At 41.6% G+C, this 57,671-nt stretch carries 49 protein-coding genes and 1 riboswitch (1 of these 50 only partly in view); of the genes, 11 read left to right on the top strand and 38 right to left on the bottom strand.

Translation table 11 applies throughout. The features are described 5' to 3' along the window. Positions 1-64: 64 nt before the first annotated feature. From FZC78_RS15865 to FZC78_RS15825, 9 genes are all read right to left on the bottom strand, one after another. Positions 65-874, bottom strand: coding sequence for an aminoglycoside adenylyltransferase domain-containing protein (locus tag FZC78_RS15865; RefSeq protein WP_252183643.1), 810 nt, complete (start codon positions 872-874; stop codon positions 65-67). Positions 875-1,107: 233 nt separating this feature from the next. Then, entirely contained in the window at positions 1,108-3,126 is a 2,019-nt protein-coding gene (locus tag FZC78_RS15860) for an ABC transporter ATP-binding protein (RefSeq protein ID WP_148941036.1), read from the bottom strand. Then, the gene (locus FZC78_RS15855) at positions 3,123-4,880 is read right to left on the bottom strand and encodes an ABC transporter ATP-binding protein (protein WP_148941034.1); all 1,758 of its coding nucleotides are present in this window, start codon (positions 4,878-4,880) and stop codon (positions 3,123-3,125) included. Before FZC78_RS15855 ends, FZC78_RS15860 begins: the two co-directional genes overlap by 4 nt. A 626-nt stretch (positions 4,881-5,506) precedes the next feature. Then, positions 5,507-5,821: a YbjQ family protein gene (locus FZC78_RS15850; RefSeq protein ID WP_148941032.1), complete on the bottom strand. Its 315-nt coding sequence runs from the start codon at positions 5,819-5,821 to the stop codon at positions 5,507-5,509. A gap of 12 nt (positions 5,822-5,833) precedes the next feature. After that, the gene (locus FZC78_RS15845) at positions 5,834-6,031 is read right to left on the bottom strand and encodes a sigmaY antisigma factor component (RefSeq protein WP_148941031.1); all 198 of its coding nucleotides are present in this window, start codon (positions 6,029-6,031) and stop codon (positions 5,834-5,836) included. Next, entirely contained in the window at positions 6,028-6,360 is a 333-nt protein-coding gene (locus FZC78_RS15840) for a YxlC family protein (protein ID WP_148941029.1), read from the bottom strand. Before FZC78_RS15840 ends, FZC78_RS15845 begins: the two co-directional genes overlap by 4 nt. Further along, a complete protein-coding gene (gene sigY / locus FZC78_RS15835) occupies positions 6,329-6,877 on the bottom strand; it encodes an RNA polymerase sigma factor SigY (protein WP_148941027.1) in 549 nt (182 codons plus the stop codon). Before sigY ends, FZC78_RS15840 begins: the two co-directional genes overlap by 32 nt. 1,342 nt (positions 6,878-8,219) lie before the next feature. Then, positions 8,220-9,488 carry an MFS transporter gene (locus FZC78_RS15830; RefSeq protein WP_148941025.1) on the bottom strand — a complete coding sequence of 423 codons (1,269 nt, stop codon included), beginning with the start codon at positions 9,486-9,488 and terminating at the stop codon, positions 8,220-8,222. A gap of 318 nt (positions 9,489-9,806) precedes the next feature. Beyond that, positions 9,807-10,139 (bottom strand): hypothetical protein, encoded by a 333-nt coding sequence (locus FZC78_RS15825; RefSeq protein ID WP_148941023.1) that lies wholly within the window; start codon positions 10,137-10,139, stop codon positions 9,807-9,809. Between the two features lie 818 nt (positions 10,140-10,957). Between FZC78_RS15825 and FZC78_RS15820 the strand changes: the two genes are divergently transcribed. After that, entirely contained in the window at positions 10,958-11,467 is a 510-nt protein-coding gene (locus FZC78_RS15820; RefSeq protein WP_148941021.1) for a universal stress protein, read from the top strand. A gap of 138 nt (positions 11,468-11,605) precedes the next feature. Here the strand turns inward: FZC78_RS15820 and FZC78_RS15815 are convergent, their stop codons facing one another. Next, positions 11,606-12,073 carry a helix-turn-helix transcriptional regulator gene (locus FZC78_RS15815; protein WP_148941114.1) on the bottom strand — a complete coding sequence of 156 codons (468 nt, stop codon included), beginning with the start codon at positions 12,071-12,073 and terminating at the stop codon, positions 11,606-11,608. 375 nt (positions 12,074-12,448) lie between these two features. Here FZC78_RS15815 and FZC78_RS15810 point away from each other — a divergent pair, with 375 nt between their 5' ends. After that, a complete protein-coding gene (locus FZC78_RS15810) occupies positions 12,449-13,561 on the top strand; it encodes a histidine kinase N-terminal domain-containing protein (RefSeq protein WP_148941019.1) in 1,113 nt (370 codons plus the stop codon). A 49-nt stretch (positions 13,562-13,610) separates the two neighbouring features. On the opposite strand, the gene FZC78_RS15805 is transcribed toward FZC78_RS15810, so the two are convergent. Next, the gene (locus FZC78_RS15805; protein WP_148941017.1) at positions 13,611-14,036 is read right to left on the bottom strand and encodes a GNAT family N-acetyltransferase; all 426 of its coding nucleotides are present in this window, start codon (positions 14,034-14,036) and stop codon (positions 13,611-13,613) included. Then, the gene (locus tag FZC78_RS15800; protein WP_148941015.1) at positions 13,993-14,283 is read right to left on the bottom strand and encodes a hypothetical protein; all 291 of its coding nucleotides are present in this window, start codon (positions 14,281-14,283) and stop codon (positions 13,993-13,995) included. The genes FZC78_RS15805 and FZC78_RS15800 overlap by 44 nt, the downstream gene beginning before the upstream one ends. 367 nt (positions 14,284-14,650) lie before the next feature. Between FZC78_RS15800 and FZC78_RS15795 the strand changes: the two genes are divergently transcribed. Continuing rightward, complete coding sequence (locus FZC78_RS15795; RefSeq protein WP_148941014.1) at positions 14,651-15,031, top strand: hypothetical protein; 381 nt, start codon at positions 14,651-14,653, stop codon at positions 15,029-15,031. A gap of 154 nt (positions 15,032-15,185) precedes the next feature. On the opposite strand, the gene splB is transcribed toward FZC78_RS15795, so the two are convergent. The 7 genes from splB to FZC78_RS15760 all read right to left on the bottom strand — a co-directional run bounded on the left by splB (position 15,186) and on the right by FZC78_RS15760 (position 20,215). Beyond that, positions 15,186-16,214 (bottom strand): spore photoproduct lyase, encoded by a 1,029-nt coding sequence (gene splB / locus FZC78_RS15790; protein WP_148941012.1) that lies wholly within the window; start codon positions 16,212-16,214, stop codon positions 15,186-15,188. 11 nt (positions 16,215-16,225) lie between these two features. Continuing rightward, positions 16,226-16,471, bottom strand: coding sequence for a transcriptional regulator SplA domain-containing protein (locus tag FZC78_RS15785; RefSeq protein ID WP_148941011.1), 246 nt, complete (start codon positions 16,469-16,471; stop codon positions 16,226-16,228). Between the two features lie 153 nt (positions 16,472-16,624). Beyond that, positions 16,625-17,413, bottom strand: a complete 789-nt coding sequence (locus FZC78_RS15780; protein WP_148941009.1) for a TatD family hydrolase — start codon at positions 17,411-17,413, stop codon at positions 16,625-16,627. Beyond that, positions 17,406-18,143 (bottom strand): ABC transporter ATP-binding protein, encoded by a 738-nt coding sequence (locus FZC78_RS15775; protein ID WP_187444960.1) that lies wholly within the window; start codon positions 18,141-18,143, stop codon positions 17,406-17,408. Before FZC78_RS15775 ends, FZC78_RS15780 begins: the two co-directional genes overlap by 8 nt. Next, the gene (locus FZC78_RS15770; protein ID WP_148941005.1) at positions 18,121-18,909 is read right to left on the bottom strand and encodes an ABC transporter permease; all 789 of its coding nucleotides are present in this window, start codon (positions 18,907-18,909) and stop codon (positions 18,121-18,123) included. The genes FZC78_RS15775 and FZC78_RS15770 overlap by 23 nt, the downstream gene beginning before the upstream one ends. Then, a complete protein-coding gene (locus FZC78_RS15765) occupies positions 18,906-19,196 on the bottom strand; it encodes a thiamine-binding protein (protein WP_148941003.1) in 291 nt (96 codons plus the stop codon). The genes FZC78_RS15770 and FZC78_RS15765 overlap by 4 nt, the downstream gene beginning before the upstream one ends. Positions 19,197-19,210: 14 nt before the next feature. After that, complete coding sequence (locus FZC78_RS15760) at positions 19,211-20,215, bottom strand: ABC transporter substrate-binding protein (protein ID WP_148941001.1); 1,005 nt, start codon at positions 20,213-20,215, stop codon at positions 19,211-19,213. Between the two features lie 130 nt (positions 20,216-20,345). Further along, a riboswitch (TPP riboswitch) is annotated at positions 20,346-20,456 on the bottom strand. A 164-nt stretch (positions 20,457-20,620) separates the two neighbouring features. Between FZC78_RS15760 and FZC78_RS15755 the strand changes: the two genes are divergently transcribed. Next, the gene (locus tag FZC78_RS15755; RefSeq protein ID WP_148940999.1) at positions 20,621-21,523 is read left to right on the top strand and encodes an aldo/keto reductase; all 903 of its coding nucleotides are present in this window, start codon (positions 20,621-20,623) and stop codon (positions 21,521-21,523) included. Positions 21,524-21,569: 46 nt separating this feature from the next. Here FZC78_RS15755 and FZC78_RS24875 read toward each other — a convergent pair whose 3' ends face one another. From FZC78_RS24875 to FZC78_RS15730, 5 genes are all read right to left on the bottom strand, one after another. Beyond that, on the bottom strand, positions 21,570-21,770 hold the full coding sequence (locus tag FZC78_RS24875; protein WP_148940997.1) for a Fur-regulated basic protein FbpA: 201 nt from the start codon (positions 21,768-21,770) through the stop codon (positions 21,570-21,572). Between the two features lie 62 nt (positions 21,771-21,832). Further along, positions 21,833-23,086, bottom strand: coding sequence for an ATP-binding protein (locus FZC78_RS15745; RefSeq protein ID WP_148940995.1), 1,254 nt, complete (start codon positions 23,084-23,086; stop codon positions 21,833-21,835). 150 nt (positions 23,087-23,236) lie between these two features. After that, complete coding sequence (locus FZC78_RS15740) at positions 23,237-24,436, bottom strand: hypothetical protein (RefSeq protein WP_148940994.1); 1,200 nt, start codon at positions 24,434-24,436, stop codon at positions 23,237-23,239. 126 nt (positions 24,437-24,562) lie between these two features. Beyond that, positions 24,563-25,765 (bottom strand): HD-GYP domain-containing protein, encoded by a 1,203-nt coding sequence (locus tag FZC78_RS15735; protein ID WP_148940992.1) that lies wholly within the window; start codon positions 25,763-25,765, stop codon positions 24,563-24,565. Between the two features lie 844 nt (positions 25,766-26,609). After that, positions 26,610-26,945 (bottom strand): hypothetical protein, encoded by a 336-nt coding sequence (locus FZC78_RS15730; RefSeq protein ID WP_148940990.1) that lies wholly within the window; start codon positions 26,943-26,945, stop codon positions 26,610-26,612. 166 nt (positions 26,946-27,111) lie between these two features. On the opposite strand from FZC78_RS15730, the gene FZC78_RS15725 reads away from it, so the two are divergent. Next, positions 27,112-28,467, top strand: a complete 1,356-nt coding sequence (locus FZC78_RS15725; RefSeq protein ID WP_148940989.1) for a TrkH family potassium uptake protein — start codon at positions 27,112-27,114, stop codon at positions 28,465-28,467. A gap of 753 nt (positions 28,468-29,220) precedes the next feature. Further along, on the top strand, positions 29,221-30,135 hold the full coding sequence (locus tag FZC78_RS15720; RefSeq protein WP_148940987.1) for a GNAT family N-acetyltransferase: 915 nt from the start codon (positions 29,221-29,223) through the stop codon (positions 30,133-30,135). Between the two features lie 1,292 nt (positions 30,136-31,427). Here FZC78_RS15720 and FZC78_RS15715 read toward each other — a convergent pair. The 6 genes from FZC78_RS15715 to FZC78_RS15690 all read right to left on the bottom strand — a co-directional run bounded on the left by FZC78_RS15715 (position 31,428) and on the right by FZC78_RS15690 (position 39,121). Further along, the gene (locus FZC78_RS15715) at positions 31,428-33,566 is read right to left on the bottom strand and encodes a heavy metal translocating P-type ATPase (protein WP_187444959.1); all 2,139 of its coding nucleotides are present in this window, start codon (positions 33,564-33,566) and stop codon (positions 31,428-31,430) included. Then, the gene (locus tag FZC78_RS15710; protein ID WP_148940985.1) at positions 33,559-33,927 is read right to left on the bottom strand and encodes an ArsR/SmtB family transcription factor; all 369 of its coding nucleotides are present in this window, start codon (positions 33,925-33,927) and stop codon (positions 33,559-33,561) included. Before FZC78_RS15710 ends, FZC78_RS15715 begins: the two co-directional genes overlap by 8 nt. A gap of 327 nt (positions 33,928-34,254) precedes the next feature. Next, complete coding sequence (locus FZC78_RS15705) at positions 34,255-35,673, bottom strand: SpoVR family protein (RefSeq protein ID WP_148940983.1); 1,419 nt, start codon at positions 35,671-35,673, stop codon at positions 34,255-34,257. A gap of 219 nt (positions 35,674-35,892) precedes the next feature. Then, the gene (locus FZC78_RS15700; RefSeq protein WP_148940981.1) at positions 35,893-36,936 is read right to left on the bottom strand and encodes a hypothetical protein; all 1,044 of its coding nucleotides are present in this window, start codon (positions 36,934-36,936) and stop codon (positions 35,893-35,895) included. Between the two features lie 124 nt (positions 36,937-37,060). Beyond that, a complete protein-coding gene (locus FZC78_RS15695) occupies positions 37,061-38,266 on the bottom strand; it encodes an MFS transporter (RefSeq protein WP_148940979.1) in 1,206 nt (401 codons plus the stop codon). A gap of 543 nt (positions 38,267-38,809) precedes the next feature. Continuing rightward, complete coding sequence (locus FZC78_RS15690; protein ID WP_148940977.1) at positions 38,810-39,121, bottom strand: DUF3889 domain-containing protein; 312 nt, start codon at positions 39,119-39,121, stop codon at positions 38,810-38,812. A gap of 166 nt (positions 39,122-39,287) precedes the next feature. On the opposite strand from FZC78_RS15690, the gene FZC78_RS15685 reads away from it, so the two are divergent. Further along, positions 39,288-39,542 (top strand): YhdB family protein, encoded by a 255-nt coding sequence (locus FZC78_RS15685; protein WP_148940975.1) that lies wholly within the window; start codon positions 39,288-39,290, stop codon positions 39,540-39,542. A 537-nt stretch (positions 39,543-40,079) separates the two neighbouring features. On the opposite strand, the gene FZC78_RS15680 is transcribed toward FZC78_RS15685, so the two are convergent. The 7 genes from FZC78_RS15680 to FZC78_RS15650 all read right to left on the bottom strand — a co-directional run bounded on the left by FZC78_RS15680 (position 40,080) and on the right by FZC78_RS15650 (position 53,360). Then, positions 40,080-44,423 (bottom strand): S8 family peptidase, encoded by a 4,344-nt coding sequence (locus FZC78_RS15680; RefSeq protein WP_148940974.1) that lies wholly within the window; start codon positions 44,421-44,423, stop codon positions 40,080-40,082. 836 nt (positions 44,424-45,259) lie between these two features. After that, the gene (locus FZC78_RS15675; RefSeq protein ID WP_148940972.1) at positions 45,260-45,901 is read right to left on the bottom strand and encodes a response regulator; all 642 of its coding nucleotides are present in this window, start codon (positions 45,899-45,901) and stop codon (positions 45,260-45,262) included. 12 nt (positions 45,902-45,913) lie between these two features. After that, complete coding sequence (locus FZC78_RS15670) at positions 45,914-47,029, bottom strand: GAF domain-containing sensor histidine kinase (RefSeq protein WP_252183642.1); 1,116 nt, start codon at positions 47,027-47,029, stop codon at positions 45,914-45,916. Between the two features lie 365 nt (positions 47,030-47,394). Beyond that, positions 47,395-48,114, bottom strand: a complete 720-nt coding sequence (locus FZC78_RS15665) for an SDR family oxidoreductase (RefSeq protein ID WP_148940970.1) — start codon at positions 48,112-48,114, stop codon at positions 47,395-47,397. A 152-nt stretch (positions 48,115-48,266) separates the two neighbouring features. After that, a complete protein-coding gene (locus FZC78_RS15660; RefSeq protein WP_148940968.1) occupies positions 48,267-50,012 on the bottom strand; it encodes a phospho-sugar mutase in 1,746 nt (581 codons plus the stop codon). 1,192 nt (positions 50,013-51,204) lie between these two features. Then, on the bottom strand, positions 51,205-52,746 hold the full coding sequence (locus tag FZC78_RS15655) for a bifunctional GNAT family N-acetyltransferase/carbon-nitrogen hydrolase family protein (protein WP_148940966.1): 1,542 nt from the start codon (positions 52,744-52,746) through the stop codon (positions 51,205-51,207). A 62-nt stretch (positions 52,747-52,808) separates the two neighbouring features. Then, the gene (locus FZC78_RS15650; RefSeq protein ID WP_148940964.1) at positions 52,809-53,360 is read right to left on the bottom strand and encodes a hypothetical protein; all 552 of its coding nucleotides are present in this window, start codon (positions 53,358-53,360) and stop codon (positions 52,809-52,811) included. Between the two features lie 178 nt (positions 53,361-53,538). Here FZC78_RS15650 and FZC78_RS15645 point away from each other — a divergent pair, with 178 nt between their 5' ends. The 3 genes from FZC78_RS15645 to FZC78_RS15635 all read left to right on the top strand — a co-directional run bounded on the left by FZC78_RS15645 (position 53,539) and on the right by FZC78_RS15635 (position 55,929). Further along, positions 53,539-53,967: a disulfide oxidoreductase gene (locus tag FZC78_RS15645; RefSeq protein WP_148940962.1), complete on the top strand. Its 429-nt coding sequence runs from the start codon at positions 53,539-53,541 to the stop codon at positions 53,965-53,967. Next, a complete protein-coding gene (locus FZC78_RS15640; protein WP_148940961.1) occupies positions 53,964-54,431 on the top strand; it encodes a thioredoxin family protein in 468 nt (155 codons plus the stop codon). The genes FZC78_RS15645 and FZC78_RS15640 overlap by 4 nt, the downstream gene beginning before the upstream one ends. Before the next feature lie 583 nt (positions 54,432-55,014). Beyond that, positions 55,015-55,929, top strand: coding sequence for a nuclease-related domain-containing protein (locus FZC78_RS15635; RefSeq protein WP_148940959.1), 915 nt, complete (start codon positions 55,015-55,017; stop codon positions 55,927-55,929). Between the two features lie 1,077 nt (positions 55,930-57,006). On the opposite strand, the gene FZC78_RS15630 is transcribed toward FZC78_RS15635, so the two are convergent. Then, entirely contained in the window at positions 57,007-57,402 is a 396-nt protein-coding gene (locus FZC78_RS15630) for a DUF5365 family protein (RefSeq protein WP_148940958.1), read from the bottom strand. Between the two features lie 174 nt (positions 57,403-57,576). On the opposite strand from FZC78_RS15630, the gene FZC78_RS15625 reads away from it, so the two are divergent. Beyond that, on the top strand, positions 57,577-57,671 hold the 5' portion of the coding sequence (locus tag FZC78_RS15625; RefSeq protein ID WP_148940957.1) for an RluA family pseudouridine synthase. Its footprint extends 817 nt past the window's final position; 95 of the gene's 912 nt are visible here — the first part of the coding sequence; it begins with the start codon at positions 57,577-57,579; the stop codon falls past the right edge of the window.

Below are 57,671 nucleotides of genomic sequence, written 5' to 3'. Positions count from 1 at the left end.
CCCTTCACACGCTTGAAGAGGGAGTGTTCTCGTCTTTTTTAGATAAATGCCGGGACCGCTATTTTCAGGAGTTCTCCCGGTGGTTCAGTAAAGATTTTACCTTATTCGAGATAAAACTCTTCAATAAGGAAAGTTCCTGCTTTTCAAAGGTATGGGCAGATTTATCCCCTCCATAACATTCCGCTGCTTTTTTAACTGTGAAAGCAAACTGTGCAGGAAGAGACGATGTTCCCCAAGAACCTGCTTCATATTTGGAGGAGATGACTCCTTCTTTCAGGTACCAATAAACCCTTATTATATTCAGAATACAGTATATCGGGTTTTCTTGAATGTTTTCCAAACAATCTTCAAAATCGCCCATAATGGATGACAGATAATCAGCAGATGGTACTAAGGGGAAAACCTCTTTAACAGGTTTGCCGCACAAACAAATCCCTCTATTATTAAGGATAGTGATGTGCGCTGCCAAATCCTCATCCCTGTTTACCTCCTCATTTAAAAATTGAGATGAGCCCTGAGCCAAATCTTTTTCATACCGCCTTCTCCAGAACTCACTATAATGAAAATCAAATGGACAAGGGTGCTGCCAATCTTTCAATTGTACTTCGTTCACAAAACTGATCTCTATAGGAAATGGAGAAGCAGAATAATGTAAAAACAACTCTGCTAACTTCCTTTTGGTTTCAACAGGCAGGGGTAATTTCGTTACAACTAAAATATCCACATCACTGCTGTTTGGATTAAAACCTCCCATTGATAAGGAACCATGGAGGTAGATACCTGTTAAATTAGTTCCTATTATTTTTGAGATCTTATTTTGTATTATCGATACAAATTCTTTTGTTTCGTGTGAACTCGTTTTCAGTGTATACACTATCTGAACTCCTCCTAATAAATTTTTAATACTATCAATTCTGTTCAGAAAAAACTAGATCTCATACTTATATTGAAGTCAACTTATCCAGCATCATTATATTGAAAATGATTCTTAACAGCAGCATTCAAAAATCATTCAAAGAAAAGAGCATGTCATAATGACACACTCTTTCTGTGGTTTCATACTCTCATACATCCTGCCTGTACTTGAACTGCTTACCAGTTTAATTTCTAACCAGCGTGCCCCATCTGCTTTCCTTGCTGCAGTTCATACATTTGATAGTAGCGCCCTTTCAGCTCCATCAATTCATCATGCGAGCCTTTTTCGGCGATGGTTCCTTTATCCAATACAATGATTTGATCTGCATTCTTGATTGTTGACAGACGGTGGGCAATGATGAAAGTGGTACGGCCTTCTTTCAACACCTCCATCGCCTCCTGAATCACTGCTTCGGTTTCAGTATCGATGCTGGACGTCGCTTCATCGAGAATCAGAATGGCCGGATCGAATGCCAATGCCCTTGCAAAAGAAATCAATTGCCTCTGTCCCGAAGAAAGCGTGCTGCCTTTTTCTATGACAGGTTCGTCATAACCGTTTTCCAGGTTATGAAAAACTTTGCCGGCACCAACAGCATTTAACGCCTCCTCAACCTTTTCCCTCGAAATCCAGGGATCATCCAGGCTTACATTTGAAGCGATAGTACCAGTGAACAGATAAGGATCTTGAAGTACGATTCCCATGTGTTCACGAATGGTTTGATAAGGAATCTCCTTGATATTTTTCCCATCTATCAAAATCTCACCTTTATCACAATCATAGAAGCGGAAGAGCAGATTCATGATGGAACTTTTCCCGGAGCCTGTATGGCCGACGAGTGCCACAGTCTCCCCCTGTTTAGCTCCAAAAGAGATATCTTTCAACACGTATTCATTCTCTTTATAGCCGAAGTAAACACTATGAAAAAGGACATTTCCTGTATATCGCTGAATTCTCTCGTCCTCCACAGAAGTGCCCTCTTCATCCAGCAGTTCGAAGACCCTCTCCCCGGCGACTAGTGCCTGCTCAAGGTTGGCAAGCTGGTTCACAATCCCTGTGATCGGCTGAAAAAGCCTGTTGATATAATCCACAAAGGCGTAAAGCACTCCCAGTGATACAACCGAAGAGGCACCAATGGCACTTCCGCCGAAATACCAAATGAATGCTACAAATGTAATATTCCTCAGTACCCCCACCAGGTTGTGTGATGTCATGGAATTGAGGCTGAGCATTTTATTTTGGTACTCATAGTGCGTTTCATTCAACTCTTCGAATTCAGCCTGTGATTTTTTTTCACGGCTGAACGCCTGAATGATGTTCATCCCCTGTATGGACTCATTGATCATTGCGTTGATGTCACTGACTTTCGACCGTATGACATGGTTGTAATGGGACGCATATTTTCTGTAGAGAATCGTCCACACCGCTATGATTGGCAGAAGCACCAGGCACAGAGCTGCAAGCTTTACATCCAGGATGAACAAAGCGATGTAAATACCGGTAATATAAATGGCACTCGTAAAGAAGGTGGACAATACAGTGACATACAGCTCCCTGATCGCCTCTGTATCATTGGTGATCCGCGCCACCACTTTTCCAGCGGGTAAATTATCAAAATAACGGATCGGCAGCTTTTGGATCTGGCCAAAAACATCTGACCTCATTTTCTGGATGACCCGGTTAGCGGCTTTTTTTAAATAAAACCCCTGCCCATATTGAAAAAACGAAGCCGCGACGAGAAGGCCGAAATAGAGGGCCAGCAATGTTATGATCCTCGGTATTTCCGGGTTATAAAACTGTATTAATTGAGCAGTCGATATTTTTTCAGCATCATAGGAGGATGAGGATTCTCCCCTGGTGATAACCAGTTTGCCATCCTCGAATTTTCGCTCTCCCTCTTTCGTCACAGGCTCGTCAACGAAATAGAAATCTCTGCCCGCGGAAAGAACCCTGACCTCCGTTCCTTTCACCTCATCTTCAGAGAAATATTTTTCCCGTTTATACCAGCTGCCCTGGTAGTTCACCGCATCTTTGCCTTCTCCCGACTGGTACCAGGTTGTTTCAATCCCCAGTATATGCTCATCTATAAGCTTCTTTGCGATGAAAGGTCCAGCCAGGTCGGCAGCCACTGATACCGTAAGCATCAGCAGAGCAGCCAGAATTGTTTTTTTATAAATTAATGCATATTGTAATAAACGTTTACCTACACTCATATTTTTACCTCCTGGGACGAGGACTCTTCAACTTGCTGGCGGTCATATTGCTCTTTATACCAGCCATGGTTACGCAGCAATATTTCATGGGTGCCTTCTTCTGTTACGACACCATTATCGAGGACAACAATCCAGTCCGCATGTTCTACAGCAGAAAGTCTGTGAGTCGTGATGATCGTGGTTTTCCCGTTTCTCTCTTTCCGGATGTTCTCAATGATTTTCGCCTCTGTTTTGGCATCTACTGCCGACAGCGAATCATCGAGAATAAGAATCTCCGGGTTTTTAATGAGAGCACGAGCGATTGAAATGCGCTGCTTCTGGCCGCCAGACAATGCAACCCCTTTTTCCCCTACGAGAGTGGCAAGCCGGTCAGGAAGCATTTCAAGATCTTTTTGGAAGTCAGCAAGTTCAATCGCTTTTTCCAATTGAGCCTCAGACGCATCTGGATGGCCAAAGAGAATGTTTTCTTTTACGGTTCTCGAAAATAAAACGTGATCTTGCGGTACATAACCAATCCAATCTCTAACACTTTGCAGGTCCTGCTCTTCTATTGGGATATCGTTAATGGCAAGTCTTCCATCTCCATGAGGATACTCCCTAAGAAGCTGCTTAATGACGGTTGTTTTTCCACTTCCGGTTTTGCCTACGATCCCGAGTGTCTGACCTTTTTGAAGCTTTAAGTTAATTCCTCTCAAGTTATTTACTTTTGATGAAGGATACTGGAAATCCACTTCTTCAAAACTGATGGTTTCAGGGGCCCCCGCAAATTTGGGATGAGCAGGATTTTTTACATCTTCCTCATAATTTAAGGTTTCCTGGACGCGGTCCAGCGAGGCGTTCCCCCTTTGCATAACATTGATCAGCTCCCCAACGGCAAACATGGGCCAAATCAACATTCCCAGATATACATTAAATGAGACCAGCTCACCCAGTGTGATGGTCTGATGAAACACCAGGTAGGCTCCATACCCCAATCCGATCAAATAGCTTAGGCCCACCAGGACCTTGATAGTCGGTTCAAACAGTGAATCAATTTTCGCCACTTCGATATTTTTGTTGTAAACATCCTCAGTCATTTCAGCGAACTTTCCTTCATCCGCCCTTTCCTGGACATATGCCCTGATTACCCGGACTCCGGCAACTGATTCGAGCACTTTATCATTCAAATCCCCGAACGCATCCTGTGCTTCTGTAAACCGCTTGTGAATCCTCGCCCCATATACTTTCATGAGCCATGCCATGAACGGCAGCGGCAAGACAGCAGCCAGCGTCAGCTTCCAGCTTACAAAAAAAGCCATTGTAAAAAGGATGGTCAGCATGAATACACTTGAATCAATCAACGTCAGGATTCCAAAACCTGCTGTAATCGAAACTGCCTTCAGGTCATTCGTCGCTCTTGCCATTAAATCTCCCGTACGGTTCTTTTCAAAGAATGCCGGTGTCATTTTCAGCAAATGCCCCATGAACTTCGAGCGAAGTTTTCTTTCGACAAGAAATGCCCCTCCGAACAATTGATACATCCATATATAGGTGAGTCCGTATGAGACGACCAGAATAACCGCCATCCAAATAAGATAACGGCTCAGATTATCCATTGTCATCTTGCCGATATGGATGTCATCTATCGCCATGCCTACAAGTTTGGGAGGCAGCACATCCAGGATCCCCACAAAAGTCAACAAGCCGATTGCGACAGTATACCGTTTCCAATTCTCTTTAAAAAACCAGCTTAATTTTCCTAAAATACTGAACATCAGTGATCAGTCCTCCTTTTCCTTCACTTCACTATCCGCCTTCTGTCTCCACTATCGGCATCATCATTTCAATTCTCACTTTCAACATTTGTTCATTCCTCCTTGATTTTTTTATATGTGAACAGGAATTCCTGTTTACATCGAGTTAAATGGATTTTCTTTTTACGCTTAAACAGTAATGGATTTCCGTTCCAGTGGTTACGGACCCTCGGGCGCTGAAGCTGGATGTGGATGTCATTGTTAAACTATTCCCAAGGGTGGAATTCACTTCCTGCACAACAAAAAAAGACATACCGCGCCAGGCAGTATGTCTTTGGACATAAGAAGGCACCGATTACAGACGTAACCAGTGCCCTGTTTCATATAAGGTTAAAATGAAAAAGGGTTATAAAAAGGCTGGATGAGTCTCCAGACAGGTTACGTGGATATTTTGGTTTAATTGGACTGTAGTACAATTCAATATAATCATCATCACGTTACCCTCCTTTTTCAATAATTTACTAATACTTGATAACATTACCACTCTTAACTGACAGTGTCAATTTTATTTTCGGATTATTCATGTTATTCCTTCACTTTTCTTCAGGTGCGGGCACAGTACAAATCTTATGCAGGAAATTCCTTTGCTATGCCACTACAACGGCTGTTCCATAGGCAATAATTTCAGACGCATTCTGCATGACAGCTGAAGTTTCGAAACGAACTGTTACAATCGCATTGGCTCCTTTTTGTTCAGCTTCTTTGACCATCCGATCAATCGCCTGCTGTCTTGCCTGTTCCATCAATTCACTATATTCACTGATTTCTCCGCCTACAATGGTCTTTAAGCCAGCGATAATATCCTTTCCAATATGCTTCGCCTGGACTGTACTTCCTCTTACAAATCCCTTCAGCTCTACGATTTCCTTTCCTGGTACCGTTTCAGTTGTCACAACGATCATTTTAACTCCTCCTCAATCTTTCTTTTCACTGAAAATTTTTCGTGCAAAGATAAAATAAAACAACAAGGGAAGTGGACACTGTATCAACGCCCATAATCCCCAAAACCAATACTTATGACCTCTTTTCCTGGCGTCTGTAAACAAGAACAGACTTTGCAGCAGGAGAAGCGGTGCGACAATCAGAAGTGTCAGAACCTCTTCTTGTGTCATATTCTCTTCACCTGCTTATAGTAAGCTGCCCCACCGTATCCTGCTGCCGCAAGGATAGTGATACCCTGAATCACAGCGAAGAGGAGCAGGCTTTCATATAGTACAAATAGAATTACACTTATTATCAAGACAGCCAGCACAAGGAAAATAATTAATTCTTTTCGATACTTCCGCTTCAGGGCTTCCTGCTGGCTTAGGGTAAACTGCTCGAACCACTGCCCGGAAGGCGTATGATCTTCTATGTCTCTATCTATTTCTTGAAAGCTTTCTTCAAAAAGGCCATGCAGGTCTTCCCAGTCATTTTGCTGCTCCTGTTTTTCTTGTTTCATCCACTCGCAACTCCTTTCGCAAGGTCTTTATTCCATGATGGATCCGGGATTTCACCGTTCCTTCAGGCAGTTTGACCATTTCTGAGATCTCTTCATAGGAAAATCCATAGTAATGCTTCAGCACAATCGGCAGCCTGACATCTTCTGAAAGCTTTGATAAAGCTTCCATTAAATCAGTCCATTCTTCATTCCTTGATTGAATCTCCCATTTCATCTTCCGCAGATTGATTTCTTCCTGCTGCCAATCTCTTTCTTTTTTCCGCTTTCGCTGTAAATCGATGAACCGGTTTGTGGCAATCGTCATCAGCCAGGAGGATAATTTAGCTTTCCCGTTATAAAGATGAATCTTTTCCACACATTTAGCCATGGTATCCTGAGCAAGCTCTTCAGCAAGGTCGCGATTCATCGTTACCTTTACGAGATATTTTACAAGGAAAGGATAATTGTCTTTGAAAAGAACAGCAAAGGCTTTGTGATCTCCTTTTTTTGCTTTTTTAATCAACTCTTTCTCTTCCATCCTTAAAATTCCTCACTTTTTGTTCAGCTTTAGGCTGATTCATCTATAAGACGGATAACTTTGGATTTCGTTCATTTTTTTGTGGATTTTTTAAGCGTGGTGGTTTATCGAATATTGATGGGATGCTCTCTTTTTTTTCAGGTAGTTTTCGCAAAGAATGCGGCTTTGTAAAAGGAAAGGATTTCCACCCACCGGTACAAGGAGAAAGGTAAGCTAGTAATCAAACTCTTAAAAAAGAGCCTTAATTCTCTCCTCAGAAACACCTGACTCCCGTTTTTCTCTCCAACTAAGAGAATCGGATGATGAAGTGTTTCATAATCCCCGGCTCTTCTATTCACTTCCTATTTTACCGTGACTGGCTGGAAAGTATGTTACTATAGCACCAAAAAAATCGTTGCTGCGATGAGCCGTTTCGTACATAATCCCAATTCAGGATTCAACTCTATACCAAAGTTATTTATATACGGCAGCACAAAAGGACTCCTCTTAGAGCAGGTCACTGAAAAAAGTCCACCCAAGACTTTTACTTGCAGAATCGGGTCTTTTCCGCTTCAGATGTATGAAAACAGTGTTGGTTTGCGTTCAAGATGCCCACTCCACTTGGGTGTAGGCCTGATGAAATGGGCTTTATTTTAAAAGCGGCCTGTCATTTCCTTAATTGGGTACCCGGCGGTAAAAATAAGGGAACTTTTTTCCCTTATTTGCAAATTAAAGCTCAGTTTGGGGAGAATAGAGGAACTTTTTTCCTTTATATGATAAAAAGGCACATTTTTCTAGTGTATTAAGTTAAATAAGGGGAATTTATTCCCCTATTTTAGCTCTTTTTAGTGTTTTGTAGTAAATAAGGGAACTTTTTTCCTCTATTTATTTTCTAAAATACTGAACGACATGGATAAGTGCTATAGGTCACTGGATTGAACCAGCGTCTTTCCTTCGACTAGATGAAAAAAGACCCTTTCAGCCCCGGCTGGCAAATGTTCCAAAAGTCATCAAAACATTCTAAAGCTGATGTAGTAAAGAAAGCAGCATATACATTGCTTCCAAAGAAAAAAGTCAACTTTTCTTTCTATTTAAGGAAGGAAAGTTGACTTTATCTTTGGTTTGGTCTTAACAAGTAGATTATAAAAGGCTATTTCGCATATTTTGTTACTCGGATATCCCCGGTTACTAAAAGTTTATCTCATATCGAGAGTTTTTGGCGTTACTAATTTTCACCTCTCTTAATATGGTTGTCTTTTCGGAATTAGTATCAAATAGCAACAGAGTTTACGAAAAGAGCCTTATAAAATTCGTTAGATTTTCAATGCACTTTCTTAGAGCAGTCCTTTTTCACATGATTGTATTAGGAAACAACTGCAGGCTGAACGTCATCAGCCTCCTTCATGAACTTAGGCAGGATAATCGTATAGAATACACCCACCAGCATGAGGGATCCACCGACTATCCAATACAGCATCTCGATGCTTAGGATGGCCGGAAAACTGACAGCGATGAAGCCCAGTGTTATGGATTGTGAAAGCATCATAATCGGACTGATCCACCCTTGTACACGGCCCATCATCTTTGGCTCAATGATGCTCGGCATCCAGCCGCCTATCGCTATGTTCACCAGAGGAAGACCCAGTGCTGCAAGAAAGATGACAGCCAAGAAGACCCATGTTGACGTTGCAAAAGAGGACAGAATGATAAAGCTGCCCGATATCGTCAAGCCCGCAACGATCAACTGATGAAACTTGAATTTTTGAGTCAGCACGGATGCAATCACACTGCCGATGAGGACTCCTGCCCCGAAGGCTGCTCCAAGCAGAATCGAATATTCCTCGTACGTTTCCGGCGCCAATTTGTATTTTAATATGAAGATCGGCATGACGGAGAACCCGCCATTGACTACACCGAAAACAAAAAAACCGCCGATAAGACTCATTAAAAGCTTGTGATTAAAGATATACAGCATGCCCAGCTTGAAGTCCCTCATGATAAAAGAAAAGCTGAGGTCCTTCAATTTATGATGGCCATTAGGCAGCCTTGCTTCAACAGGGACCTGGCATTTTTTAATTAATATGGCGCTGATGATAAAACTAAGAGCATCCACCACGACGGCACCGTAAATTCCTGCCAGCCAGTATATCAGGATGGCAATTCCATTTCCAAGAAGCATGAAAAGACTCATGACCATTTGATTGAGTCCCGCTGCTGTCGAGTAATCATCCTTAGATAAGACGCCCTGCAAAATTCCCTGTTCAGCAGGAAAGAAAAACTTCTGAACGGCGCTTCTCAAAAACAGGATAAAGAATATAAAAGGCATCCATCCGATCAAAATCGCTCCCAATAATACAACCGACAAGACGGCACTGATCGTATCACAGTAGTACGCAATCTTCTTCCTGTCCATCCTGTCAGCCAGAACTCCGACCAGGAAAAATACTGCAAGTGTCGGTACCGAATACATCATTTCTGTAAGAGATGCATAGACAGGTTGTTCCGAAAACCGGTCCAGAAGGTAAAACATAAAAGCCGTGAGTCCAATCACGCTTCCCATATGCGAAGTGAAATTGGCGAAAAATAATTTGGTGAATGTTGGATTTTGAAATATTTCTTTGAACTTTTTCATTTCTTGATTTCTCCCATCCAATGATTTGACTTACCTTAATTGTAAGAAAATGGCGGGATTTTGTTCAGAGCCTTGTGATGGTTTCTTTCTCCGTCTCGAGGCTGAAAGGCTTTAGGCCAAAAAACCTGCGGCCCCATCGAGTCCATCCTCCATTCTTCCGCCCTGCACATTAGTAAGACTCCCTTCCGGCAAGCCGCATGCTGCTAAAAAATCTCAGCCAGGATCTCCTCTGTCCTTCGACTTTGGACTGAAACCGGAATGACTGCAAGCTTAATTGTAAGATGGGATATCAGTTGTTTTTCCAACCCTGCCCGATCCTCAAGAAGCTGCACCACTCCCTCCAATCCTTCCGGCAATGAATGGACTTTCCCATATTCCTGCTTGGTATAACTGCTGTAAAGATGCTTGAACCATTCCGGTGACCTTTTCATTTTCACATTTTCTAACACTTCTTGTACCGAAAGAGGATCTAGATATATTAATATCGAGAATGACCTCCTCAACCTCACTTATGAACTTTTTGATGCTATGACAAGGTTCGTTGTATTTTGCCATCAGCATGGTTAGAGGATTCTGCATGAAGCAGCAATCCGCCGCGATTATAAAGTCTTCTGCCTTAACTTTTTCAACAAATGTACTCCATCTATTCAAGATTAATTCCTTATAGAGCTCCGGCGGCAATTCGTTCACATCATATTTACTAAGCTCAGCTGTACATTCACTTGTAAGTTCACCCGCCTGCGATAATTAATAATACGGAATCAGCACACCTGCATGAGTTCCAGCATACTGTTGAAAAGTTTGCTTCTCCTTCAATTCAGGAAATTTAATTGATACCTGCAGCTGATCAGCAGAAACAAAAGCAGTTGCTTCATAATCAGCCGGATGATCTAGGTTACCCTCTAAATATACCCTCGTTCAATTTCTTTGTTCCTCAAGCTTCTTTCCTATGTATCCGCAAGCGGTTGTCTTTCCCGATTCGGGAATTCCCTCTACCAAAATCAGTTTCATAGTCTTTCCCCCTTACACCATTCACTTTATTCTTCCATGAATTGTCTTTTTCCTTTTTTACGATAATTTAACGCATTAAAGGGCAATCAGCCTGTCCCTTTTAATGCGGTGAAGTATGGAAGGAAGCTTAATTTACAGGGATTTACAATGTTTAAGGAGAATCTGGGAGGGGTACTACCTAATTAAGTGCAGAATACAAAACAAGATATCAACTAATTAATTTATTAGACGAGGTGAGTTTTTCATGATCCGTACAATTCTAATGATCATCGGAGCTATTGTAGTAATCGGTGCGATTCTTGCATTAATTTAATTTTTTTCTGAAGGAATGATGGAGCAGCTATGAATGTAGTAAACCATCATTCCTTTTTGGATTCCTTCAATGGAATAAGGGCTTCATTCAAGAAATAAGCGGCAGCAAGCTAAACTAATACATTTCAAATAAGAGGTGAAAGCGGATGTTTAAAAATATTTTACTTGCATACGACCATACTGACGGAAGCAGGAAGGCTCTTGAAAAATCGGTCGAACTACTTGCTCATAATAAAGAGGCTAATCTGACCGTAGTCCATGTCACGGATAAAAGCGGTTATAAAGACGAACAGGGAACGGAACAGTTCACTCGTTCACTTGATGTCACCCATACCGGACTAGGTTCTCTTGATGCACAGAACCTGCCTCATAGTTATGACAATAAGATTGAAAATCGACACCCTATCAAAAAGCAGAATAACACAGATGAATTTAAAGCTGTAAGAGAAGATCTTGAATCGAGAGGCATTCATGCAAATTATGAATTGCTTACAGGTTCAGAGGCTGACAGCATTTGCAGCTATGCAAATGACCATGAAGCAGACATTATTGTCGTGGGCAACAGCAGCAAAACAGGCATTAAGAAATGGTTCCTTGGAAGCGTCAGTGAGAAAGTTTCACATAATTGTGCAAGCAGTATTCTAATCGTTAAATAAGTTAAATAATCAGAAGCAATAAGAAATAGGCTGTCTCATCAAGGGATGACACCAAAAAACGGATACCCCTATGAAAGAAGAACTCATTCCTTCATGGCAGGAAAGTTATGGTGCCGTTCCTTTTTAGAAGCAGCTTTTTTATATTTCCCGATCCTGCTGGGCAAGAAGATCATTCATGCGGTCCTTCGCCATTTTTTTATCAAACGTACTGTAAATGCGATAGTAATCTTCATCCAAAATCCGGTAGTGGTTGCTGATGATATTTTGCTGAAGAATATACCCGCCGTCTTTATTGACTTCTTTCCACCAAATTTTCCCGCCAAAGGTTTTTTCTTTACGGTAATCAATATCTTCCCTAGCAATGACCTCGATGACTTCAAGAGGGTCACCTCCAAAAGAATTCATCAGGGTTTCACTGCTGCGAAAAAGCGCACAAACTGCAACGATTGTTGTCCATCCCGCTACCAGCCTGCCTTTTTCGATTTGCACCAGAGTTTTCTTGGACACTCCAATGACAGAGGCCATCCTATCTTGAGTATATCCGGCTTCGGCCCGGATTACTTTTATTTTTTCAGAAACCAGCAGAATCAATTCTTCTTTTGTCATCATAGACCCACCTTCCAGTCATCCTTTAGTGTAATTTTACAACAAGCATAGAGCTTTGACCATTTTACTTTTATTAAATAGTAATCGGATACTACTGACTGAATTTTTCAAAGCAAATCATCTATAACAGCTTTAAATGGATTGAATTTATTTACTAATATCCAATTTGAAGGGCTGATAATCTAGTAATTTAAGACATTAATTTTTGATTTAACGGTAATTTTCAGATAATTTTGGTGTTTTTTCCAATTCCCTCTGTGAAAAGTGCGTGATTAAAGATATATTAATAGTAGAGGTTTTATTAAAAGTATTATATAAAGATAAGAAGTCAAACCCTTACATTGTAAATTGACTTTGATGATTAGAGGTGAGAAAATGTCTCCTGTAAAAAAAGAAGTGATTAATTTCTTTATTGCCCATAAAGCAGAAATTCTAAAAGGGTGGACCGATCAGCTTTCTCCTTCAGATACAAATTTCACAAAAGAACAAATCATCGATCAAGGCCTTCAAGTCTTTGAAAAATTCATTGAAGGTTTTCATCTCCCGCAGACTGACTTGGATCCATATGTTCAAGAAGAAGCGTATAGAATTGCCAAAAAGAGGCTCGAGGCTGAAACCAATATCGGGGAGTTTGTTTATAACTTGAATCTCGGCAGATCTGAAGTCCTCAAGCACTTAGGAGGGTTAAGCAGTGAATGGGCGGATTTACAGCGCACAATTAATAAGATAAATTTTTTCTTCGATAAATTTACATATTATACAGTATCCCACTACTCCCATATGAAGGATCAGATCATCAAAGAAAAAGAGCAATATATCGATTCTCATCATGAAGACAGACTATCACTGTTAGGCAAAATGACGTCCAGCTTTGTTCACGAGTTCAGAAACCCGCTAACTTCCATCAATGGATTCATTCAGCTTTTAAAAGCGGATAATCCCAATCTATCTTACTTAGACATCATCTCGTCCGAACTTGATCAGCTTAACTTCAGAATCTCCCAATTCTTGCTGCTGTCCAAAAAGTCTTCAGTCATGACCGAAAAGACTTCATTCTCCCTCAATGGATTAATTACAGAGGCGCTTGCTTTCTTGTATCCTAGAATCCTTGAAGTCAATGTCACTATCATTAAGAATCTCGAAGAAGAATTTGAAATGATGGGCTGGAAAGAGGAGTTTAGACAAGTCCTTATCAATATCATTTTTAATGCCATTGATGTATTGAGCACCAGGGCAGCCGACCCTCAAATCTGGATAGATACGACCTTACAGGGCAGCTCCTTCTGCCTCACCATCACCAACAACGGTGACAAAATTCCTGACGAAATACTTTCCAGTATCTTTGAGCCGTTTGTCACCTCAAAGAAAGATGGAACCGGCCTTGGACTATTTATCTGCAATGAAATTGTCGAGAAGCATGGCGGTAAGCTTACATGTCATTCCACTGATGAATCCACTTCATTTATCATTACTTTGCCCGCAAAGTAGAAGGGCCGGTCTTTTTGAAGAAGCCTCTTCGAGAGACAGCCCGAACCTTTTACCGTTTATAGATTTCAAGCGAAGATGATTTGGTGCATCCATTTCTTTCAAGAACCTTTTTCATCGCCAGATTGTCCGAGTCGGTGACGCCTGCATAAACCTTTGCGTTAAGACTCTTTAAAGATGCTAAGGCAGTTTTGTGGATTTCCGCAGCATATCCACAGCCTCTGAAGTAAGGCATGACCCCAAAAAAGAAAAGTCTGCCCTCATCCTCAGTACAAGGTTCTATATGGGGAATATAGAGTCCAGCAGCCTTTCCTCCCATTCTTACAAGAATTATCTTGAACTTGTCTGGCGCCACCTCGGAAGTAAGTGAGTTGATTATACTTTCCGCTTCCTGCCGGTCATCCAGTATGTCTATCAAACAGTTTAATGTTGACTCAGCTTCTGGCTCTTCGATAATTGTAAGAATTGAATCTGACACCCCACCGGCGACATCCTCCAAATTCCTGAAGTAGACTTCCCTTTCCTTTACATTTATTAAATCCTAAGTATTTTAATTTTTTTTCAGAGCAGCCTAATCCGGCGGGCACTGCCACAGTTACTCTCTTCTTCTCAGTATGATTTAGAAGAGCTTCTAAATGATCAAATTCTTTTTTACCGATTATTTTTGCTTTTCCATTCCATTCAAACGTGCTGTACCCCTCGCCCTCGAGCAATTTCCAATTCATAAACTGTACCTCCGCTTCATCACCCTTTTACTTAATCGTAAAATATCCGGAAGTAAATTCCAATTAATTTATTCTAATTTATGAGTATTTTCATCTGTAAAGGGTATTGATTACTATCTTAACTTAAGGCTCTTTTCGTAAACTTTGTTGCTATTTGATACTAATTCCGAAAATAACCATATCTAGTGGGGTAATAGCTGGTAGCTCTGAAAAGAAAAGAGCTGCTCTCCCTCGATAAATCCGGCTCTTGGAATTTTTCCGAAAGCAGCAATATATGCGAAAACAGCCTAACTTAATAAGAAAGGACTTCAATAGAATGACACAGAACGAAATATACTTTTTGTCTCCCAGTCACCAAAGAAGTCTAATGGCAGAAGGTTGGGCACAGATATTGGATATTTCCGGCTGGAAATTCGACAGTGGCGGATGGTCAAGCACAGAATCCAGCCCTTTCAGTGTGGAAGCCATGAATGAGTTGTGTATAGACATCTCTAAGAAAAAAAGGGTAAGAGCAGATTCCCATAAGCTTAACGAAGCTTCTGTCATCATTGCCATCCATGATTTCGAAGAGGATCTTGACTTTGAGATTCCTCCGCACTGCCAGAATAAAGTCGTCCATTGGAACTTGCCCAATCCGAAAAAGAGAGCGAAAAATCCTATTGAAGAATGGGTTTTTTACCAGGAAATTTGTGATTCGCTCGCTTTAAAAGTAAAGAGTCTTAAAGACGTATTAAATACGATCACATAAACAACCACCTCGTCACTTTGATGACCAGGTGGTTTTCTTTGTAGTTATATTTGTGACCAAGTTAGATTTCAGCAAAGTTTTTATAAAACCAGCCTAATTGACATCAGCTGCTTAACCAATCAAATTCAAAGCCACTCTTTAAAGTTATTTTAGATTACGTAAAATACTCCAGCTTCGCATCTGGAAAAAATTTTTCCATGTAACCGTATAAGTTGTCCTTGATATCCTGCTCTTCATCTTTTTGATAAATGTACTTGCCTATCCCATATTTCCCCCATTTGTACCTTCTTTGATTTTCATCAAGCTCTAACTTGGTCATTGGATAGTTTTTCTCAATGACACGTTTGGCCGGCTTGGTGAAACGATGCTGGATGAATTCAAAAGTAAGATCTTTCTTTGCATAGTCCGGGAGTTCCTCATCCAGGCGCTCGAACATATGGTGATAGCCCTCTTCCCAGCCTTCATGAAGATAGATTGGCGCAACGATAAAGCCAAGCGGATACCCTGCTCTCGCTACCTTTCCAGCTGCTTCGATCCTTTTGGCAAGCGGCGATGTTCCAGGTTCAAAGTTTTTAATAACATAGTCTGCATTGATACTGAAGCGAAATCTTGTTTTTCCATTATGCTTAGCATCCAGCAAGTGATCGACATGATGAAACTTGGTTACAAACCTTAACTTGCCGTACTCTGATTCCCCAAAATGTTCAATCGCTCTTTTTAAAGAATGAGTCAAGTGGTCAATCCCGACAATATCGGATGTACAGGCTGCCTCAAACCTGGTGAATTCAGGGGCCCGTTCTTTCATATAGTTATCTGCCGCATCAAGAATTTCATCTACATTAACATAGGTTCGTATGTACGGCTTGCTTCCCATCGTTGTTTGCAGATAACAATAGTGGCAATGTCCCATGCAACCTGTAGCAAATGGAATAGCGTATTCGGCAGACGGCTTCGAAGTATCGAATTTAAGTGTTTTTCTTACACCTACCACCAAAGTCGATTTCGCCACACGATATTTCTGGAAGTGATTATCTCCAGGCAGATTCCGGACCTGATTATGTGAAGTCGTTTCTCGGATTTCGATATCAAGCTTTTCAAATTTCTCTTTCAGCTGTTTTCCGAGAGGATATTCAAGTGCTCCCGGTTCAATATATACTAACTGAGGCATAAATGGTTTGATCATATCATGCCCTCCTATATATCGCCGAAATAGCTTTGATAGGCCTGTTCAGCTTGGTCGGCCGTCTGGTAAACAGCTATCTCATCATCCAGCGGATAATAGGTTTCATATAAAAATAAGGCAAGTTGAGATGGATCGTCAGGATTGTGGACCACCGCAGCTTCCTGAATATTCGCTACACTTTGAGTATGGGGATTTCGATACATCACATATACAACATCCCCCGCTTGATAAGGAGACAATTCATTATTTAACTCCATCTAAAAAACATCCTTTCGAATAAACAGTATGTATTCATTTTTCCTAAAAGGTCTGTTTTTTATAGGTGGGTTTTTCTGGGTTTATAGTAAACGCGCTATTTTTCTCTATTCAGTATAAAAAAGAAAGCCTTCTCCTTTGAGAGAAAGCTTCCGCTATAAAGAATAAAGTAGTTTTGTGTTCTTCAACAGAATAGAATACACATCTTTCACTCTTTCATGTTTGATTTTGGCGATGGCTTCAATTGTCCTGTGAATCATTTTGGGATGTGTCATCTGCCCTTTAAAGGGACCATCAAATTCCCAAGGGCCATCCGTCTCAACGAGCATTAATTCAAGAGGATAAGCATCTACAATCTCCACAATTTCTTCTTCATATAAAAGATCAGGAGTTACCGAAAGATAGTAGCCGTTTTCTTTCATCTTCTTAAGCGTCTTGGAAGATCCTTTGAACCAGTGAAAATGAGCCTTATGGATGGACGCTTCCTCAAGCATCGGAACCACTAGATCTGCGTCATCATAAACAGCATGGAGTATGATTGGTTTCTCCAAGGCCTTCGCCTTGCTGATGAACACCTTTAGTAATTCTATATAAGGACCAAGCTCCAAATCCCGATGCTCCTGCCTTAGATAATAAGGCAGGCCGACTTCCCCGACAGCAATCATCGTTTCTCTGTGTTCCTGCATGAACTGCAGAATACTTTGCAGTTCTCCTTCTGAAGGAAGAGGCTGTTCGGGATGATGACCAAAAGCCGGCCGTATTCTTCCATCCATTCGGGACAGCCGGAGATTTTCATGACAGGACTTCAGATGAAAGGACACTGATATAAGAGCAGCGATGTTCCCAAGATGAATGTCCGATAAAATCAAATCCTGCTGGAGGGGTTGATATAAATCAAAATGAATATGTGAATCAATGATGCGACTCCTCAGTTCCTTACTCATGAACGGCCAGCTCTTTATATATTGTCTTTTTGCATTGAAGGAATTCCTCACTGAGCACGAGACTTTCATCACGCGGCCTTGTAAAAGGAACTTGGAATTCCTTCTTGATAGAAGCAGGCCTTTGGGAAAGCACAATCAGCCTGTCTGAAAGAAACAGAGCCTCTTCGATGTTATGAGTTACAAAAATGATGCTTTTTTTATTCTCCTCCCAGATGGATAAAAGCCACTTCTGCATATCCAGACGGGTAAATTCATCCAGTGCTGAAAATGGTTCATCCAGGCAAATGATTGGCTGGGGGCTGAGCAAAGCCCGTATGAATGCCACCCTCTGTTTCATACCGCCAGATAACTCATGCGGGTATGCTTTTTCATATCCATCCAAACCTGCTCTCTCTATCATTCTGAGGGCACCTTCCCTGTCCTTTTCCCCGGACAACTCCTGGCCGAGCAATACGTTTTCAACTACGTTTCGCCACGGTAAAAGGGCTGGGGCCTGCGGCATATAGCTTATAAAACCTCTGCGCCCATTGATATTTTCCCCATCGATTTTGATACTTCCTTTTTCCGGGGAATACAGCCCGCCTATCAGATGAAACAGAGTGCTCTTTCCACTTCCGGAAGGACCGAGGACGGATAGAAATTCTCCATCGCCGACTGAAAGGGAGAGATTATCCAGGATGAGCTGGTTATCAAAGGATTTATTCAGATTATCGATTCTCAACTTTTCCACTTCTCTCATCTCCTTTCGGCTGCCATTTGATCAGCCATTTTTCCATGCCGATGATTAAAGCAAAGAACACCAGGCTCAGCAGCATAATAGCAAAAATGGCAACAAATACCCGGTCCGTCCTGAAGGAAGATGAAGCCAGGGTCATAAATACCCCAATTCCTTGTTTGGCCCCCAGCCACTCTGAAATGACGGCACCCATCACACTATAAGTAGCCGAAATCTTCAACCCTGAAAAAATGGAAGGAAGAGAATGCGGCCATTCAAGCTTTCGAAAGATCTGCATCTTGCTTGCGCCAGCCATCTGCATATAATGCTTAAGCTCATTGCCCGTCTGCCTGAAACCATCCAATGCTGGCACTGCTACAGGAAAAAAACAGACTAGCGTGATGACAATCATCTTCGGCAGCAGTCCGAAGCCGAACCACACCACCAATAGAGGCGCAAGGACAATAATCGGTATATTTTGCGAGAGAATCAGCAGCGGATACACCGACTCCCTCAAGATCGGAATGAGGTGAAGCCCCACTGCCACAATTAACCCGATGCTGCAGCCAATCGAAAAGCCAAGAAGTGTCAAGAATACCGTAGATGTCAGATGCTCTTGAAAAGTTGGCCAAACAGTAATAGCTTCACTCCCTACACGGGATGGAGAAGGAAGCAGCCACGCAGGGATATCAGCAGTCCGGACAGCGATTTCCCAAATAATGAACAAGAGGATGATGGCCACGGCAGGCCGCCATCCCCTTTGAAGGAATCTATTCCTCATTTATATTTCTCCGTTAATTGATCCATGGAAATCCCGCTTGGCTGATAAAGGATCTTCACCTGGGAAATCACATTTCTGCTTCCCAATTCGATCATTTTTTCATTCATCTTTTCAATCACGTTCATTAATTCAGTCAAGTCACCCTCCATAGTGGTTTCCAAAGGATGCACTTCATACTTCACTCCTGAATCTTCAATGACTGCAATGGCAGCGTCCACATAAGGGATCACATCTTCACCATTTTTGGTTTTAGGTATTATTTGTATACTGACTAAACTATTTTTCATATTCTGATCACCTCTTATTCCGGCAAGAATTCATTGGTAAACGCTTGTTCAGCGTCAAGTTCTGATTCCAGGAGTTCGTTGTCGAACATCCAATCGGCATAGTTTTCCCAGACTTCCAGCTTTTGCTCTCCCCATCGTGGAGCATCGTCGGTATATCTGGAAGCCAGCCACTCCTGGCTTCTCTTAACAAGATCCTCGTCAAGGTCCGGCGCGGCATCAATAAGGATTTGTGCGGCCTCTTCCGGGTTATCTATACTAAAATTATACCCTTTTGAAGCGGCTGCTAAAAATGCTTTAACTGTTTCCGGGTCTTCTTCAATCATGTCTTCATTCGTCGTAAGAACCGGGGTATAGTAATCCAGCTTTTCCGAGTAGTCTGTTAAATAAATCATGTTGATATCTTCATTTCTAAGTTCAGCCTCGATTCCAGTCCAGCCATAATAAATCCAGGCAAAATCGATGTCCCTTTGAACAGCAGTAAAGAAGTCACTGTCACCCATGTTAACGATATCCACGTTCGATATATCAGCGTTTTCCTGAGCCATGATAGAAGCCATTACCTCCTCTTCAACTGGTGATCCCCAGCCGCCATAGGTCTTGCCTTCAAAGTCCTTCGGCGTTTCTATATTCTTATCTGCCGGGGAAGCAAAGCCGGAAGTATTATGCTGAATAACCGCTGCAATCGATACAAGCGGTACATCCTGCACCCGGGCCTGCGTAACCCCTTCCTGGTAACCGACACCAAAATCAGCTTGTCCGGAAGCCACGATGGAATCCGCACCCGCTTCACCAGGCATGATGATTTCCACATCAAGGCCTTCTTCCTCAAAATAACCGTTTTCCTTTGCTGCATATAAACCGGTGTGATTTGTGTTCGGAGTCCAATCCAATACAACCGAAACTTCCTTCAGCGCTTCAGATTCACTCCCGCTGCCGTTTTCGTTCTGTCCTTCATTGTTATTCTGTCCGCAGCCGGTGATTAAAACAGCCGAGAATAGAATCGCAAATGCCTTCTTCATTAAGGTTCCTCCCTGTTGGTCAAAAAATTTACGAGTCATCTATAGAACCTGTCATATTAAAATTGCAGTCTGTTTCATCAAATAAAAAAGCGTCCCGGAATGGACCCGGGACGCATATTGAAAACAGAATGACCGTTTAGAATATGTTCCCTACGCTGGTCTCAGCCAGATCAGGTTCCAAGGGTCAGTATCTATCAGGATACAATCTCAACCAGCTCCACTGGTCCCCCCACTATTCTCGCATATTAAATTCATTTCCATCCTTTACTTTGACACACTATTCCCTAAAATTCAAGAAATAACATCACAGGATTTATCACTTTTAAGCGTATAAGTACTCTTATTTTGAACTTTTGATCATTCAAGCTATAATTGATGGAAAGAGAAAAGACGAGGAGGAGACAGATGGAAAGAGTACAACTAACAAATGACCTGACTTTCTCAAGATTCATTCATGGTCTGTGGCGCCTGTCCGACTGGAATCAATCAAAGGAAGAAACCTTGAAGCTGATTGAAGAGGTATTGGAAACAGGCATCACTACTTTTGATCACGCCGACATATACGGCAGTTATACATGTGAAAATTTATTCGGTGAGGCATTGGCTTTAAAACCATCATTGCGAGAGAAGATGGAAATCGTCACTAAATGCGGAATTATCCTGCCATCTACTAATCGCCCGGAACACAAGACACACCATTATAATACAAGCAAGGAACATATCATGGAGTCAGCGGAAAACTCGCTGGCCAGCCTGAAAACGGATTACATAGATGTGCTTCTCATTCACCGTCCGGATCCATTTATGAACCCTGAACAAACTGCTGAGGCGTTCAATCAGCTTCATAAAGAAGGAAAAGTTCGCCACTTTGGTGTTTCCAACTTCAAGAGCCACCAATTCAGCATGCTTCAGTCCTATCTTGACTTTCCTCTGATAACCAATCAGATTGAGTTATCACCCTATGTACTGGAAAACTTTGAAGACGGCACAATTGATCACGCCCTTCAGAACCGGATCCCTCCCATGGCCTGGTCGCCATTGGCGGGTGGAAAGATCTTTTCCAGTGGTGATGAGAAGGCTGCACGCCTTCGCGGCACCTTGGAAAAAATCCGTGCGGAAAAAGATGCGGATGGCATTGATCAAATCATCTATGCCTGGTTATTGAATCATCCGTCTAGAATCATGCCGATCATCGGGTCCGGGAAGCTGGACAGAATCCGTAATGCTGCTGCTTCTCAAGATATTCACCTTGATCCTAATCAATGGTTTGAGATTCTTCAAAGCTCCATGGGGCATGACGTACCTTAATTTCTACCATAAAAAAGAATCCTGCGCATAGAAGCAGGATTCTTTTTTATACATATCTTTCGCCGCTTAATTCATTGTCACCGAGAACCTTGGTGATCGACTTCTCCACATAGTGTGCAAGATACTCTTTTTGCAATTCAATTTTACTCAACTCATAGAGCTGTTTATCGGATACTTTATAAATTCCAATTCGAAGTAGTTGTTTAATATAAAAATCTTCTGTTGAACTTAGTTTTCTTTGCTGCACGGTTTATCCCTCCGAAGAGAGTATACCCGCTTTTAATATTTTCTAACCTCAGGAAGAAAATTTTAAAAGTTTGGCTGTTTGACCGGCAGGCTGACCGATACAATGGTCCCCTTCCCTTCTTCACTTTCATACTGGATAGACCCATGATGTTCTTCGATAATCTTAAAACTTACCATTAACCCCAGGCCGGTTCCATCCGATTTAGTCGTATGAAAAGGTGTCCCGAGGTGGGCCAGGTTTTCTTTAGAAATCCCCTGCCCTCCATCTTTTATTGTCAGCTTGATCATCTCTGAATTCTGCAATTCTGCTTTAATGGCAACCTCTCCGCCAAAAGGCATGGCCTCCATACCATTTTTAATCAAGTTAATCAAAACCTGTTTGACATGTTTAGCATCGCACTCGATCAATGGAAGATCGTCTGATTCTCTAAGGAAGCCGACGCCCTGATTCATGGCATCACTGTCCATTACTTTCAGTACATACTCAATGATCTCATTGATATCCTGCATCTCGAAATTCATCCCTTTTGGCTTCCCGATTACCAACAAATCATCAAGCAAAGAGGAAATCCGTTCTATTTCATTTGTCATTATCGTATAGTACTCGCCGTCTTCAGGATGCTTCTCATGCTGCAGCTGAGTGAAACCTTTCAACGATGCCAAGGGATTCCTGACCTCATGGCTTATTGATGTAGCGAACCTTCCGACAGCTGCGAGTTTTTCTGCATGGCGGAGTTCGTCGTTCATTTTAATTCGTGTCTTCATATTGGATATATAACGATTGAGAATGATAAATGATATAAGAGAAAAAATACTGTACAGAAAAATGGCTAATACCATACTTCCTTGCTGGAAAACACTCGCCAACAGAGCATACTTAAAAATAAAGCCTGCAGAAGTATACCAAAAGAAACGCTTATTGATGAATAGCGGAGAAAAAAGTATAAATACTAACTCGACTGCATTCCCGATACCCATATTGCTACTGTTATTTTCTAATTGAATCAAGATATTATTCAATATGTCTACAGTAAGAAAACCAAATAGATAAAAGTACTTTACTGCAAAGATTTTTCCAATTTTATTAATATACATGGAGATAGGGAGAAATAAAATAAAAATCAGATGGTACCAAAAACCAAGTCCCCCGTCAGGTAAACCAAAACTATTTCTTTCACTTAAATATGGGAGTAAATAATAATAAAATACATCATATATAATCAGGCAAATATAGAACAACGCCAGAAAAAGTCTTAGGGCTTTGATTTCTTCGCCTTCTAGGAAGAAGGATTTATTGGATTGCTTTTGTTTGTTCATTGTTTACTCCTCTAATTTCATTCATGCTAGAATGACTTTAATGGACTACCATAAATAATGATATAGTAAAAAAGACTCAATGTAAATTATTGTAGAATTATGTAGAATTTTATCGTTTTTGACAGAATAGTATCTCATTTTAAAATTCTTTTAGGCAGCCTTATTTTTTTTTGACTCTTTTGTGCCGGCAAACTTTTTATACCATGAAACTGCGAGGAATGAAGAGAACGTTAAAAACGGCAGCAAAACAAAAAAACCATCCCAGAATTCAATTGCTGTTATAGGCTCTTTCATATTCGTAAACATTAATTTTAATATGAAAATTATTTGCGGAAAAGAATAAACAGCTAATAGTCCGACCATTATTACCGTTCCAAAAACATATAATACACTATACGATTTTACTAACCATTCTTCACCTTCGTAAACCTCCTCTTCCTCATGGTTCTGTCCCCATGGCATCTTATTTATCAGATAAGCTTTCGAATTTTCCATGAGATTATACACACCGGTCAGATTTTCCAATACATAATACAAATCAGTCTTCATAAAAAAACAGATTTGATATAGAAGTCTTAAAATGGTTGTTAGACTTATTAGACGAAGTACCCCTGTTATGAGTTCCATTTCATAAAAAAACAGTTGAAGAATTAAGCAAGTAAATAATACTGCTATATCAAAGCATATGCCTGCAAGGTATAATGTGGTTCTATTTTTAGGGGAAAGCTGCCAAGCTTCGCTTAAATCAGTTTGCAAAACAATAAAAAACAGCCTGGTCCCTATTTCCAATCGAGCTGGGAGGTTTCTAGACCTGATGGCAAGTATATGTCCGGCTTCATGGATAAGTACAAACGGAAGAGATATTAAAGCAACCGAGAGAATGTTGACCATATTTAAGTCATATAAAAACAGGTCCTGGTAAACAGGAATTAAAGCGGGGAACTTCATAAATAAAATAATTGTAAGAAGGAATACGAAAAAATAAATCATGGCAGAAACTCTGTTAAAAAACACCTTTCCTGCCAAAGGAGGAATCCACAAAAATTGGGCAGGAACCTTTTCCACAGATGGGGATACCTTGATATTTTCATCATCGATTTTAATAATAAAGTCCATTTCTATTAAAACTTCCATGAATTCCATTACGCTTGTATTTTCTTTTCTTAATTCATCTTCCATTTTCCCTTGAACATTTTCAATTGAGTTTCCTTCTGACAACAGTCTTATAACCTTTACTGCAAGAGCCGGTATCTCAAAATATTCGTGTGTCATTTTATTCTGAACAATAAAGTTTTTCCTATCTTTCTTTGCATCATATGGAACTAAAGTTATTATGCTTTGTTTATTCATCGCTTTAGCCAATCCTCCCTAAAAAAAAGAGAGACTGAATAGATCCAAGTCTCCCTTTTCCATATCAAGCTTTCCATAAATAGCACCACCAGCAAGTCAGCTTCAACTTATTCAGCTTTCTGATTTTCATAATCCCACCTCACTCTCTTGTGTATTGATTCTTGAATTCAGGATTAGGTCGCTTGATGTCTGATAGTGCTTATGAAGTGAAACCCATTCAGTAAAGACTTCTTTAAATATATCAATAAGATCAGGGTCAAACTGTGTGCCCTTCCCTTCAAGAATTCTATTAAATGCAGTTCCAACTGGCAATGCTTCCCTGTATGACCTTGTCGATGTCATTGCATCAAAAGCATCTGCGATCGCAGTGACTCTTGCCAAGATTGGAATATCCATCCCTTTTAGTCCTTCAGGATATCCCTTTCCATCCCACCTTTCATGATGAGAGAGTATGACACCTGAACTATCATTTAAATTTTCAACTTTTTCAATTGCTTTGGTCCCGACTACTGGATGAGTCTTTACAATATCAAACTCTTCTTTAGTTAATCTGCCAGGCTTCCTAAGGATTTGATCGGGTATATTAATTTTCCCAATGTCATGAAGCAAACAAGCATAGTAAAATGCATTCAATTCTTCTTGCGTGAAATTCCCCATCTTTTTCGCCAATATAAGAGCATAGTTCGCGACTCTCTCACTATGTCCTTTAGTATAGGGATCTTTTAGTTCCAGAGTAGCTATAATACCTTTCACTATAGCTTCCAGCTGCTTATTATATGATAATTTTATCGCACTCACATACCCAAGAATTCTTTTCAATAACAGATAAGCCATTGAAGAAATCACCAAAGTAAGAATAGCCGGAAAAATCACTTTCATATCATGAATAAAAAAAGCTACTGTTACGTATTTCAAAAAAACAGACCCAGTGATGACCAGGAAAAATAGTTCACTGACAAAGATAGGCGAAAATACAATCAAAAATAGTTCAACTACATTTCCGCTTGTATATTCAATCCCGCTTCCGCCATAAATTGTTAAGTCATTGACTAAATTAAGAACCATATAGCTGATTACAAAAGCATACTTGATTCTATGTTGGTTATTTTTATAAACCACCAACAGTACAGGGATTAATAGAAGTAAAATTATGTAGAGAATATATCCAAAACTCGATTTAAATCCAATTTCACCATTTGTAACAAATGGATTAAAAAAATAGAAGAATCCGTCATACAAAATCGAAATAGTAAAAAACAAAACTAAAAACCATTTTAGTGTCCTTTTTTCTTCAAAAATCAAAGTCGAATCTTTTATATTTTTTAACATGGCTGGCCTCACTTGCTGCAAATGGAATTATGTTTAAAAAGTGCTCACTTGTCATCATTAGACATTTTTCATTCTATAGCAAAAGTCCTATACGTGGAATAGTTTATTTTGCTTATTTAAGCTGATATTTCATATTAGCTGATATTTTCAAAACCATATTTCTGCTATTGTGGAATAAATCCAATAAATTCATTATTTTTCTTCGAAGATCACTTTCTATTGTGTATATCGGCTTCTATTCAGCCGGTTGAATAGAAGCCCTGTAAAAAGGGACTAAAGTACTGCCATCCCCCTGAATTGCTACCTTCCCTTATAAGATAAAAAAGCTTTTTTAAAACTCTACCGGTTATTTTTTATGAAATAGTTAATTCTTTAGCCAAAACAAACCACCAGTTTAAACTGGTGGTTTGAACTGCAGCTGGAAGCCTTCCTTACCAGCCTCGGCCTAAAAGGCCCAATGAATTAGTTTCTCTTGCTATTTATTACGGCTGAAAAAACGTGGAGAAATAAGCGGAGAAATTCCGCTTATTTGTATAAAAGATGCGAAAATGGTTCGTTTTGCTGTGCTTAAGCGGAAAACTTCCGCTTATATACCCCCAAAATCACATTCAATACTAAAGCTTAACCGGAAAAACTCCGCTTATTTTAGGGTTTATTAATGCCAATCAGCAAGGATACCTCCCCTTCTGCTGGAATGGCATGAAGTAATAGGGAACCGGCTTATTCTATAGAAAGATGGTGTCTTATGCCACGCTATAAACTCTCTGGAACCACCGGCATAGCCAGGGGTCTACAAGACCTTTTGTCAAAATAAAAAAAGGCCCTCTGAGTCAGGGCCTTTTGATCAATCCGCAAGTTTTTGCTCTATGTTGCTGTTCCTCTTCATCAAGAAATCGATGGCGAGCCAGAAGAAAACAGAGACCAAAGCGTAAATTCCAATTGTGTAGTAGATATCTTCTGTTTTCCATTGTAGCTTAGGGATGAACAGTCCTAATAAACCAGTAAAAATATAATAACTTCCAATCAGATGGAAGAACAGTTTTTCGGTAGTCAAGTTTCTTTTCTCCATATAACCTTTGCCTGCTTTTCCTAAGAAGATTGCAATTCCCCTGATGATAAAATACACGGAAAAAGCAATAATAATAGCAATCACTGTAGAATTGTTAAAGACGTTGGCCATTTTAATGCTCCTTTCACCAAATACCATTGTTCATTCTTAAGATTGTACCATAAGATCACCAATTTTGAGTAGGAATTAAATTCCAATATCTTTTTTTTATATTTTACCTCCCTGTACCATGTGGTATAGTGTTAAATAGCTATTATCTCAAAAGGAGAATTTTCTTATGTCCAGTTTAAAAGATAGAATTGATAAACTATCTCCTGCCCAGTTAATTGTAGTTTTCTATTGTGCGGCAGTTGGAATTTCAATCCTATTACTTAGTCTGCCAATAACTGCCCAGCCGGGTGTAGATTTAAGTTTCATTGATATTATGTTTACCGCAGTAAGCGCCATAAGTGTCACAGGGCTTACTGTTATTCAGATAGTGGACACCTTTAGTACGGCAGGCATCTTTATTCTGATATTCATCCTGCAAATAGGCGGCATCGGGATCATGACCCTCGGAACCTTCCTATGGCTGATTATAGGGAAAAAAATTGGTTTGAAAGAACGCAGGTTGATAATGACCGATCAAAACCAATCTAACCTTTCCGGCTTAGTCAACTTAATGAAACAAATCCTGTTAATCATCCTATTAATCGAATCTGTCGGTGCTCTTATACTAGGTACATATTTTCTAAAGTATTATCCTGTCTGGGAGGATGCCTATCTGCATGGGCTTTTCGCCAGTGTCAGTGCTACAACCAATGGCGGGTTCGATATCACCGGGCAGTCACTCATTCCATATGCAGATGATTACTTTGTTCAGTGTGTCAATATCATTTTGATTACTCTGGGAGCGATTGGATTTCCTGTATTAATCGAGTTAAAAGACTTTCTCATGAAAAATAATGATAAGCGGGTGAGGTTTCACTTTTCTCTTTATACTAAGTTGACAACCGTTACCTTCTTTTCTCTTATGGTAGTAGGAACAATTCTGATACTTGTTATAGAATTCAATCGTTTTTTTCAAGGTTTATCCTGGCATAAATCTTTTTTCTATGCGTTTTTCCAATCTACGACAACCCGAAGCGGAGGGCTGGCGACCATGGACGTCAGCCAGTTATCGGAGCCTACTCTCATCATTCTCTGTATGTTGATGTTCATTGGTGCTTCGCCAAGTTCAGTTGGAGGCGGAATACGGACCACGACATTTGCCATTAATATTCTTTTTCTTATCAACTTTGCAAGAGGAAGGTCAACGATTAAGGTTTTCCGCAGAGAGCTGGATCAGGCTGATGTAATTAAATCACTGGCCGTAACATTGCTTGCCAGCTTTATGTGTGCCGGTTCTCTAATCATTCTTTCGATTACCGAGTCTCATTCATTCCTGGAAATTTTATTTGAAATCTGTTCAGCATTCGGAACCGTTGGACTATCAATGGGCATTACTCCTGATTTAACCGTTATCGGCAAACTCATCATAATGGCCCTGATGTTTATCGGAAGAATCGGACTTCTCACTTTCCTGGTTATCCTGGGCATTAAGCAGAAAGAAACTTTGTATAATTATCCTAAAGAAAAAGTCATCATCGGGTAAAAATCAATGTATCAATGAAATCATTTCCCTTAAAAAGCAGTGGACCCAGTAGTGGCCACTGAAAAAGTTCAACAAAATCTAAAAGGCAGAATCGTTCATTTCAAAGAACGATTCTGCCTTTTTCTCGTTAGGTACTATAAAAAGTGTTGGTTTCCGTTTAAGATGCACGACTCCACTGGGCTGGCGCACGGTGGAGTGGGCTTTATCGCAAAAGCAGCTTGTTATTTTCTAATTAAGTATACAGCGGGGGAAAAATAAGGGGAGTTTTTCCCTCTATTTAAGCTGTTTTCAAAAACTTTTTAGTAATTAAGGGGAATTTTCCCCTCTATATAACTAGCCAAAGTGCTGTAACTGGCTGTTCGGTACCGCTGGTCACTTTACCAGATCCTTGAATCCGCATCTTTCCCGCGACTAGTTGAAAAAGTACGTCCCATGCCCGCCAGGCTAATGTATCAAAAATCATAAAGCTAATGGGATAAAAAGAGTAACACATTCAATGGGTGGTAAGAATTAAGTCAATCTTTCTTCTCATTTATGGAGGTGTAGTTGACTTTATTCTTGGTTATAGAGGATTTGCTACTAAAATTCGGTATATTCTCAGTGCAGTGGAACCTAGACCACTGCTTTTTTTGATCAAATCAATATTACCGCTGACTGATTTTAGAGAAAGTAGAATTTGAAAGTTATGTTAAAATATAGAAAAAAGTGATTACTCTGTTAAAATACAGAGTAATCGAAGAAGAGGAGAACAATATGAGTGAACAGGTTGCAGCCATGAAGGAACTGATCTCATTAGAAGATGGAATTACATTAGTTTATCAAGAACCTAAAGAATACTTGCGATACTATTCCGTTTATTATGGCCAAAAATATGCAGACTACTTTTTTAGAAGGTCTCCGGAAACAATGTTAGAAATCGCCTCCATTTTTGACTGCGGATACTTCATCATGAAGGATGAAGAGATCATTGGCGGTGTATTCCTAAAGCCGAATTTCATGTCCGATTTGTTTGTGGTACCTCCCTATGAGGATTATGAGGGATTAGTTTACAGGCTTTTAAACTATTTAAAAAAGGTATCGAAGACTGAAGAGAAAATCATTTTAAGAGATATTATAGAAGAACACGCAGCAGCTTTCGAGCAAAATGGATGCCGGGTTCAAGAAACTAATTATTGGATGATTCGTCCAACACAATCACTAGTGCCTGCACTTCCTGAAGGATATCTATCAAAATCGGTTGCACCCGAAGACACCAATGATATAGCCTGTTTAATTATGAAATCCTATCAAGCGAATCCAGCTTACAAACAAATCGGCTCCAAAGAGGATTATATTCAACATATTAAGGAATTCATTGAAAAATATCAAAGTAATAAAATTATGGATGAGTGTTCAAGGGTGATCATAGATCAGAATACTAACAAACTCGTTGGTGTGTGCCTCCACATGGAATTTGAAGATTATCCTCTGATCATGAGTTTAGCTGTTGACCCTGAACATCAACGCAGGGGGCTTGGACGGTTCCTGTTAACCCATTCTATAAACATATCGAGCAAAGGATATCCAGCTGCCCGCTTGGCCGTCATTAAAGGCAATTCAGCGATTAAGCTTTACGAGGCCATGGGATTCATTAGAAATAAATCAATATCGGATATGTACTTAGTATAACTTAGTCCTAAATGGTCGTTAAACTGAGTGGGGCTTCCTGAAATAAACTTTTCGGTCAGCAGCTTAAGGCTCTGACCTTTTTGTATGCAAAGATATATTTTTAAAGCATAAAGAAAATCCATCTCAGAAGGAGTGCACTGAATATGTCCAACATAGATTTAAAATTATAAAAACGTACCTTTTCTGCTTCCGGTATTATGAAAGAGTGTTGGTTTCCATTCTAAATACCCGGATCCGCTTGGCGGGCTCCTGATCTTATAGGGAAAGCGCTTGTTAGTTCCTTAATAAAGTACTCAGCGGTAAGAATAAGGGTACTTTTTTCCCTTAATTTTTAATTCAAGCTTATTTTGGGATAAATAGAGGAAATTTTTTCTCTTATTTGATAAAAAAGCCCATTATTTTAGTATATTCAGTTAAATAAGAGAACTTTTTCCCCCTATTCTAGCTTTTTTCATTGTTTTTTAGTAAATAAGGGTACTTTTTTCCTCTATTTACTATCCGACATACTGACCGCATCGATAAGTGCCACCGGTCACTGTCATGAATCAACACCTTTTATCAAATAGTTGAGGAAGATCCTCTCCAGCCCCTGCTGGCAAATGTTCCAAAAAAGATTAAAGGATTCTAAATCTGTTTAAATAAAAGGCTGTTTTCGCATAGATTGTGGCTAATTTAAAAGTAATGGATTTCCACTCCAGGCGGGCGCCCGGCCTCCTTGGCTTCACCTGTATAAAAAGTGGAAGCGCCCTGATCAGACCCGACAGGCAAATAACCTCAAGAGAAAAAAAGGCGACCTTCCCTTTTATTCTCTTGAGGTTATTTGATCCCGAGGGGCTGGGCGCTGGAACTAGACGACCGCTAGTCCCGCAGGAGGGCGCACGCCTTCCGCTCCAATCCTTCTAGTAAAAATAGGGATGAGGAAAGTAAAGCATCCAAAAGCAACAATCTTTTAGAAAAGAGCCAAATAAAAAGTAGATTCTTAAACTCCTGTAGATTTTTAGTACCCTCCTCAGAAATGACTTCTACAAGGCTTTTTTCGCATATATTGTTTCTTTCGGAAAAATCCCAAGAGCTGAATTTTTCCCCGGATACTAAGAGTTTAATTTCTTAACATGGGAGAGTAGCTCTTTTCTTTTCGATTACACCAGTTTTTCCCCCTCTTAATATGGTTGTTTTTTCGGACTTAGTATCAAATAGCAACAAAGTTTACCAAAAGAGTTTTTTTACAAAGAAAAAGAGCGCCAATTCACTATAGAATCAGCACCCCCTCAAAACCGAGACCAGCCATTTCTTTATTTATCTTTGACCCTGAGGAGTCTCAGCCCATTCAGCGTCACAATTAAAGTAGCTCCCATATCGGCGAATATTGCAATCCAAAGGGTGAGCCACCCTGGAATGACCAGGAGAAGCGCAAGCAGTTTGATACCTAATGAAAAGGTGATATTTTGTTTGATGATGAACAGGGCCTTACGGCTGAGTTTTACCGTAAAGGGCAGTTTTCTTAAATCGTCACCCATCAAGGCTACATCTGCTGTCTCCAATGCTGTATCCGTGCCCGCTCCGCCCATGGCGATGCCTATAGAAGAAGCCGCCAGGGCAGGTGCGTCGTTCACTCCATCCCCGACCATCGCAACCTTCCCGTACCTCTCACGAAGTTCTTTAATATACGCCAGCTTTTCCTGCGGCAGTAATTCCGCTGCTGTGTCACTAATATTGGTTCGTTTGGCAATGGCTGCTGCTGTTCCTCTATTATCTCCAGTCAGCATAATGGTTTTATTTATTCCCAGCTTATAAAGCTTTTCAACGACTTCTGAGCTGCTCTCCCTGATCTCGTCAGCAACAGCCGCCAATGCGAGGACTTCTTCTTTTGTACCTAATACAATGACTGTTTGCCCTTCATTTTGCAGATTCGCTATAGTCCTTTTTAAGTCTTCTGAGAGTGGATAGTCCCTGACTTCCTCCATAAAAGCAGGGCTTCCTGCATAATAGCTTGTAAAACCGATTGTTCCTTGAATTCCTTTTCCTGTAACAGAAGTGAATTCTTCCACCTCTACCGATTGGTAATCAGCCTTTTCCTCTTCGGCCTGCTTCATAATCGCGGAGGCGAGAGGATGCTGTGAACCATTTTCAAGGGCAGCGATCAGTTTCAGGTATTCATTCCTTTTTTCTTCCTTCAAAGAAATGAACTCTGTGACCGCAGGACGGCCTTTTGTAAGGGTTCCTGTTTTATCAAAAGCGATGGCTTTCAAAGCGCCCATTTCTTCTAAATATATTCCGCCTTTAATCAAGACCCCGTTCCGGGCGGCATTTCCGATCGCGGTAACAATGGAAACGGGTGTTGAAATAACAAGTGCACACGGACAGCCGACTACGAGGACAGCGAGTCCCTGATAAACCCACTCGCTCCATTCAGCATTGAACAGTAACGGAGGAATAACAGCTGTAAGGATAGCGACCAAAATCACTGCGGGTGTATAGTATTTTGCAAAACGGTCGACGAATGCCTGTGATGGAGCCCGCTCAGCCTGAGCCTCTTCAACCAGGTGAATGATTTTCGCTATTGTGGTATCCTCCGCAAGCTTTGTCACTCTGACTTCAAGCAAACCTTCTTCATTCAAGGTACCGGCAAACACCTCATCATTTTGCTGCTTGGTTACCGGCACCGACTCCCCTGTAATGGCAGCCTGGTTGACCGCGGAAACACCTTTTTCAACTATTCCATCCATCGCGAGCTTCTGCCCAGGCTTCACAATCATGATATCCCCGATTCGAATATCATCTATTTCAACTTGCATTTCACTTCCATTCCTTTTAATCAACGCTTCTTTTGGGGCAATATCCATCAGAGAGCGAATGGACTGCCGCGCCTTATCCATCGAATAGGATTCCAGGACTTCACTGATGGCAAACAGTATGACAACCGTTGCCCCTTCTCCCCATTCGCCAATAAACGCAGCTCCGATTATGGCAATCGTCATGAGCGTCCTCATATCGAAGTCAAGACGCATTAAATTCTTCAGGCCCGTTGTAAAAAGGCGATAGCCTCCAATGGCAATGGAAGCCACATAAGCCAGGACTGACAAAATGCTTTCTTCACCGTAAAATTGTCCAAGCGACCAGCCCATAATCAAAAAGACGACAGAAAGCAGAACATTTCCGTATTTTTGGATGAAGGGCTGTTTATCTTCATTTGTAAAACGCTGGTTTTCAGGGATCAGTTTAAGACCTTCAAACGCTCCTGCTTTTTCAAGTTCTTCAATAGTTGTATCTCCATAGACAGTGAGCTTAGATGCTCCAAAATTAACATTTGCTTCAGAAACACCATCCAGGTGCTTCACGTTCTTTTCGAACTTTGCGGCACAGCCTGCTCAGGAAAAGCCCTGAACGCGGTAGGTCGTTTTATCTGCTGACTTTACCAAACCTTCAGCCACGTTGTTCCACCTCCTTATGATGGGTGATGGCGATGCTTATCAAGCTTCTGACATGGTCATCATCCAGGGAATAATACACCAGTTTTCCCTCTTTGCGATATTTGGCAAGCCCCATATTACGAAGCAGCCTTAGGTGATGAGAGGCAGTAGCCGTGGTTGCCCCGACAATCTGGGCTACATCACAGACACACAACTCTTTTTCAAGACTGAGGGCATAAGCGATCTTCATTCTAGTATCATCCGATAATGCTTTAAATATTTTTGCCGCACCATTTGTATTGGTTTCCGCAAGCTCCTCTTGGATGGAAGCCGCTTTCTCACTTTCAAAACAATTCACTTCACAAACATCTTTCTGCTTCATCTCTTCACCCCAACAATCAAACGTTCATTTGAATATTAGTATATGTAAGTTCAAGAAATCTGTCAAAACATTCTAGAATTTGTGCTAAAACCCACCGCCGTGCTCAAATGGGCTGTCCCTCTTAGTATGGTCACCCGGTAACACAATGAAGTATGTACAAAAAAAGAACCGTCCCGTTTTAAGGAAGGTTCTTTCGTATTTTCTTAATTATATACCGCTTAGCAGCTCATAGCAGTCTTTATCCCCTTGTCGCACGCCAACAGGATAAGTAGTGCTTCAGCCCTTTAACGTATTAAGAGGGACTGTCCCTTGCCGCGCTTTAACGTATTAAAGGTATTTCCTTTGTACATTACGTCCTTCATAAGTGAACAGCATCTGCTTGTTTTCTACCTGAGTTTCAATATGGACGGTTCTGCCCCAAAGCTGATGGACATATGGGAGCACTTTCTCAAGATATTTAATGTCCAGCTCTATGCCCTCATACCAATGCTTCAGATAAAGTTCACCATTTTTCATATAGTCCCCGTCGTTGACTGTAATGAACGGAAATCCGCCATTTACCCGCATTCCCACAAGTTGGTCGCGAACCCCTTTCCATTCTTTTCCGACAATTTTATAGTCCTTACCCTGTTTTTGGAAAAGATACATATCTTCCCGCATCACCAGATCTTTCGTCAAATAGTTGCGCAGAAAGGATATATCCGATTCAATTTCCCTGACCTCGAACATTTTTTCCCTGCCCGATCCAGGCTTTTCGCCTCGTTTGATCATTGCCTCGGTTGGATTATTGTAGCGCTCCTCAATATCCTCAAAAATCTTCAAGCCCAGATAGTATGGGTTGATGCTTGTTTTCGAAGGCTGCACCACTCCGGCATTCAACTTGGCGAATTCTATGGATTCACCGCTGGTCAGGTCCATTTCTCTTATAATTCTTTGATGCCAATAGGACGCCCAGCCTTCATTCATGATCTTCGTTTCCAGCTGCGGCCAGAAATAAAGCATTTCCTCCCTCATCATGGTCAGGATATCACGCTGCCAGTCTGAAAGTTCACGGCTGAATTGCTCAATGAAAAGCAATAGATCCTTCTCTGGCTGCGGCGGAAATTTCTTTTTCACTTTCCTTCTTTGTTTTCTCTCTTTATTTGGTCCATCGTCAAGAGACCATAAATCACCATATGGTGTCGCAGAAGCAACCTCCTCTTCCTCCCACTCCACATCGTCCATGCTCCAAGCCAGCTTTGGCCTCATCAAGGAAGGATCGATATGCTCGTCAATGGCAAGAACTGCATCGAGAAAGGTTTCAACTTCTTTTTTTCCATGCTCAATTTCATATTGCCGGATCCTATCCGCCGTCGCTGCCATACTTTCAACCATATCTCTCTTTGTATTCTGAAACCTGACATTATTTTTGAAAAAATCACAGTGAGCCAGCACGTGAGCAACAATCAATTTGTTTTGTATAAGCGAGTTCGAATCCAGCAAAAACGCATAACAAGGATTTGAATTAATGACGAGTTCATATATCTTGCTCAAGCCCAGATCATAGTGGAGTTTCATCTTATGATATTGCTTTCCGAAGCTCCAATGAGAAAAACGTGTCGGCATCCCATAAGCCCCAAATGTATAAATGATATCTGCAGGACAGACCTCATAGCGCATCGGATAAAAATCAAGCCCAAAGCCTTTGGCAATTTCCGTGATTTCGCCAATTGCCTGCTGTAATTGTTTCTGTTCCTCTTCTCTCATCCCGGTTCCCCCCAGTAAAAATTTACACCTCGTCACCTTGGCTGCTCTTATTTGAATATATGAAATGGGATAAGGTTTCATGAGAAGAATAAAATGCTTATTGGTTAGGCAGAAAAGAAACGGTGCTCGCTTAGGGGAATTTCACTGAAATGGGGAATATATGAGTTTGCTGCTGTATTGAATTTCTGTTTTATTGGTTCTTTGCTGACGGGGCAATTTTTATAAAAAGGCGGCTGCAGCATTATAGCAGGGACACCTGGACTCTCCTTCTCCAAGGTTCCTCTCAAGGGATACCAACCCCTTTTTCTCTCTTCTCGTGTCACTCGCGGGATTCTCGAGGGACACCACAACCCCTTTTTCTCTCTTCTGGTGTCTCTCGAGGGACTCTCGAAGGACACCAACACCCCCTTTTCCCTCGCCAAGTGTCTCTCGAGGGATTCTCGAAGGACACCACAACCCCTTTTTCTCTCTTCTGGTGTCTCTCGAGGGACTCTCGAAGGACACCAACACCCCCTTTTCCCTCGCCAAGTGTCTCTCGAGGGATTCTCGAAGGACACCACAACCCTTTTTTCTCTCTTCTGGTGTCTCTCGAAGGATTCCCGAAGGACACCAACAACCCCTTTTCCCTCGTCTGGTGTCTCTCGAAGGATTCCCGAAGGACACCACAACCCCTTTTTCTCTCTTCTGGTATCTCTCGCGGGATTCTCGAAGGACACCAACAACCCCTTTTCCCTCGTCTGGTGTCTCTCGCGGGATTCTCGAGGGACACCTCAACCCCTTTTTCTCTCTTCTGGTGTCTCTCGCGGGATTCTCGAATGACACCAACAACCCCTTTTCCCTCGTCTGGTGTCTCTCGCGGGATTCTCGAAGGACACCAACAACCCCTTTTCCCTCGTCTGATGTCTCTCGAGGGATTCTCGAGGGACACCTCAACCCCTTTTTCTCTCTTCTGGTGTCTCTCGCGGGATTCTCGAAGGACACCAACAACCCCTTTTCCCTCGTCTGGTGTCTCTCGAAGGATTCCCGAAGGACACCACAACCCCTTTTTCTCTCTTCTGGTATCTCTCCCGGGATTCTCGAAGGACACCAACAACCCCTTTTCCCTCGTCTGGTGTCTCTCGCGGGATTCTCGAGGGACACCTCAACCCCTTTTTCTCTCTCCTGGTGTCTCTCGCGGGATTCTCGAAGGACACCAACAACCCCTTTTCCCTCGTCTGATGTCTCTCGAGGGAACCACAACCCTTTTTTCTCTTCGATTGTCACTCAGATTACTGGTTTGACTCACTAAATACATGCTGCTTCTCCAGATTTTTCAAAGTCAGTCTAATCAAATATGCCTGCTCCTCCTAACTAAAAAAGGGCCTCCATTTAGAGACCCTTCCCAACCTTAACTTCCTGTTAGTTTTCCCTTAAGCCGCACGGCCGGAATCACAGCCAAGAGCAGTAAAATCGCTGAAACTATAAAAACCAGTTCGATTCCGAATTTTTCGGTAAAAAAACCAGCACCCAATGAAAATAAGCCAAATATTAGTGTAGTCACAGCTCCCTGTGCGGCAAAAACTTTCCCAAGCCTCTCAGGACTGACACTGTGCTGGACAGCGGTCTGCAGAAGAATCACCTTCATGCCGTCAAAGAAACCGAAAACCACTGAAAATACGAGGGAAAGCAGCGCAATGCTGGTCAACCCGAAAAATAAAGTGGCCATAGAAGTGAACAGGAGTGCCGCCGGAAGCCAGCGGTAAATATCTCCTGAGAAAAATCTTTGTGTTTTTAACAGCAGTACACCGGCTGCTATCAGCCCAATGAAAAAGGCTCCGTTGATAAAGCCCCACCATTCTTCTCCCCTGCCGAGCTGCTGATCAACATAGATATAAAGAATGGCGGCAATCCAGACGACCGTTGCTGCGGATTCAATCGCATAAATAAAGAAGATATTCCTCAGCCTTGAACTTCTCCAAATATCTCCCCATCCTTCTGCCATTTTCGCTGCAAAGCTGAGCTCTTTTTCCTGTTTCAACGGAATGCCAGCACTATTCATCGGCAGACTGTACATCATTAAGCTGCTGGCAAGAAATAAGAATGACGTCAGGACCAGCGTCCACTCTACTCCTGCAAAAGCAACTAGTATCCCCCCAAAGGCCCAGGCAGAAAACTGAACCGCCTGGTCGACTGTAGAAAGAAAACCGTTTGCGCCCATTAGATCCTCCCTTCTAACGATGGAAGGAACAAACGCATTTCGAGCAGGAAGAGCCCAGCCATCCAAAAACGCAACACAGCACACAAGCAGGAACACTGCCAAAAGATTTCCTGTATTTAGAAACAACAAAAGAGAGAGAACCACCAGTAATGCGGTTTTGAAGCACTGTGAGTAAAACAACAGATTCTTCAAGTGAAACCGGTCCAGGATCAGAGGGGCAATCACACTGCTTATGAATCTGGAAAATGTAATCACCGCCGGGATGATACTCATCATCAAAGCTGACTCCGTTAAATTAAAAACTGCCGCTATGACCGCGACAATAAATAAAACATCTCCTCCGTTTGCCAAAGCCTGGCCAACCCATAAATAACGAAAGGCTCGTGTTTTCATCATTCTTCCTCCTTACATAATATGAAGTTGTCTGAGAAAAGAATGAATATCACAAGGGACTTGCTCCTTTCTGTTTATGGGACAAGATTTTTAAGACCTCTATATAAAAGTCTGTTTTCGCATAAATTCTTGTTTTTGAAAAAATCCCAAGAGCCGAATTTTTCCGGGATACTAAGAGTTTACTCTCTAATCGAGGGAGAGTAGCATTTTTCTTTTCGATATTACAAGATTATTCTTTATTATATTGATCAATTTCTCGGAGGTATCATTAAATAGCAACAAAGTTTACGAAAAAGAGCCATATAAAAAGTATAGTATTTATAATTTTAAAATTCCAATAATAAAGCGAGTAGAATGCAGCAGTGGTACCTCACCTCAAGCTATAAAACCAAAGTGGGAAAGGATGTATTACCAACACCTCCGAGGGACATCAACTCAAAAAATTCCGCCGTTCATGTACCCCGCTCTGCCTCTGAGCTTCAAAGTGTACAAAAAAATGATGCACCCCGCTTTTTAAGCAAGATACATCAATACGGTAAAATCCACCTATTTTACTTCAATCACTGAGAGGTTTAATTCGGTTGGCTTTGCAGGATTATGCACAACGTTCACTTTGACAATTATGTCCTTGCTCCCTTTTACAACTTCAAATGTAAAGCTGTCTTGAACCTGGCCGCCGGATAATGTTTTCCTGCCCTCATATTTGTAATCCGCCAGTTTTTCTCCTGTGTAATCTTCTTTGACAACCGCTGTTGCAATGCGGCCGAATTTTTGATAATCAGGCTGCTGGGCCAGGGCTGGCTGGACCGACAAAAAGATTAATGTCATGGAGATAATAGAAATCCATTTTTTCATCATTGCTTCACCTCTGCATATAATTTCATCCTTAATATGCTTTTTTATTATGGATTCTATTCATCCAATAGAAGGAAAGCCTTTAAGGACAAGATAACCAACTTTTTCAGTGAAATTCCCCTGCCTTCGCGAACATACTACTAGTAACCCTTCAGAAGGAGGGAGTTCATTGAATAAAGTTGATTATGACAGAGCTTTGTACTATACACACCGCAGTGAATGGGATAACCTTCTCATTCTTATGGTACGGACGAAAGATGATCTTTTAGCCAAAAGAATTGAGCAGTTTCTGCATGCTTACCATTTTTCCCGTGATTACTCAATTATTGAACAAAACATGTATACCCTTCTCAGATATATCGAGCACGCCAACCTGACTGCCAGTGAAAGAGAACCAATGGAAGAACATGCAATGAAAATATAGGATTCCACCAATCCTGCGGGCTGATTCATTCAGCCCGCTTTCATTTTTGAAGAAGAGGTGACATGTGAAAGACATACATAAATCAAAAAATATTACCGGCAAATGTCGTAGAACAGTCAAAATATTTTCAACAAGAAAGGTTAGGCTGTTAAGTACAGAGTGGCGGGTGACAAGGGCAGGTTTCACCGGTCTTGACCTAAACAGAATCACTGGAAGATGTGCAGCCAAATAAACCGGTAAAAGTGACGGAAAGAGGGTTTGATCTGTGTTGTAATACATAATATTGGAAGTCACTGAACAAGCTTTATTAAGTGGTTGTTGCTGTTCGGTCTTGTGTTGAGGAGGAGAAAGGTTCCTGGAAGGATTCGCCCGCAGAAATCGATGGCTGCTGGATTGCGTTAAGCGGCACCGACAAAGGTTTGCTTGGAACTTCGTTTGCTGTCTTTCTCTAACGAAAAGGGAGCTGCAAACAGCTTATGAAACATCTCAAGAAAAGCAAAAAGGAGAGCCAATCAATCGGCTCTCCTTCCTTACTGTTTATTTCTTTGTATTGATATACAGCTTGCCTTCTGCTCTCTTCGTGCTCACATTTCCAAACTCATCAGATACCTTCACTTCGATGACAGCACCAGGTGCTTTGACATTCGAGGTGGCAGTATAGTATCCGACATAGTGTCCTTCCGATGTTTCCATCATCGGCAATTCAGTGGCATTCGTAACAAGGGATTTTGCATTTGTCAGCGGCATATGAATCACAAACGCTGCATCTAATCCAGGTTCACTGTCAAATTCGATTTTAACTGATTCACCTTTTTTCAGCTGTTTGTCTTCTCCCGGAAGAAGGTTGTCAATGGCCAAATCACCAAATTTCGCCTCCACTGTGACGGTTTGTTTCTTTTTGTTGCCGGCTTTGTCTTTGGCAATGACTTGAATGACGTTCTCACCTTCATTCAAAAGCATTCTATGGCTGAATTGACCTTCATTTACAGAAGCCTTTTGGCCGTTCACTTTTACCCATGCAAGGTTCTCATCGGCTATTGTTCCAGTTACGGTAATGGCTTCTTTATTTGTTTTGAGTCCTTCTTCTGGAGATGTGATCTCTAATACAGGTTTTTCCTGATCGAGCGTGATTGTTACAGGCTCTGAAGGTCCTGTAGTGCCTTGCTCTGTAGATGCTTTGGCTGTGATTGTATTTCCGCCGGGCTGCAGTGCTGCCTCAGCCGAAAATGTACCATCCTCCGATGTTTCAACTGCAGCCACTTCTTCTTCTCCATTGAACAGAAGAACTGTTGTAGATGGTGCCGATGTCCCTTCCACTGTGACTGTATCACTTTTAGTGAAAGATCCGTCTTTTGGTGAAGTAATCACTGGAGCGGTTACTTCGTAATTGACGGTTGCCCGGATCATGTAGTTTCCTTCATCTTCCGGTGACGGAGACCAAGCTCCTCCAACCATCTGCCAGTTTCTTCCTGAGTACTCTCCATTTTCATCTGTACCGAGACCAGGTGAATTTGGACTTGCATTGGTCTGGATATAAACCATGTAGAAGTCACCTTCGACCATGATTCCATGCTGGCTTAAATCAACATGTGTCCATTCTCCATTACGTACTGCAGCTGCATCAAAAGGACCAGCCACTTTCTTGCCTGGTGCACCGTCTGTACCTGAAGCATCATAGACGGCAACCTCAAACTCCGTTCCTCCAGGTACTGGCCATTCCATATCCCAGAATCGGAACAATCCGCCTGTTACTAAGGCAGATTCATTTCCTTCTTCAAGGGACATCTTCACTGCCCAGGCATTTCCGGCAGCATTGAAGACGCGGGCATTTTCAGCTGTTCCGTCATCATAGGAGATTTCACCTGGGTAGCCGATGAATGGTTCCAATGAGACATCCGCACCGGTAGTTTTTCCGCCCTCAACCGTTATGGCAACTTCCTGGCTGTTGTAGTATGGAGCAACAACTTTCAGCGTGTATTCTCCTTCATAAGCATTAAGTTCGTATTCACCGTTCTCATTGGTTTCAACCGGTTCCACTACTGCATCTTCCAGAAGGAAAATAGTCGCTCCCTCAACCGGTTCACCAGAAGCCTGATTTGTTACCGTACCAGTCACAGTCCCTCTAGGAATTTCTTCAAGAGTGAAATTGGCCGTTGATACTGCATCCTCTTGAATTGTCACACTTTGAGATTGTGATCTGTAGCCATAAGTTGATGCCTGCAGGGTAAAGTCGCCCGCTGCATGCGTCATAGAGTAAGATCCGTCAGCAGGATTTGTATAGACAGCACGCCCGGTTTCAAGCACATTCACTTCTGCCTGCAACGGAAGAAGCACTGGACCTGGATTGCTATCATCTGGTGCAGCAGCTGATTTCTTAACTGCTACAGTAATCTTGCTTGGATTCACTTTCGGTTTTTTAGAAACAGAAGCAGATGGTTTATCCTTTGATTTCAGTCCAAGATTCTTTTTCTTGGAAGGAAGGATGGATTCACCGCTCAATTTCACATCGTCTAAATACCAGCCCTGTTTCACGACACTTCCATCAGTCGTTACATTAAAGGCGATATAAATCCGCTGTCCGGCATATTCACTAAGATCAACTTCTCCATCAACCCATTCTCCCGTATCTCCATTTACCCGCAGTACTTGAGTCCAGTTTTCCGCGTCTGTAGATACGAAGACGTGTCCGTAATCGTAGTTGTTCTCAAGTTCATGCCATTGCTTGAACTGCAAGAATGAGCTTCCTTCAGGCAGATCTACAGGAGGCATTTGCAGTGACATGTTAGCACTGTTAGCATACGTTCCTGCCAGGCTTGTAGCAAAAACATTTTCCCCTGAAACAGCTGAACCCGGTCCGTTTTCAGGTACTCCGCGTTCCCAGCTGTTCTGCTCTCCATAAGAAGTCCAGCCTGCCGGATTGGATTCAAAGTCGTGCTCATATCCAACTGAAATGCCAGGCAGAAGAGTAACAGTGTATTCCTCTGTCTCCACTTCATTTCCGCCAAAATCAAGTGCACTCCACTTATACGTTACACCTTCTCCGGTTAAGTCCTCGCCAGGGATAATAGCTTCATACGTTCCTGACGTGTGGTCGCCGGCTGTTCTTACAGCATCAATAGTCGTCCATTCACCAGAAGCATTTTGATACTGCAGTGTCACATTGGTTACACTGATATTATCGGCTGCTTCCGCTTGAAGAGGAAGATTCATTTGGTTGAAAGCTTCCCCGGGAGCTTCATGACTGATCACAGGCGCTTCTGAATCATCGCCCTCTTTTGATACCTGACCTTCAACTTGACCGATTCCGCTCATAACCGAGGAGACGGCATCGAAAGCATTGACCAATCCTTTTCCATAGCCATTGTTCGGTGACTCCGGGAAGGTGCTGTCTGTTAACGGTACAGCTGTATTCAACAGAATTTCTTCCATTTCATCGACGGTAAGGCTTGCATCAACCTGTCTTAATAATGCAGCAACAGCTGATACATGCGGACCCGCCATGGAAGTGCCGTTCCATCCTCCTTCATAATTGCTTCCAGGGACTGCAGATCGAATATTCACCCCTGGTGCAGAAATGTCCGGCTTTACCTCATCATAAGGTGAAGGACCTTGAAGAGAGAAGCTGCCCAATTGATCATTGATGTCTGTCGCTCCTGTGGCAAAGGATTCAGGGTAATTTGCTGGAGTAGCAATTGATCCTGGACCTCCTGGATTAAAGAGCGTCGTGTTGCCAGCCGAAAATTCTGGAAAGATTTCAGCCGCTCTCCAGGCTTCTACCATTGGACGGTACCATTCATCCAGTCCTGATCCTCCTCCCCAAGAGTTGTTGACAACATCTGGCGCCATTTCAGGATGAGGATTACCTTCCGCATCCTTTGGAGCCAGAATCCATTCTCCTGCGGCAAGAAGATCTGCATCAGTTCCTCCATCAGCAGTGAATGCTTTGACAGCGATCCACTTGGCTCCCGGGGCAACTCCGATTTGATTGCTGCCATCCGGTTCTGCTCCGACCATCGTACCTGTCACGTGCGTTCCGTGGCCTTGATCGTCATAAGGTGCAGATTGGCCTGCTGTCGCGTCGAACCAGTTGAATTCATTTTGCGGCGATTCAGGGCTTTCCGAATCGAAACCGCGATACTGTTCCTTCAGCGCAGGGTGATTCCACTGAACACCTGTATCGATCGATGCAACAACTGTGCCTGCACCGTCTATTCCCATTTCCCATACTGCTGGAGCACCAACCTGGTCTATATTCCACTCGATGTTGGAAGGTGAGTTCTGGGTGCTCTTTTCCTTTACCGCAGCACTTGTTGAAGCTTCAGCTTTTACTGGCTGGATAAGCTGGCGGGTCTCATTCGGCAAAATTTTCTCAACTTCAGAAAATGCCGCAATTTCTTCCATAACCTCTTTTGTACTCGTCACGGCCATGCCGTTTACTACATAAAAGTCTTTAACTTCTTTAACGGCTCCGGACTTTTTCTGTTTCGCTAAGTATTTTTTCACATCTGCCTGAGTCTTAAGGGCAGTCGAGCGAAGTTCCGAAACGACCATGTTCCGCTTTAATAACTTTTGGCCGTTTGCCGATAGCTTTTGTTTTTTCGCACTATCAGTTGCACTCTTCGCTGTAGCTGCAGGATCGGCCTGCTCCTTGAACTTCACTAGATAGGTTACATGCTTATCTTTTTTAAATTGGTCTTGTAATTTGGATGTTATCTTGGATTGAGGTTTAATCTTGGCTGTTTCATTTGCTGAAACGGAAGGCTTTTCTTTTGCCTGTGCGGGATTCGCTGCTGCTGAATTGGGTGGAAACATCAAAGGAATAAATAGTACAAGTGTCAGTACAATGGACAACCATTTTACTCTGTTTCTTCTTCCTCTCATTCAATTCCCTCCTGATATAAGTTTGGCAATTCCAGTCATGGTCTCCTTTCGATTTTTTCACCTGGGATTATGTAGGTGTTGTACCAAAGATACCCAAACCTATATGTTGAATGTTGTATTAATTTGTCGTCTTATAACTGAAAATTCAGAAAATAAACAGAAAGTTACATTGCACTCTTTTTTTTATAAGCCATTAGCAGGAGAAAATTTATAACTTCAGGCATATTACAGCCAGGTCTTATAGATTGAATAGGTATATAGGAGTTTTTCTGAATTCCCGAATATCGTAATTTTAATAAAAGAGGATATTTGATACAGGGGCGAAAAGATGAATGTAATGAGGTAGTATTTTATACCAGACGAAGATAGAGTATATAATTGAAAAAATTCCCAAAAGAATATTATGCTGTTTTATCTCGGGTTTAAGCTGGCTTTGAAAATCAAAATGTGACTTATCTCACACCCCAACAAAGGAGGCATGGATCTTTAAGGGTACAGGATAGCCCAATTTGGAGGCATCCTCTTGCAGCAGGCACCTTCACTTACTGGGTAAACAGACCAGCGTTCAAGTTGAAGCGATCCTCTTACACTTGATTTACCAATGCTGCAGCGAGATTTCCTTCATTATTCAGGTGTCCAGTACGGTCTACATTCGTTTTCAATAAGGTGTACGTCTTCCCTGCTGTAAGCCTTACCGTCATAGGACTTATACCCCGGCAAAATTTTACATATATATCCAAATGACTATAAAGGAATAAATCGCAGCTTGCACTCTAATAATGTCTCATAAGCCTGTAAATCTCCCTGGCAAAAAAACATCTCCTCTTTAAGGTAAATCATTCCTCCCCTAATTTATGTTTGACTGCATAGAGGGCTGCCTGTGTCCGGTCTGCCACCTCAAGTTTTGTAAATATATTAGAGATATGGGTTTTGACTGTTTTCTCAGTGATAAAGAGGCTGGAGGCGATTTCTTTATTGCTTTTGCCTTTGGTCAGTTGAAGCAAAACATCTTTTTCCCGTTTTGTAAGCTGGTGGATTTGATGAGGAAGCTGATGATTACGAGATACCCTTTTTAACAGATGGTTTGTTGCCTTCGAGTGAAGAGAATTTTCCCCGCGCACAAGCTTCCGGATGGATTCAACCAGCTCATCCGGTTCAATATCTTTCAGCTGATATCCGGATGCACCCGCTTCAATTGCGGGAATAACATGATCTTGATCGGAGAAGCTTGTCAGCATCATAATCTCTATATTTTCATGAGATTTTTTAATAAGTCTCGTTGCTTGAATTCCGTCCATCTCCGGCATAACCAGGTCCATCAAAATCAAATCAGGCTGAAGTTTCTCCGCCAACTCTACTGCTTCCTTGCCATTCGCTGCTTCTCCCACAATTTCAATATCCTTTTGTGTCTTCAGAAAAAAAACGAGCCCTCTTCTAACTACATGATGGTCATCCGCAATCAGCACACGTATCGTCATATATCTTCCTCCTTAATATGGAATCTTCACCACTATTTCTGTACCTTCCCCCGGCTCGCTCTTCAACTGAAATCGCCCTTCAAGCTGGTTCACTCGTTCCTGCATACCCTTGATACCCATCGAGGGGATAAATTGAACAGGATTATAATGAAATCCGCACCCACCGTCTTTTATCTTCAGAGTCACAAGATTGGGAGAAGTATTAAGCTGGAAATAAATCGCTTCTTCTCCAGAATGCTTCTTGGCATTATTAATAGCCTCCTGCCCAATTCTCCAAAGTGCTTCTTCGATTTTAGATGGAAGGGCAACGACTCCATCCACCTTCACTTCCACGTCCATTCCAAGCATTTCCCCATACCCATTCAGTGCTTCGCTGAGACCGTTTTCAAGTCCATGAGGCTTCAGCTGCCAAATCAATGCCCTCATTTCAGTCAAGGCTTCCTGCGCTAGGCCTTGAATAGTTGAAAAAGTTTCCTTCACCTGTTCATCCCCGCTCAGCAAGGTCCCTCCTCTGGCAGTCAAAGTCAGTGAAAACAGCAATTGGTTTACAGAGTCATGCAAATCCCTGGCCAATCGGTTTCTTTCCTGCATCAGCGCAATTTCCTGTTCTTTCTTGGTTAAAACAATTCTCTTAATGGCCGATCCAATCTGAAAAGCAACAGACTCCAATAGAGCAAGTTCGTGCTCGTGAAAGTGGTTTTTTCCGGGTGCTGCTACATTCAGCAGCCCGAATGACTCATTTCCTGATTGAAGCGGAACCGTTGCATGGTATTCGATATTTCCTGTATCACCCTTATTTTCGGCAATCGATTTTTCAATCCTCTGGCATTCAATAATATTGGAGGCCATGGTCAATTTACCTGACCGGAACCGGTTGACACACCAGCAGCCGCCATTTTTCAATAGACAGCATCCATCATCAGACAATGATGATGGAATATTGTGATAGGCTTCCAGTGAATGGCCTCCCTCCTCGTCTATAAAAAAGATCCACCCCGTTGTAAACTCTGTACCTTTCAGGAGGACCTGCAGAGCACACGAAAGCATTTTCTCTAATTCCGTCTCTTCATTAAGGAGTTCGGCAATCTTTTTTAATAAATGTATGTTGGCGTTATTCTCTATGTTCAAAAGGCTGACCTCCTTTATAAAAAGCTGTTTACACTCAAACTCTGTTGCACTACAAGATAACTATCGTTCGAAAAGGTCTTTACAAGCCATAACCAACTTATATTACAGTATATTAATTTCCCCTGCGCAGGGTATCGCCTAGAAGAGGGAGACCCTTCTACGACTTTAGTTGCAGAAACTATTCTTTATATCGATTAAACAAATATCGTCTGCCCATGCTGGACAGGGGCAACGGAAGTAATATATTTCTATATGAACCTAATTGACTCCTTTTCCATGACATGGACTCCAGTCGGGGGAGCGGTCTCCAGACTATTAAAAAAATCACCGGGCGTAATGAAACCTGCCTGGTGCAGCCACGAGTCTCAGCTTATTGGGTAATCTTGTACCAGAGGATGAATTTTCATCTCATCGATCACCATGTGCTTTGGTGCTGATGCCATATACAATACAGCGCTGGCTATATCTTCAACCTTCAGCAAATCCCCCTTTTCGGGCAGCCCCTGGGTGGAGCCGGCAAAGTACGTATCCACCATTCCGGGATTCACTGTGCCCACTCTTATACCGTGTTCTCTTACTTCCTGAGCCAGCGAACCGCAGAACCCTTGAACCGCGTACTTACTGGCGACATAGGCAGAACCATTAGGAATGGTGTAACGGGCAACATCTGAAGTGATGGTGATGATGGTGCCTGACTTCTGCAGCTTCATATAAGGAAGGACTGCTTTGGAGAAGTAAAACACTCCGTGCACATTGACATCAAACAGTTTTTTCCACTCTTCAGAGGTTACTTCCTCAGTTGGTTTAAAGAAGCCGATTCCCGCATTATTCACAAGGAGGTCGACCTTTCCAAACCTCTTGGCCGTTTCCTCAACAGCTCTCGACACATCATACTCATTTCCTGCATCTGCTTTAATAGAGTAAATTTCATTCAACCCTTCAGCCTTTAACTTTTCAGCTGTTTCATGAATTTGCTTAGAACTTCCGACTACAGAAACTTTAAAAGAGTTCCTTAATAAATGTCGTGCAATTTCAGTTCCTATTCCTCTGGAGGCACCTGTTACGATGGCGACTTTATTTCCCATGGCAAACACCCTTTCCTGATGTAAAATCACAGCAAGCCTGTCAGCCCTTAGCTGGTGCTGGGTTAGGCAGCAATTGAACAACACCCAGCTGCTGCTTTATATGTATAATAATTTCACTGAAAACCCCTAAAAAACAGGAAAAGGCAAATGCCTTATCCTGCGAAAGAGTTCACCATATTATTGATTTTTTCCATAAGCGCCTTCTTCAGCCCCTCTAACTTTTCCTGGCTTTGCTCGAGCGATTTACCAGTGACACTGAAGTAGAACTTGATCTTAGGCTCCGTGCCAGATGGACGGAGGCAGATCCATGAACCGTCTTCAAGGAAATATTTGATCACGTTGGATTTCGGAAGTGAGATTGTTTCTTCCAACCCATCCTCAAGCCTCGTACTCAAGCTTGTTTTGTAATCCTCCACTTTTGCCACGGCAAGTCCTTTAATTTCTTTCAAAGGTTCTTCCCTGAAGGATGAAAGGATGGACTGAATCTGCTCTGCACCTTCTTTTCCTTTTAAAGTAAGTGACTCCAGACCCTCTTGGTAATACCCGAATCGCTCATAGAGATCTAAAAGGGCATCATACAGCGTTTTGCCCTGCTGTTTGAAGTATGCAGCTGCTTCGACAGCCATTAACACAGCCTGAACTGCATCCTTATCACGGGCGAAGTCTCCAATCAAATAACCATAGCTTTCTTCGTAACCAAACAGGAACTGATACTCTCCGGACTCTTCATAGTTTTTGATTTTTTCACCAATGAATTTAAATCCTGTCAGAACATCCTCGACAGACGCGCCGTAGGACTCGGCTACTTTTCTGCCAAGCTCGGAGGTTACGATGGTCTTAAACACTCTTCCGTTATCCGGTATCATGTTCTTCTCTTTTTTCCTGCCGAGAATATAATCAATCAGGACTGCTCCTGTTTGGTTGCCTGTCAGCAGAACGTACTCTCCATCTTTATCCTTTACAGCCACGCCAAGACGGTCTGCATCAGGATCAGTGGCAATGAGGATATCCGCATCCTTTTCTTTACCATCGCGGATCGCAAGCTCAAATGCTGCCTTATCCTCAGGGTTCGGCGATTTCACTGTCGAAAATTCAGGATCAGGGACAGACTGTTCTTTGACAATATGGACGTCCGTGTAGCCTAGTGCATCCAGCCCTCTTTCAACCATCTTTAAAGCTGTGCCGTGCAGCGGCGAAAACACGATGCTCAGGTCAGTTTCCTTTGAAATCTGGGGCTTCTCTGAGATTGAGAGAAGGTGCTCAAGATAGGATTGATCAATTTCTTCCCCGATCATTTTGATAAGACCCTCTTCTTTTAATTCATTTTCAGATTTCACATCGATTCTAAGTTCATTTTCAATTTCATTCACTTTGGCAATCACTTCATCCGCTTTTTTTGGAGGAAGCTGCGCCCCATCTTCACCATACACTTTATATCCGTTGTATTCCGGCGGGTTATGGCTCGCTGTCACCACAATCCCGGAGTAGGCTTGCAGAGATCTCACGGCAAAAGAAAGCTCCGGGGTCGGCTTCAATTCATCAAACACATACGTCTGGATACCGCGGGAAGCCAACGTTTTCGCTGCCTCCATCGCAAACTCAGGAGACTTATGGCGGGAATCATAAGCGATTGCCACACCGCGCTTCTTCGCATCTTCTCCATGAGACAAGATGTATTGAGCCAAGCCTTCCGATGCTTTTCTTACTGTATAGACATTCATGCGGTTGATGCCTGCACCGATTTCTCCGCGCATGCCGCCTGTTCCAAACTCTAAATCTTTATAAAACGCGTCTTCCAGACTCTTTTCATCGTCTTTCATTTCAGTCAAAAGACTGCGCATCTCCTGATCAAGTTCCTGATGGGAATCCCATTTCTCCCAAGCCGTTTTCCAATTCAAGTTAATCTCCTCCTGTCGATGACTTACTATATGTAGTTCTTGGTGGATGACCCTTTTCCTTTTAAAAGAATCCGCCTTTTTTTGACAAAGCTGTTTTTGTATTAATGGCCGTTTGTGATTATCCTATAAAACTGCTGCTAAGGATGGAATTTTCTTCTCCATCCCAGAATCGGATGCTAAAACTGGATCGCTCGCTGATCACAAGGGTGCAAGAGGCTTCCTTCCAATCCCATTTATAAGGTGTGGCAGCAGGATAGTAAAAAAACAATCTCTGAAAATGAGCATTTGACAACCTTTTCATTCCTTTTATATTACCACAGGAAAGGCGATTTTTGGGAGCAGTGAGGTGGTTGATTCTCGGGAATCCCTTTTGGATGGATTGGTTTTCGGTTCCTGATTTTCTTCATGCCAAAGAAATAGAGAGTAATAGCGTTACGTCTATTTACAAATGTTATTGAGTTTCTGTAATGCACATGAGAATTCTACATTTAATAAATGTTTCTAGACAGCAAAAAAAAGACCGCTAATAAGCGAAGGTACTGAAAAGTCCACCAAAGATTTTTAATACAGAATCGGGCCTTTTCCGCTTGAGGTGTTTATGAATAAGTGCTGGTTTCCGTTCAAGATACCCGCTCCACTTGGTTGTGTGCCTGATGGAATGTACTTTATAGCAAAAGCGGCAAGTTAGTTCCTTAATTGGGTACCCAGCGGTAAAAATAAAGGAACTTTTTTCCCTTAATTGCAAATTCAAGCTCATTTCGGGGTGAATAGAGGAACTATTTTCCCTTATATGATAAAAAAGTACATTTTTCTAGTGTATTAAGTGAAATAAGGGAAATTTATTCCCCTATTTTAACTCTTTTTCGTGTTTTGCAGTAAATAAGGGAACCTTTTTCCTCTATTTACTATCTAAAATACTGAACGACATGGATAAGTGCCACCGGTCACCCCTTGAATCAGCATCTTTCCATCACTAGTTGAAAAGGGCCCTTCCAGCCCGGCAGGCGATGTTCCCCAAAAATAAAACTTAAATCTAATGCAGTTAAGAGCAGCCCATACATTGCTTTCAAAGAAAAAAGTCAACTTCTCTTCCTATTCAAGGAAGGATAGTTGACTTTATCTTTGATCATAACAAGCAGATTATTAAACTTGATAGATTTTCAGTGCCCTTTAATAAGCGGCCTTTTCATTGTTACCTGTTATATTTTACACCATAAACATCATGGCGGCGGTCTTTCAGCTGCCTGACAGTACCAGACTGGCGCTGGCGTCTGAGGACTTCAAGATCGACATCGCCAATCATCACCATTTCGATATTCGGGTTCGTTTCTCCGACTATGCCGTCACGGGCAAACTCAAAGTCTGAAGGAGCGAAAATCCCTGACTGTGCGTATTGGATATCCATGTTCTCGGTCTGAGGAAGATTTCCAACGGTACCGGAAATGACTGTGTAAATTTGATTTTCAACAGCACGCGCCTGTGCACAATAGCGCACCCGCAGGTAGCCTTGACGGTCTTCCGTACAGAAAGGCGTGAATATGATTTTCGCTCCCCGGTCCGTGGCGATGCGAGCGAGCTCAGGGAACTCAATATCATAACAAATTTGGATGGCAATTCGGCCGCAGTCTGTATCGAAGACTTTGACTCGGTCGCCGGGACTGATTCCCCACCATTTCCGTTCATTCGGTGTGATGTGAATCTTATACTGCTTTTCTATTGTTCCGTCACGGCGGAACAAATAAGCAATGTTGTAAATCTCATCGTCTTCCTCTTTAACGAAGTGAGATCCTCCAATGATATTGACATTGTAACGGACGGCAAGATCTGTGAACAGTTCTATATATTCCTCTGTGTACTCAGTCAACTTGCGAATGGCCAAACTTGGTGACTTTTCATCAAGGAAAGACATCAGCTGGGATGTGAAGATTTCAGGAAAGACCACGAAGTCTGATTTGGCATCGGATGCTACGTCTGTAAAGTACTCGACCTGGTTCGCAAACTCTTCAAAAGAATTGATTTTCCGCATCATGTATTGAACGACACAAATTCTGACAGGGTAGCTTGTCTTAAAATGCCTCTTGCTGGATGGGCGGTAATCAACGTTGTTCCATTCCATCAAGGTGGCGTATTTTTTGGATTTTGTATCATCCGGCAAGTAGTTCGGGTTAATCCTCATAAGCGTGAATCCATTCATCAACTGAAATGACAGGACCGGATCATAAATCTTATGCCTTGATACAGAATCAACATACTCTCTCGGTAACATCTCATCTGAATGCAGATGGAAATTAGGGATCCGTCCGCCTATGATGATGCTTTTCAGATTGAGCTGGCGGGCAAGTTCCTTCCTTGCTTCATATAAACGATGGCCGACCTTCATCCTGCGGTAATCAGGGTGAACCATCACTTCGATTCCATATAAATTGTATCCTTCAGGGTTATGATTCGTGATATACCCGTTATCCGTTACATCGTCCCATGAATGGCGGTCATCATACTCATCAAAGTTGATGACCAGGCTGGAACAGGAACCAATGATTTCCCCCTCCAGTTCCGCCACCAGCTGTCCTTCAGGGAATACTTCCAAATGGCTTTCCAGATGATCCCTCTTCCAAGGATCCATGCCCGGGAAGCAGACATTCTGCATCTTGATGATATTCTCTATGTCCTTATGCTGCGTCTGCCTTATAATCATTTTTTTCTCAAACTGAGATAAATCCAGTTTTTCAGACATTTATCGTAACACTCCTTTTGCACTCATCTTTATGTTTCACCCTGAAAAAAGCAGGCCATAAACTAATAACCCGGCCGCCTGTGACAAGGCTCTGTAACACCTATAATTACAACGGGAATCCGTGTTTCCAAAGCTGCATTGACTCCCTCAGAAATCTCTGCATTAGTCAGCCACCGGGATTCTCCACCCTCTATTTTAAACCCTAAAATGATATGATGCATGTTTATTGACTGAAAATGATTTTCAGGAAGAGGCTGATACGCTGCCGAACTGCCATGCAGCCTGAAAACATCCAAGTGTCCGCAGGTTTTGCTTAAAAATTCCATGACTGCCTCAAAGGATTCCTCTGCCGAACTCCTCATCCATATCACAGCCTCATCAAACGTTCCATTGAGTTTAATATGCTCCATCAATGCTCTTATCAATGCGCGGGTGTCAAAATAATCCTCCTGAAGAAATGCTGCTTCCTGCTCCGAGAGGCCAAACCTTTCCAGCATTCTGGTAAATTTCTCTCTGGACCTTGCCAGAACAGTTGCCTTCTCTCCTTTTTTCACAAGGTGATCAACCACACCGCCAAGCATTCCTGTGCCTCCAATAATTAAGGTCCTCTTCACACCCAGCCACTCCTTTCTATTAACCGGCCTCAAAACTTAGAGCCATTGGGATAAAATACCCTATTTATAAAAGAGAATTTTTTTTGTAAACTTTTATGATAAACTCAGTACAAGAGGTTTTACTTTACCTGTTCCCCCATACTATAATTTGAGGTAGAACAATTGAAAGGAAACAATCATGGATAAAAAAATAGAAAATCTGTTACTTACGGCATTCGCTGCCGCATTGATTGCCATGCTGGGAAGCTTGTACTTTTCTGAAGTTAAACAGTATGAACCCTGCGTCCTTTGCTGGTACCAGCGCATCATCATGTATCCGATGGCTGTCATCCTCGGAATTGCTGCCGTGAAAAAAGATGCGTCCATCGCCATCTATACGCTCGTTTTATCCGGAATCGGCATTTTAACTTCCCTGTATCATTATTCTTTGCAAAAAGTCGATTTCCTCTATAACACCGCACCTTCATGCGGGCGCGTTCCATGTACAGGTGAATATATCAACTGGCTTGGATTCATCACGATTCCATTCTTAGCATTAACCGCATTCATCATTATCTTTATAAGCAGTATTTTACTCTTAAAAACAACAAGGGAGAATAAAAAATGAAAAAAGTCATCATCTTTTTAGTAGTCATAATCGGTATCTTCGCTGCCATCGCGGTCGTCACGACCATGCAGCAAAACCAGGCAGCAGAAGGCAACCCATACAATAAAGCAGACCTGGAACCAGCTACCATCGACCAGCTCGATGATCCCAACTACCAGAATCTGATTTTGCCGGACGAGCTTCAAACCAAACTGGAAAATGAAGAGGATGTTACGGTCTACTTCTACAGCCCGACTTGCTCGCACTGTCAAGCTACGACACCTATCGTAGCCCCAATGGCAGAAGACATGGGTATCGACCTCCTCCAATACAATGTCCTGGAATTTGAACAAGCCTGGAACCAATTCAATATCGAAGGAACACCGACCATCATCCACTTTGAAGATGGCCAAGAAACAGCACGAATCGTCAGCTCCCAGCCAGCCGAAACATTTGAAGCCTGGTTTAAGGAAAATGTGAAATAGACTATAGTACACAAAAACGCCCAGAGGCTTCTGGGCGTTTTTGTATTTGGCTCTTTTCGTTAACTTTGTTGCTATTCTATACTAATTCCAAAAACACTAATCATAACTCACCTTAATAACCTGGTAATCATGAAAAGAAAAGAGATGCTTTCTTTGACTAGAGAGAAATCCCTTAGTATCCGGGAAAAAATCCGGCTCCTGGGATTTTTCCGAAAGCAACAATCTATGCGAAAACAGCCTTTTGTTTTAAGAGCTTAGGTATGTTACTTGCAGGAAACAGACCAATTGAGGGCGAGGAAATTTTGGTCAACTACCGGCGTCTTGCTGCTATCCACGCAGGCTTTCTTAGCGTATTCAAGGGAGTTATAGTTAGAATTATTGCTATTGTGAGGAGGAAGATTGTTATGGTAGCAGGGATGAGGGATTTGTGTTGTGTTTTTATATCAAATCTCCTAACTGTTTATGTATCTTATTATTGATCTTAGCATAAATATCCACAATATTTCTTACCCACGCAAAGCTCCCTAAGAGGACCACTACATGAAATATATGGTAAAATCAAACTGAAAGGAGTGCTGCTGATTTGAAAGTAAAGGAACGCACTGAATCAAAGGAATTAAGAATTTATAGAGCGGTTCATTTCCGTAAGGATTTACCCCCTAAAGAAAAACAATTCTATGCTGGTTTGGAAAAGGGATTCATTGGAGAGAAACTTTTTGACGAGTGGCTTGAGCCAGTTCTCGATAATCGGATACTTCTTCCCGACATGCAATTCATGCCAAGCACTACATTCGTACAAATCGATACTATTCTTCTAACTTCCAAGTTAATTTATTTATTTGAGGTTAAAAACTATGAAGGAGACCATATTTTAGAAGGTGAAAATCTTTACAGATTAGATGGATCTGATACTAAAAACCCTGTTCTCCAGCTGAAACGGAATGAACCTGTTTTTCGAAAGGTTTTGGAAACACTTGGTTACAAGATTCCCATCAAGTCCTTCGCCGTTTTTGTGAATCCCCAATTTCATCTTTATAATGCACCAGCAGATCTGCCCATCCTTTACCCCACTCAACTTCAGCGATTTATACAAAAGCTGAAACAGGAATCTTCCTTCTTAAAAAGAACCCATACTGAGCTTGCAAAAAAATTGATCTCGATGACAATAGATGAAAACCCTTATAGCAAAATCCCTCGGTATGAATACCAAGAGCTTAAGAAGGGAATAACTTGTGCGGTTTGCGGAGAGTTTTATAGAGAGTATGGAAGGCTGATCCTAACATGCAATTTCTGTAAAGGCAGAGAAAATGCTCATGACGCCGTCGTGAGAACTATTAGAGACTTTAGACTTTTGTTTCCTGATAAAAATCTTACTATGTCAACAGCAATAGAATGGTGCTCAATCGTCAAGAGTGCAATTACAATGCACAAAGTACTTACAAATAATTTTAAGTTGATAAAACCAGGCAGGACCTCACATTATATTCAAAAAGATTAAGTTAGAATTGTCTAATTATCTTTTGCTTATTAAAATTGATTGCCATCAGAATAATGTCTGCTTAAAGGCACAGTTAAGTATTACTCATTCAATTGGGTGTTCATTTGCTATTCACCATATTATATCTTGATTACTCTTTTTAGTATAGTGATTACGTTCTAATCACCCTACTATAATCTTGATTACTCTTTTTAGTATAGTGTTTACGCTCTATTCACCCTACTATATTCTTGATTACTCTTTTTAGTATAGTGTTTATGCTCTATTCACCCTACTATAATCTTGATTACTCTTTTTAGTATAGTGTTTACGCTCTATTCACCCTACTATAATCTTGATTACTCTTTTTAGTATAGTGTTTATGCTCTATTCACCCTACTATAATCTTGATTACTCTTTTTAGTATAGTGTTTACGCTCTATTCACCCTACTATATTCTTGATTRCTCTATTTAGTATAGTGTTTACGTTCTAATCACCCTACTATAATCTTGATTACTCTTTTTAGTATAGTGATTACGCTCTAATCACCATATTATAATCTTGATTACTCTTTTTAGTATAGTGTTTACGCTCTAATCACCCTACTATAATCTTGATTACTCTTTTTAGTATAGTGTTTACGCTCTAATCACCCTACTATAACCTTGATTACTCTTTTTACTATAGTGTTTACGTGCTAATCACCATATTATAATCTTGATTATTCTTTTTAGTATAGTGTTTACGCTCTAATCACCCTACTATAATCTTGATTACTCTTTTTAGTATTGTGTTTACGTTCTAATCACCCTACTATAATCTTGATTACTCTTTTTAGTATTGTGTTTACGTTCTAATCCAGGTTTTAGTGCTGGCTTGGTAACTCTTATTACCTCTACCACCGCTATCCGCACTTCCTCCAAAACCAACAAAAAAAACCACCAAGCAAAAACACTCAGTGGTCGATCATCCTGCCGAAGCAGAATATAGAGGAGAATTACAAGATGAATCAATGAAGAGATTGGTGAAGATCTCTTCTTGATTATCTAATAGTATGCTCCTATACACATCTTTTATTCACACTTAACGAATTTTTTTAAACAAGCAGCTGGTTGGCCGGCTTGGCGTACACACTGACCTTGTCTTCGTAGCTGAAGCAATCCCGGAAATGATTCAGATCAAATGGGAAGAAGAGATTGAAGCTCTTTAGGATAGATAGATTATGGTCGTACATTTCCTCGTAATCGGATTTGGTCATATCCGCCTCGATTAAGGAGATAAGCGTCTGAAGACTCGAGATTACTTGGAATGCTTCTTTTAAGGTACCGTTATACCTAGTGTAATCCGTATCCGTATGTAATACTTCAAGCTGTTCAAATTGCTCGATTTCATCATCTGTAAAATAACGAGGGAAAATAGTACAATAAATATACGTAATAAGTTCTTGAATGGTTTCTTCCTGTTCCTCTGTGGAGGCCAATAGGATTTTCACTTTTAACCCACCTTTGTAACGTTTGTCATCTCTATGTAATAGTTAATCTTAGAATACCATAAATATAGTTCTTTCCGGGTGGTAATTATAGCCATGGTGACATCAGAACTAAATGTTTTAAAGGAATATATACCTACATAACAGCGCTAACACAGTGAAAAAAGGAGTTTTTTGATGAATGAACAGGTTAAAGGACCTAATTTTACTATTTCCATTCCCTCTAAATGGGAGAATGTTACAGCCGAAGCGTTGATGCGGGAGGTTTGGCA

The organism is Rossellomorea vietnamensis (assembly GCF_008180415.1).
GTDB lineage: Bacteria > Bacillota > Bacilli > Bacillales > Bacillaceae_B > Rossellomorea > Rossellomorea vietnamensis_C.
This window is presented reverse-complemented; position numbering and strand designations above follow the sequence as displayed.

What these genes read in the sequence shown, in the direction of transcription:
- FZC78_RS15860 (WP_148941036.1), bottom strand. Translation starts at nt 3,126, where the DNA reads ATGAGTGTAGGTAAACGTTTATTACAATATGCATTAATTTATAAAAAA.
- FZC78_RS15855 (WP_148941034.1), bottom strand. Translation starts at nt 4,880, where the DNA reads ATGTTCAGTATTTTAGGAAAATTAAGCTGGTTTTTTAAAGAGAATTGG.
- FZC78_RS15850 (WP_148941032.1), bottom strand. Translation starts at nt 5,821, where the DNA reads ATGATCGTTGTGACAACTGAAACGGTACCAGGAAAGGAAATCGTAGAG.
- FZC78_RS15845 (WP_148941031.1), bottom strand. Translation starts at nt 6,031, where the DNA reads ATGACACAAGAAGAGGTTCTGACACTTCTGATTGTCGCACCGCTTCTC.
- FZC78_RS15840 (WP_148941029.1), bottom strand. Translation starts at nt 6,360, where the DNA reads ATGAAACAAGAAAAACAGGAGCAGCAAAATGACTGGGAAGACCTGCAT.
- sigY (WP_148941027.1), bottom strand. Translation starts at nt 6,877, where the DNA reads ATGGAAGAGAAAGAGTTGATTAAAAAAGCAAAAAAAGGAGATCACAAA.
- FZC78_RS15830 (WP_148941025.1), bottom strand. Translation starts at nt 9,488, where the DNA reads ATGAAAAAGTTCAAAGAAATATTTCAAAATCCAACATTCACCAAATTA.
- FZC78_RS15820 (WP_148941021.1), top strand. Translation starts at nt 10,958, where the DNA reads ATGTTTAAAAATATTTTACTTGCATACGACCATACTGACGGAAGCAGG.
- FZC78_RS15815 (WP_148941114.1), bottom strand. Translation starts at nt 12,073, where the DNA reads ATGACAAAAGAAGAATTGATTCTGCTGGTTTCTGAAAAAATAAAAGTA.
- FZC78_RS15810 (WP_148941019.1), top strand. Translation starts at nt 12,449, where the DNA reads ATGTCTCCTGTAAAAAAAGAAGTGATTAATTTCTTTATTGCCCATAAA.
- FZC78_RS15800 (WP_148941015.1), bottom strand. Translation starts at nt 14,283, where the DNA reads ATGAATTGGAAATTGCTCGAGGGCGAGGGGTACAGCACGTTTGAATGG.
- FZC78_RS15795 (WP_148941014.1), top strand. Translation starts at nt 14,651, where the DNA reads ATGGCAGAAGGTTGGGCACAGATATTGGATATTTCCGGCTGGAAATTC.
- splB (WP_148941012.1), bottom strand. Translation starts at nt 16,214, where the DNA reads ATGATCAAACCATTTATGCCTCAGTTAGTATATATTGAACCGGGAGCA.
- FZC78_RS15785 (WP_148941011.1), bottom strand. Translation starts at nt 16,471, where the DNA reads ATGGAGTTAAATAATGAATTGTCTCCTTATCAAGCGGGGGATGTTGTA.
- FZC78_RS15780 (WP_148941009.1), bottom strand. Translation starts at nt 17,413, where the DNA reads ATGAGTAAGGAACTGAGGAGTCGCATCATTGATTCACATATTCATTTT.
- FZC78_RS15770 (WP_148941005.1), bottom strand. Translation starts at nt 18,909, where the DNA reads ATGAGGAATAGATTCCTTCAAAGGGGATGGCGGCCTGCCGTGGCCATC.
- FZC78_RS15765 (WP_148941003.1), bottom strand. Translation starts at nt 19,196, where the DNA reads ATGAAAAATAGTTTAGTCAGTATACAAATAATACCTAAAACCAAAAAT.
- FZC78_RS15760 (WP_148941001.1), bottom strand. Translation starts at nt 20,215, where the DNA reads ATGAAGAAGGCATTTGCGATTCTATTCTCGGCTGTTTTAATCACCGGC.
- FZC78_RS15755 (WP_148940999.1), top strand. Translation starts at nt 20,621, where the DNA reads ATGGAAAGAGTACAACTAACAAATGACCTGACTTTCTCAAGATTCATT.
- FZC78_RS15745 (WP_148940995.1), bottom strand. Translation starts at nt 23,086, where the DNA reads ATGAACAAACAAAAGCAATCCAATAAATCCTTCTTCCTAGAAGGCGAA.
- FZC78_RS15740 (WP_148940994.1), bottom strand. Translation starts at nt 24,436, where the DNA reads ATGAATAAACAAAGCATAATAACTTTAGTTCCATATGATGCAAAGAAA.
- FZC78_RS15735 (WP_148940992.1), bottom strand. Translation starts at nt 25,765, where the DNA reads ATGTTAAAAAATATAAAAGATTCGACTTTGATTTTTGAAGAAAAAAGG.
- FZC78_RS15730 (WP_148940990.1), bottom strand. Translation starts at nt 26,945, where the DNA reads ATGGCCAACGTCTTTAACAATTCTACAGTGATTGCTATTATTATTGCT.
- FZC78_RS15725 (WP_148940989.1), top strand. Translation starts at nt 27,112, where the DNA reads ATGTCCAGTTTAAAAGATAGAATTGATAAACTATCTCCTGCCCAGTTA.
- FZC78_RS15720 (WP_148940987.1), top strand. Translation starts at nt 29,221, where the DNA reads ATGAGTGAACAGGTTGCAGCCATGAAGGAACTGATCTCATTAGAAGAT.
- FZC78_RS15710 (WP_148940985.1), bottom strand. Translation starts at nt 33,927, where the DNA reads ATGAAGCAGAAAGATGTTTGTGAAGTGAATTGTTTTGAAAGTGAGAAA.
- FZC78_RS15705 (WP_148940983.1), bottom strand. Translation starts at nt 35,673, where the DNA reads ATGAGAGAAGAGGAACAGAAACAATTACAGCAGGCAATTGGCGAAATC.
- FZC78_RS15695 (WP_148940979.1), bottom strand. Translation starts at nt 38,266, where the DNA reads ATGATGAAAACACGAGCCTTTCGTTATTTATGGGTTGGCCAGGCTTTG.
- FZC78_RS15690 (WP_148940977.1), bottom strand. Translation starts at nt 39,121, where the DNA reads ATGATGAAAAAATGGATTTCTATTATCTCCATGACATTAATCTTTTTG.
- FZC78_RS15680 (WP_148940974.1), bottom strand. Translation starts at nt 44,423, where the DNA reads ATGAGAGGAAGAAGAAACAGAGTAAAATGGTTGTCCATTGTACTGACA.
- FZC78_RS15675 (WP_148940972.1), bottom strand. Translation starts at nt 45,901, where the DNA reads ATGACGATACGTGTGCTGATTGCGGATGACCATCATGTAGTTAGAAGA.
- FZC78_RS15665 (WP_148940970.1), bottom strand. Translation starts at nt 48,114, where the DNA reads ATGGGAAATAAAGTCGCCATCGTAACAGGTGCCTCCAGAGGAATAGGA.
- FZC78_RS15655 (WP_148940966.1), bottom strand. Translation starts at nt 52,746, where the DNA reads ATGTCTGAAAAACTGGATTTATCTCAGTTTGAGAAAAAAATGATTATA.
- FZC78_RS15645 (WP_148940962.1), top strand. Translation starts at nt 53,539, where the DNA reads ATGGATAAAAAAATAGAAAATCTGTTACTTACGGCATTCGCTGCCGCA.
- FZC78_RS15640 (WP_148940961.1), top strand. Translation starts at nt 53,964, where the DNA reads ATGAAAAAAGTCATCATCTTTTTAGTAGTCATAATCGGTATCTTCGCT.